A 55933-nucleotide genomic window follows, 5' to 3' on the forward strand; every position below is an offset into this window, starting at 1 on the left:
GCACGGAAAGCAGAACGGCACGACGAATCGCGGCCGTCAGGCTCGGAGGTTCTTGCGGAATGGCTGTCCGGGGCCGACCGGGGTCGGTGCTCACGTCGGACAACTCGGAGAACACTACGGTTCGGTCAATCCCGTGTCAACCCTCGCCCTGGGGCGTACGCTCTCCCTATGACTACGCGTGCGCACACCACCCAGTGGTGGGCCGCCTGACGGCGGCCCGTACTGACGCATGCACACGGCCGCCGATCCGGCGGCCGTTCGCGTATCCCCCTCCGGGAGCCGGGCCGTCGGGCCGGCTCGGGACGAGAAGGAGCGGAACGCGATGACGAGGATCTTCAGCGGGGTGAAGCCGACCGGGCACCTGACGCTGGGCAACTACCTCGGAGCCGTACGCCGGTGGGTCGAGGTGGACCAGCACCGGGGCGAGGCGCTGTTCAGCGTCGTAGATCTGCACGCGCTGACCGTGGAGCACGATCCGGCGCGGGTGCGCAGGCTCAGCCGGCAGGCGGCGACGCTGCTGCTGGCGTCGGGGCTCGATCCGGAGCTCTGCACGGTGTTCGTGCAGAGCCACGTGGACGAGCACGCCCGGCTGTCGTACCTCCTGGAGTGCACGGCCACCGACGGCGAACTGCGGCGCATGATCCAGTACAAGGAGAAGAGCGTGCGGGCCCGGGAGGCCGGGCAGGGCGTGCGGCTGTCGCTGCTCACCTATCCCGTGCTGATGGCCGCGGACATCCTGGCCTACGGGGCCGACGAGGTGCCGGTCGGCGAGGACCAGACGCAGCACGTGGAGCTGACGCGGGACCTGGCGGTGCGGTTCAACCAGCGGTACGGGCACACCTTCACCGTGCCGAGGGCGACCCGGCCGGCGGTGGCGGCGCGGGTGATGGACCTCCAGGACCCCGCTTCGAAGATGGGGAAGTCGCACGAGAACGGGGCGGGGATCGTCTATCTGCTCGACGACGCGGACACCGTGCGGCGGAAGATCATGCGGGCCGTGACGGACAGCGGGCGGGACGTCGTCTACGACCGGGACGTCAAGCCGGGTCTCGCAAATCTGCTCGATCTGATGGCGGCGGCGACGGACGGGAACCCGGAGGAGCTGGCCGATGTATACGAGTCGTACGGAGCTTTGAAGAAGGACACGGCGGACGCGGTCGTCGAGCTGCTGCGGCCGGTGCGGGAGCGGCATGCCGCGCTCGCGGCGGATCCGGGGTACGTGGACCGGGTGCTGCGGGACGGGGCCGAGCGGGCCCGGGCGATGGCCCGGCCGCTGGTGGACCGGGCCTACCGGGCCATCGGGCTGCTGCCCGCCGTGTGAAGGGGTGACGCGCGCTCGTCGCGTGGGCCGGGGCCTGCGCGACGAGCCGGTACGGGGAGGGGGACGCGGGATGAGGACGGGTCAGCCGTTGCCGGAGGCGAGTTCGCGGCTGCGGTCGCGGGCGGCTTCCAGGGCGGCGATGAGGGCGGCGCGGACGCCGTGGTTCTCCAGCTCGCGGATGGCGCTGATGGTGGTGCCGGCGGGGGAGGTGACGGCCTCGCGGAGCTTCACGGGGTGCTCGCCGCTGTCGCGGAGCATCACGGCGGCGCCGATGGCGGCCTGGACGATGAGGTCGTGGGCCTGGGCGCGGGGCAGACCCAGCAGGATCCCGGCGTCGGTCATGGCCTCGACGAGGAAGTAGAAGTACGCCGGGCCGGAGCCGGAGAGGGCGGTGGCCGCGTCCTGCTGGGACTCGGGGACGCGGAGGGTCTTGCCGACGCCGCCGAAGATCTCCTCGGTGTGGGCGAGGTGCGCGGGGGTGGCGTGGCTGCCGCCGGAGATCACGGACATGCCCTCGTCGACGAGGACGGGCGTGTTGGGCATGACACGGACGACGGGGGTGCCGGGGGTGAGGCGTTCCTCGATGAAGGAGGTGGGGATGCCGGCGGCGGCGCTGACGACGAGACGGTCGGCGGTGACGTGGGGGGCGAGCTCGTCGAGGAGGCGGCCCATGTCCTGGGGCTTGACGGCGAGGATGAGGGTGTCGGCGCGCTTGGCGGCCTCGGCGTTGGTGACGGTCTCGACGCCGTAGCGGTCGCGGAGCTCGTCGGCGCGCTCGCTGCGGCGGGTGGTGACGAGGAGGTGCGCGGGGCGCCAGCCGGCTCGGATCATGCCGCTGAGGAGGGCTTCACCGATCTTGCCGGTGCCGAGGACTGCGACGGTCTGGGTCATGGCTCTGTTCACCTCGCCGGAGGGGGTACGTGTCGTCATCCTCGCACCGGCGGGGCGGCCGGTGCGCGGGGTGTCCGAGGGGCGGTCAGGCGGTGCGGCGGCAGAGGGTGGCGGCGCCGAGGGCGAGGACGAGGACGGCGCAGCCGGCGACCACGAGCGCGTCGCGGACGAAGGCGGCGGTGACGTCGGGGTGGCGGAGGACCTCGTTCATGCCGTCGACGGCGTACGACATGGGGAGGACGTTCGAGAGCGCTTCGAGGGCGGGGGCCATCTTGTCGCGCGGGGTGAAGAGGCCGCAGAGGAGGAGCTGGGGGAAGATCACGGCCGGCATGAACTGGACGGCCTGGAACTCGGAGGCGGCGAAGGCGGAGACGAAGAGGCCGAGGGCGGTGCCGAGGAGGGCGTCGAGGAGGGCGACCAGGAGGAGGAGCCAGGGGGAGCCGGTGACGTCGAGGCCGAGGAGGCCGACGGCGAGGCCCGTCGCGAGGACGGACTGGAGGACGGCGACGAGGCCGAAGGCGAGGGCGTATCCGGCGATGAGGTCGGCTTTGCCGAGGGGCAGGGCGAGGAGGCGTTCGAGGGTGCCGGAGGTGCGTTCGCGCAGGGTGGCGATGGAGGTCACCAGGAACATGGTGATGAGGGGGAAGATGCCGAGGAGGGAGGCGCCGATGCCGTCGAAGGTCTCCGGGCTGCCGTCGAAGACGTAGCGGAGCAGGACGAGCATCAGGCAGGGCACCAGCAGCATCAGGGCGATCGAGCGGGGGTCGTGGCGGAGCTGGCGCAGGACGCGGGCCGCGGTGGCGAGGGTGCGGGCGGTCGTCACGGGCGGGTCTCCTCGGGGGCGGGGTGGGCCGCGGCGGCGTCGACCAGGTGGAGGAACGCCTCTTCGACGGTGGGGGTGCCGCTCTGCCGGCGGAGGGTGTCGGGGGTGCCTTCGGCGAGGATCTCGCCCTCGCGCATGAGCAGGAGGCGGTGGCAGCGCTCGGCCTCGTCCATGACGTGGGAGGAGACGAGGAGGGTGGTGCCGCGGTCGGCGGCGAGGCGGTGGAAGAGGTCCCACAGGTCGCGGCGGAGGACGGGGTCGAGGCCGACGGTGGGTTCGTCGAGGACGAGCAGGTCGGGGGTGCCGAGGAGGGCGACGGCGAGGGAGACGCGGCTGCGCTGGCCGCCGGAGAGGCGTCCGGCGAGGGCGTCGGCGTGGCCGGTGAGGTCGACGTCGGCGAGGGCGTGGTCGACGGCGGTGCGGCGGGCGGTGCGGTGGGCGCGGCCGGGGTGGAGGACGGCGGCGAAGTAGTCGAGGTTCTGCCGGACGGTGAGGTCGTCGTAGACGGAGGGGGCCTGGGTGACGTAGCCGATGCGGGGGCGGAGGGCGGGGTGGCCTGCGGGGTGGCCGAGGACGGTGAGGGTGCCGGTGACCTTGGCCTGGGTGCCGACGACGGCGCGCATGAGGGTGGTCTTGCCGCAGCCGGAGGGGCCGAGGAGGCCGGTGACGCGGCCGGCGGGGACGGTGAAGCGGAGGCCGCGCAGGACGGTGCGGTCGCCTCGGACGGCGGTGAGGTCGCGGGCGGTGATCGCGGGGGCGGGGTCGGGGGTGGGGTTCGGGTCGGGGGGTCGGGGGTCCTTCCCGCTGTAATTCATCATGTGATGAATAGTGGGGACGGAGAAGCCCCCGCGTCAAGGAGGGCGCGGGGGCTCGGGCGGGGTGGGTCAGGAGCGCTTGGGCTTCTTGCGGGCGGCGGGGTTGCCGGTGCGGGCGCCGCGGCGCTTGTCGTGGCGGGCGCGGGCCGTCTCGTACTCGGCGCGGCGGAGCTTCTCGCCGGGGGCCTCCATGAGGCAGCGGAGCGCGTACGCGAGGAGGCCGCCGATGAAGCCGATGGCCTTGAGGCTCTTCAGGGAGTCCTCGCGGGCCTGGTCGGCGGGGCGGCGGCCGAAGCCCTCCCAGGTCTTGGCGAAGGCGATGGCGGAGCAGATCGCGAACATCAGGATGACGAGCGTGTTCACGAGGCCGCCCACGTCCGCGACCTGGAGGCCCTGGTAGGCGAAGCGCAGGACGAAGGCGCCGGCCGCGGCGGCGGCGAGCGCGCCGGCCGCGAGGCCGGCGCGCCGCAGGCCGTAGTGGGCGGTGTGGTCGACCCACGTCGTCCCGAAGAAACGGATCTCCTCGGGCTGGGGTCCGCTCGGGCCGGTTCCGGGGGTCTGCTTGTCCTCGCTCACGAGGTCGATTATCCCCGGCGCGGCTCCGGAACGGCCGAGGCGAAGGTCCTCAGGCGCAGCGCGGCGCCACGTAGTCGTCGCTGCCGGTCTTCACGTACGCGTCGGAGACGTACTGCCCCGGGGCGATGCTGTCCCAGATGCGGGTGGTGCCGTACGGGCCGGTGATCCACTCCCCGGTCTTCTGGCAGTGGATCGGGACGGTCACGCCCTCGGAGAGCACCCGGACCACCGGGTACTGGGTGCTCGGGCCGGACCGGACGTTGAGCCGGTATCCCGGTGCGACCGGGTAGTACTTCACCGTCATGATGGTTCTCCCCCTGGCTTCACTCTGTGCGACGCGCGCAGGCTAGCAAGCTCCTCCGACATCCCGGGGGCCATCGACTAGGCTCCTCGCGTCGCGCACGCGCGCGTGGACGGACGCGGAACCACACGGGGGTGGGAGATGCCGCCGTTGAGCAGGACCGACGCCGGCCGGGGCGCCGAGGAGCCCGAGTACGCCGGGGAGTACCGGCTGCAGGCGGTGCTCGGCGCGGGCGGGATGGGCGTCGTCCACCTGGCCTCGTCGCCCTCCGGGCTGCGGCTCGCCGTGAAGGTGGTGCACGCGCGCTACGCCGAGGACCCCGACTTCCGGGCCCGGTTCCGGCAGGAGGTGGCCGCCGCCCGCCGGGTCAGCGGCGCCTTCACCGCGCCCGTCGTGGACGCCGACCCGGACGCCGAGCGCCCCTGGATGGCGACCCTCTACGTGCCCGGCCCCACCCTCGCCGACCAGGTCCGCCAGCGCGGCCCGCTCTCCCCCGCCGAACTGCGGAGGCTGACCGCCGGGCTCGCCGAGGCGCTGCGCGACATCCACCGCGCGGGGGTGGTGCACCGGGACCTGAAGCCGAGCAACGTGCTCCTCACCGACTCCGGGCCCAAGGTCATCGACTTCGGGATCTCCCGGCCGGTCGACAGCGACCTGCACACGGAGACGGGGAAGCTGATCGGCTCGCCGCCGTTCATGGCGCCGGAGCAGTTCCAGCGGCCGCGCGAGGTCGGGCCGTCGGCCGACGTGTTCGCGCTCGGTTCGGTCCTGGTGCACGCGGCGACCGGCCACGGCCCGTTCGACTCCGACAGCCCGTACATCGTGGCGTACCAGGTGGTCCACGACGAGCCGGACCTCAGCGGGGTGCCCGCCGAGCTGGCGCCGCTGGTCGCGCGCTGCCTGGCGAAGGAGGCGGCCGACCGGCCCACGCCCGCCGAGATCATGGCGGCCCTGAAGCCGCCGTCGTACGAGGCCGAGGCGTTCATACCGGCACAGCGGCGGCGGCCGGTGCTGCCCGCCGACCCGTTCGCGCCGGACGGGCGGTCCGGCGACCGCGCCGGCGCCGGGACCGACGTCTCCGGCGGCGACACCACGACCCGGGCGGCCGGGGCCGCCCCGCCCGCGCGGCGCCGGCGCTCGCGGTTCGCCCCGCGGCTCACGGTCACCGCCGCCGTCGTGCTCGTCCTCGCCGGGGCCGGGGTGTACGCGGCGCTGCGCCCGCCGGCCCGGCCCGCGGCCACCGGGCCCGCGCACCCCGCCGAGGTGGCGACCTCCTTCGACGGCTGGCACACCCCGCTGCAGGAGTACGGCGGCTCCGCCGCGCCCGCCTGCGCGTACGAGGCCGGCGCGCTGTACTGCACGGCGCGGGGCGTGGCGCTCGCCCGCCTCGACCCGCGGACGGGCGAGGTCCTGTGGAAGCGGACCGGGCCGGTCGGCGAGGAGCCGCCGGGCGTGCCGGTGCCGCTGGCCGGCGGGGAGGCCCCGCTGGTCGGCGCGGCGGCGGAGCCGGGTCCGCTGCGGGCGTACGCCGCCGTGGACGGGACGCCGGGCTGGACCGCGCGCGCGGACGTGCCGGAGACGTTCCGGCCGGCCGGGCCGGTGGTGGTCCTGTCCGACGGGCGCGGCGCGCTGCGGGCGGTCGACGCGCGGACCGGGGCGGAGCGGTGGGCGCGCCGGCCGGCCGGTTTCGAGGCGCCGGTGCTCGGCGCGTACGACGCTCCGACGGGGCTGCTGACGCTGTCCGAGACGGCGGCGGACGGGCGGAGCAGCCGGATCGCGGCGCTGCTGCCGGCGACGGGCGAGGTCGTGTGGAGCCGGGTGGTGGCGGGGGACGCGGCGCCGGTGGGGCGGACCGGGGACGGGACGCTGGTGCTCGCCACCCGGTACCAGGGCGATCTGGTCGACGGTCTGGTGCTGCTCGCGCCGGGTGAGCCCGGTGACCCGGGCAGCGGGCCGGAGGCCGGCGGGGAGCGCCGGGTGGGGACGCAGGAGCGGATGCACCTGAGCGGGATCGCCGTGCGGGGTGCGGTGGTGTACCTGCTGTCGCTGGACGGGCGGCTGCTGGCGCTGGACACGGCGGTGGAGAAGGGCGGCCGGCTGTGGGAGCTGGAGACGGGGGCGTCGAACGTCTCCGTGCCGGTCCTCGGTCCGGACGAGCGGCTGTACCTGTCGGCGGCGGACGGGCGGCTGCTCGCCGTGGACACCGCGCGGGGCGCGGTCGTGGGGCAGACCCGGCCGCGGATGCGGAACGGGCGGCTCGGGTACGCGACGCGGGTGCCGGCGCCGCTGGTGGCGGGGGACCGGGTGTTCGGGACGGCGCCGGACGGGTCGGTCTTCGCGGTGGACGCGCGGGTGGCGGAGTCCTGGTAGCCGCGCCTCGGGTGCGCGGCGTACGCGCGGAGGGCGGCGGACACCTTGCGCTCGCGGTTCTTCGGCGCGTACACGCCGCCCAGGGCCTCGCGGCGGGCGGCGAGGGTGGCGTCGTCGACGAGCAGGTCGATCGAGCGGCTGGGGATGTCGATGCGGATGCGGTCGCCGTCCTCGACGAGGGCGATGGTGCCGCCGGAGGCCGCCTCCGGGGAGGCGTGGCCGATGGAGAGGCCGGAGGTGCCGCCGGAGAAGCGGCCGTCGGTCACCAGGGCGCAGGTCTTGCCGAGGCCGCGGCCCTTGAGGAACGACGTCGGGTAGAGCATCTCCTGCATGCCCGGGCCGCCCTTGGGGCCCTCGTACCGGATGACGACGACGTCGCCGTCCTTGACCTGCTTGTTGAGGATCTTCTCGACGGCCTCCTCCTGCGACTCGCAGACGACGGCCGGGCCCTCGAAGGTCCAGATCGACTCGTCGACGCCGGCGGTCTTCACGACGCAGCCGTCGACGGCGATGTTGCCGCGCAGGACGGCGAGGCCGCCGTCCTTGGAGTAGGCGTGGGCGACGTCGCGGATGCAGCCGCCGGCGGCGTCGAGGTCCAGGGACTCCCAGCGCTCGGACTGGGAGAACGCCTCGGCGGAGCGGACGCAGCCGGGGGCCGCGTGGAACAGCTCGACGGCCTCGGGGGTGGCCGAGCCGCCGCGGACGTCCCAGGCGTCCAGCCACTCCTTGACGGAGCGGGAGTGGACCGCGTGGACGTCCTCGTTGAGCAGGCCGCCGCGGTACAGCTCGCCGAGGATGGCGGGGATGCCGCCGGCCCGGTGCACGTCCTCCATGTAGTACGTGCCGCGGGGGGCGACGTTCGGGGCGACCTTGGCCAGGCAGGGGACGCGGCGCGAGACCTCGTCCATGTCGGACAGGCCGTAGTCCAGCCCGGCCTCCTGGGCGGCGGCGAGCAGGTGCAGGATCGTGTTGGTCGAGCCGCCCATGGCGATGTCCAGCGCCATGGCGTTCTCGAAGGCCGCGCGGGTGGCGACGGAGCGCGGCAGGACGGAGGCGTCGTCCTCGTCGTAGTACCGGTGGGTGATCTCGACGACCGTGCGGGCGGCGTTCTCGTAGAGGGCGCGGCGGCCGGTGTGGGTGGCGAGCATCGAGCCGTTGCCGGGGAGGGAGAGGCCGATGGCCTCGGTCAGGCAGTTCATCGAGTTGGCGGTGAACATGCCGGAACACGAGCCGCAGGTCGGGCAGGCGTTCTCCTCGATGCGGAGGATGTCCTCGTCCGAGATCTTGTCGTTCACGGCGTCGGAGATCGCGTCGACCAGGTCGAGGGTGCGGACGGTGCCGTCGACGAGGGTGGCGCGGCCGGACTCCATCGGGCCGCCGGAGACGAAGACCGTCGGGATGTTCAGGCGCAGGGCGGCCATGAGCATGCCGGGGGTGATCTTGTCGCAGTTGGAGACGCAGATCAGGGCGTCGGCGCAGTGGGCCTCGACCATGTACTCGACGCTGTCGGCGATGAGGTCGCGGGAGGGCAGGCTGTAGAGCATGCCGCCGTGGCCCATGGCGATGCCGTCGTCGACGGCGATCGTGTTGAACTCGCGGGCGATGCCGCCGGCGGCGGTGATGGCCTCGGAGACGATCCGGCCGACCGGCTGGAGGTGGGTGTGGCCGGGGACGAACTCGGTGAAGGAGTTCGCCACGGCGATGATGGGCTTCCGGCCGATGTCCGCGCCCGGTACACCGGAGGCGCGCATAAGGGCGCGGGCGCCCGCCATGTTGCGGCCGTGGGTGACTGTGCGGGACCTCAGCTCGGGCATCGTCGCTCGCTCCTCGTGATGGATGTGCTTGTGTCGAGCGTACGCCGCCGCTCCAAGATCTGGACAGGTCGTCCGGAATGCGGGACGGGATTTCAGGGTTCGGTCAGGGGCCGGTCAGGGTCGAAGCGTCGGGAACGGTCGGGCTTCGATCTGGATCGGTCCGGGACCGGTCGGGCTTCGACGGGACCGGTCGGACCGGTCAGGCTTCGGTCAGGTAGCGCTGGAGGGTCGGGGCCACCTCGGCCACGATCCGCTCCGGGTCGGCGGAGGCCAGCGGCTCGACCTTGATCACGTACCGCAGGATCGCGATCCCGATCATCTGCGAGGCAGCCAGCTCCGCCCGGAACTTCGGGTCCGGGACGGCCAGGTCGGCGGCGATCCGCTCCAGGAGCCGGCGCAGCACGAAGCTCCGCAGCACCTTGGCCGCCGCCTCGTGGGTCACCGCCGAGCGGATGATCGCGAGCAGCGGGGCGCGGGACACCGGGTTCTCCCAGACGCCGATGAAGAAGCGGGCCAGCCGCTCGCCGACCGCCTCGCGCGGGCCGTCGATGATGGCCGGGACGACGAGCGCCGGCTCGAAGGAGACCTCGATCGCCGCCGCGAAGACCTCGTCCTTGGTGCCGAAGTAGTGGTGCACGAGCGCCGGGTCGACCCCGGCGGCCTTGGCGATGCCGCGGACCGAGGTCTTGTCGTACCCGCGCTCCGCGAACTGGGCGCGGGCCGCCTCCAGGATGCGCTCGCGGGCGCCGGGGCCGCTGTCGTCGGCGGCGGCGCGCGCGGGCCGGCCGCGGCGCCGGGGGGACGGTTCGCTCACGCGCGCGTGCCCCGGGCCGCCGAGGCGAGGTGGAGCCGGGCGAAGGCGAGCGCCTCGGCGAGGTCGGCCTCCCGTTCGGCGGCGGACATCGCGCGGCGGGTGTTGACCTCGACGACGACGTGCCCGTCGAACCCGGTCACGGCCAGTCGCTCCAGCAGTTCGGCGCACGGCTGGGTGCCCCGGCCGGGCACCAGGTGCTCGTCCTTGGCGGAGCCGCGGCCGTCGGCGAGGTGGACGTGGCCGAGCCGGTCGCCCATGCGGTCGATCATCGCGAGGGTGTCGGTGCGGGAGGTCGCGGTGTGCGACAGGTCGAGCGTGAAGTGCCGGTAGTCGTCCTTGGTGACGTCCCACTCGGGGGCGTACGCGAGCATCTCGCGGTCCTTGTACCGCCACGGGTACATGTTCTCGACGGCGAAGCGGACGTCGGTCTCGTCGGCCATCCGCCAGATGCCGGTGACGAAGTCGCGGGCGTACTGGCGCTGCCAGCGGAACGGCGGGTGGACGACGACCGTCGACGCGCCCAGCTTCTCGGCCGCGGCGCGGGCGCGCTGGAGCTTGACCCACGGGTCGGTGGACCAGACGCGCTGGGTGATCAGCAGGCAGGGCGCGTGGACGGCGAGGACCGGCACCTGGTGGTAGTCGGAGAGCCGGCGCAGCGCCTCGACGTCCTGGCTGACCGGATCGGTCCACACCATGACCTCGACGCCGTCGTACCCGAGGCGCGCGGCGACCTCGAAGGCCGTCGCCGTCGACTCCGGATAGACCGAGGCCGTCGACAGGGCGACCTTCGCATCCGGGACGCGCACCGCTGGTTCTGCCACGACAGACAGGGTACGGGGCGCGCCTGGGCGCGGGAGGGTGGTTCCGGTCACCCTCCGCACGCCGCGGGGACGACTCCCGTACGGCACGCGCGCGGGTGCGGGGCGGCGGTTCAGGCGCTCGGCAGGGCCTCGGGCAGGTGGTCGAGGCGGCGCAGGATGACGCCCTCGCGCAGCGCCCACGGGCAGATCTCCAGCTGCTCCACGCCGAGCAGGTCCATCGCGCCCTCGGCGACCAGGGCGCCGGCGAGCAGCTGGGCGGCGCGGCCCTCGGAGACGCCGGGCAGGGCGGCGCGCTCGGCGCCGGTCATGCCGGCGAGCCGCGGCACCCACTCCTCCAGGGAGGCGCGGGTCAGCAGCCGCTCCACGTACAGGCCCTCGCTGGAGCCGGGGGCGCCGGCGATCCGGGCGAGCTGCTTGAAGGTCTTGGAGGTGGCGACGACGTGGTCGGGCTTGCCGAAGCGGCTGAACTCGCCGACGGTCCGGGCGATCTGGGCGCGCACGTGGCGGCGCAGCGCCTTGACGTCGTCGGTGCCGGGCGGGTCGCCGGGCAGCCAGCCGGCGGTGAGGCGGCCGGCGCCGAGCGGCAGGGAGACGGCGGCGTCCGGGTCCTCGTCGATGCCGAACGCGACCTCCAGGGAGCCGCCGCCGATGTCGAGGAGGAGCAGCTTGCCGGCGGACCAGCCGAACCAGCGGCGGGCGGCGAGGAAGGTCAGCCGGGCCTCCTCCTCGCCGGTGAGGACCTGGAGGTCGACGCCGGTCTCGTCCTTGACCCGGGCCAGCACCTCGTCGGCGTTGACGGCCTCGCGGACAGCGGAGGTCGCGAAGGGCAGGACCTCCTCGCAGCCCTTGTCCTCGGCGGCGTGGAGGGCGTCCCGGACGGTCCCGACGAGCCGCTCGACGCCGCCGGGCGCGATGGCGCCGCGCGGGTCGAGGAGTTCGGCGAGCCGCAGCTCCGCCTTGTGGGAGTGGGCGGGCAGCGGACGGGCGCCGGGGTGGGCGTCCACCACGAGCAGGTGCACCGTGTTCGAACCGACGTCGAGGACTCCGAGTCTCATGGCGGAAACGCTACTGCGCCCGCCCGCATACGCTTGGCGTTGTGCCAAAGACGAAAAAGGCGAAGCCGGGCAAAGACAGCGCCGCCGGTGACGGTGCCGTGCGGGACGAGGCGGCGGCCCACGACGTGCGGGACGTGAAGTACGCGCGGGACGTGAAGGGCGCGAAGCCGCCCGTCAAGGGCGTGACGAAGCAGCGCAAGGGCGCGGAACCGGACGAGCAGGGGCTCGACTTCCCGCGCGCGTGGGTGGAGTTCGCGGACCCGGCGGACGAGGAGCAGGTCTTCCGCTGCGACCTGACCTGGCTGACCTCGCGCTGGACCTGCGTCTTCGGCAGCGGCTGCCAGGGCATCCAGGCGGGCCGGGCGGCGGACGGCTGCTGCACGCTGGGCGCCCACTTCTCGGACGACGACGACGAGAAGCGGGTCGCGGAGCACGTGGCGAAGCTGACGCCGGAGCTGTGGCAGTTCCACGACGTCGGCAGCGAGACGGGGTGGACGCAGACCGACGAGGACGGCGACCGGCAGACCCGCCGCTGGAAGGGCTCGTGCATCTTCCAGAACCGGCCGGGCTTCGCGGGCGGCGCCGGCTGCGCGCTGCACATCCTGGCCCTGCGGGAGGGGCGGGAGCCGCTGGAGACGAAGCCGGACGTGTGCTGGCAGCTGCCGGTGCGGCGGACGTACGACTGGATCGACCGGCCCGACGACACGCGCGTGCTGCAGGTGTCCATCGGCGAGTACGACCGCCGGGGCTGGGGGCCGGGCGGTCACGACCTGCACTGGTGGTGCACGTCGGCGACGTCCGCGCACGGCGGCGGGGAGCCGGTCTACGTCTCGTACCGGCCGGAGCTGATCGAGATGATGGGCGAGGACGCGTACGACGTGCTGGTCGGGCTCTGCGAGGCGCGGCTCGCCTCGGCGCTGCCGATGGTGGCGCCGCACCCGGCCGACCCGGAGCGGTAGGCCGTCTCTTTCGGATCAGGCCGGATCAGGGAGCGGCGTCTGGTGCGTGCGATCGCAAGGCGGAGGAGGGAGTCCATGCGGAGCATCGGCGACCGACGACAACGCGGCGAGCGCGCGTGCCAGGCGTCGCGAGCCCGGCATGATCCGGAAGAGACGGCCTAGGCCCTCAGGAGGAGGGCTGGGGGGCCGGCTCGTCCGTCGTCGGCTCGGCCGTGGGGGGCGGGGTCGTCGGCTCCGTGGTGGGCGGTGTGGTGGAGGGTTCCGTCGTGGGCGGTTCGGTCGTCGGGGGCGGGGTCGTGGGCTCCGCCGTCGTCGGCGGCGGGGTGGTGGGCGGTTCGGACGTCGGCGGGGGCGTGGTCGGTTCCGTCGGTTCCGTCGGCTCGGCGGGGACGGTCGGCCGCGGGTCGACCGGTCCGCCGGTGGGCGGCTCGGTCGGCGGGGTGGTGGGCTCGGTGGTGACCGGCGGCGGCGGGATCACCCGGTCGTCGATCGGGGTGACGGGGCCCTGGCCGCTGATCCGCAGCACCGCGCCGGTGGGGTCGACGCCGATCCGGGCGCTCCAGGGGCCGCGCGGTTGGCGGGCGTGGTCCACGCGGACGGCGACGGTGACGGTGTCGCCGGGGCGGAGGGTGCCGGCGGCCTGGCTCACGTACAGCCAGGGCGCGTCCGTCCACAGCGACCAGTCGACCGGGGTGCCGCCCTCGCCGGTGAGCGTGATGAGGGTGACGTCGGCGAGGCAGCGCGCGGTGACGCCGATCCAGCCCGGCACCGGGTCGCCGGGCCGCGCGGGCGCGGCTGGGCCGGCGGACCGGGCGGGGACGACGACCTCGACGGAGACCCCCGGGACGTGGCTGCCCTGGGTGGCGCGGGGGTCGGGGGTTCTCCGGGCGTTGCCGGTGTTCTCGTACCGGTCGTAGGGGCGTCCCTCGGCACCGGCCTCGTCGCCGTGCTCGCCGGCGCTGACCCGGGAGCCGTCCCGGCCGGCCTCGGCGCCCGCGGGGACGCCGCGGTACGAGGTCCACAGGGCGAGCACGGGCGCGGCGACGACGGCGGCGACCACGGTGGTGGTGACCGCGCGGGCCCGCATCCGGTCCCGGCGGGCGACCAGGTCCTTGGGGTCGATCGGGAAGCCGGTCGGGGCGAACCGGGGGGCGCCGGCCCGCGCGCGGGGGACGTGCAGCATCGCCATGTAGGCGGCGGCCCGGGGCGCCTCGACGAGCGGCAGGCGGTCCTGGACGGCGCGCGGCCCGCCGCCGGGCCAGGGGGCGGTGGCGCCGAGCCGCTCGGCGGTGCGGCGGCAGACCGGGCAGTCGTCCACGTGCCGGACGAGTTCGGCGCGCAGCGCGGCCGACAGGATCAGCTGCCGGTCGCCGGTGAGGAGCCGGGAGACGGTGGGGCAGCCGCCGCCGGAGACGACGGCGAGCGCGGCGCGGGTGCGCTCGACCTCGCAGGCGGCGGTGGCGAGCAGTTCGCGGGCGGCGGCCGGGTCGAGGGCGAGGACGGCGGCGACCTGGCGCGGGCTGAGGCCGTGCCGGACCGCCAGTTCGAGCGCTTCGCGCTGCTCCGGGGTGGTGCCGGCGGCCTCCGGCCAGGCGAGCGCGGCGAGTTCGGCGCGGCGCCGCTCGGCGGTCTCGGCGGAGACCGGCGGCGGGGCGGGCGCGGTGACCGCCGGGCGGCCCGTGTGGGCGCCCTGGCGCCGGCGGCGCTGCTCGCCGAGGCTGCGCAGGCAGGCCCAGCGGGCCAGGGCGTACAGCCAGGCGGTGCGGCCCTCCTCGTCGGAGGGGCAGCGGCCGTGGTGCCGCTCGGCGACGGCGAGGACGTCGCCGAGGACGGCAGTGGCCGTGTCGTGGTCGCAGAGGACCGAGAGGCAGTACGTGAAGAGCCCGTCGAGGGCGGCCTCGTAGCGGGCGGGGGGGCGCTGGCCGAGGATGCGCGGTCCCTTCTGCGGGCCGCGCCGCGCCCGGTGGGCGCCCGGGGTGCGGGAGGAGTCCAGCCTGCTGCTCGTCACTGGGCGACCGTAGGCGCGCGAGGGGGCACTCTTCATACCGGATCCGCTCTTCTCAGCCTTACGGGTGAACCAGTCACTCGAAAGGGGACAGGAACGTCACCTTCCGCTGCCGTGGCCCCGGAGCCGAGGGTTTGTCCACAGGGCTCGGGGTTGTCCACAGGGGCGGGGGCGGGCGGCGGTCCGCTGTCGGTGGCGGCGGCTACGGTGTGCGTCATGGCTGCCCGTACGAAAACCACCAAGGACCGTCCGTCCTACCGCTGCACCGAATGCGGCTGGCAGACGGCCAAGTGGCTCGGCCGCTGCCCCGAATGCCAGGCGTGGGGGACGGTCGAGGAGTACGGCGCGCCCGCCGTCCGGACCACCGCGGCCGGCCGGGTCTCCACCGCCGCGCTCCCCATCGCCCAGGTCGACGGCCGGCAGGCGACCGCCCGCACCACCGGCGTCGACGAGCTCGACCGGGTCCTCGGCGGCGGCCTGGTGCCCGGCGCGGTCGTGCTGCTCGCGGGCGAGCCCGGTGTCGGGAAGTCCACGCTGCTGCTCGACGTGGCCGCGAAGGCGGCGAGCGACGCGCACCGCACGCTGTACGTGACGGGCGAGGAGTCCGCGAGCCAGGTCCGGCTCCGCGCGGACCGGATCAACGCGCTCAGCGACCACCTGTACCTGGCCGCGGAGACCGACCTGTCGGCGGTCCTCGGCCACCTCGACGAGGTCAAGCCGTCGCTGCTGGTCCTGGACTCGGTGCAGACCGTCGCCTCCCCGGAGATCGACGGGGCCCCCGGCGGCATGGCGCAGGTCCGCGAGGTCGCGGGGGCGCTGATCCGGGCGTCGAAGGAGCGCGGGATGTCCACGCTGCTCGTCGGCCACGTGACGAAGGACGGGGCGATCGCCGGCCCCCGGCTGCTGGAGCACCTGGTCGACGTCGTCCTGCACTTCGAGGGCGACCGGCACGCGCGCCTGCGCCTGGTCCGGGGCGTGAAGAACCGGTACGGGGCGACGGACGAGGTGGGCTGCTTCGAGCTGCACGACGAGGGCATCACGGGCCTCGCGGATCCGTCCGGGCTCTTCCTGACCCGGCGGGACGTGGCCGTGCCCGGCACCTGCCTCACGGTCACCCTGGAGGGCCGCCGGCCGCTGGTGGCCGAGGTGCAGGCGCTGACGGTGGACTCGCAGATCCCGTCGCCGCGCCGGACCACCTCCGGCCTGGAGACCTCCCGGGTATCGATGATGCTGGCGGTCCTGGAGCAGCGGGGCCGGATCAGCGCGCTGGGCAAGCGGGACATCTACAGCGCGACGGTGGGCGGCGTGAAGCTGTCCGAGCCGGCCGCCGACCTGGCGATCGCGCTCGCCCTGGCCTCCGCCGCGAGCGACGTGCCGCTGCCGAAGAACCTGGTCGCGATCGGCGAGGTCGGCCTCGCGGGCGAGGTCCGGCGGGTCACCGGCGTCCAGCGCCGCCTCGCGGAGGCCCACCGCCTGGGCTTCACCCACGCGCTGGTCCCCGGCGACCCGGGGAAGGTGCCGCCCGGCATGAAGGTGACGGAGGTCGCGGACATGGGCGACGCCCTGCGCGTCCTCCCGTCCGGCCGCCGCTCCTCCCGCAGGACGGAGGAGCCGGCGGGCTGACGCGGGCGCGCCGAAGGGGGCCGTCGGCAGCCGTCCGTCCACTCCGGTGGGGGTGCGGAGGGGTAGCCGCGCGGCCGGGCGGGTAGGGCGGATCGCGACCGGGGCGCCCCGGCGGGGGTGCTTCCGCAGCGCCCCGGACCGGCGTGCGGCCCAGGACGCCGGGGTGGTGTCGCTAGACTTTGCCCTGGTCTCGCCCATCCGTACGAGCCGGAGGAGTGCAGTGGCAGCCAAGGACGGGGCAGCAGCTCCTGGAAAGTCCGGCGCGGGCTCCGGCAACGAAGCACTGATGCGCGCGGCGCTGAGCGCGGTCGCGCCGGGCACCGCCCTGCGCGACGGCCTGGAGCGGATCCTCCGCGGGAACACCGGTGGCCTGATCGTCCTCGGCATGGACAAGACGGTCGACTCGATGTGCACCGGCGGCTTCGTCATCGACGTCGAGTTCGCGGCGACCCGCCTGCGCGAGCTGTGCAAGCTCGACGGCGCGCTCGTCCTCGACAAGGACATCACCAAGATCCACCGGGCCGGTGTGCAGCTGGTCCCGGACGCGTCCATCCCCACCGAGGAGACCGGCACCCGCCACCGCACCGCGGACCGGGTCTCCAAGCAGTGCAACTTCCCCGTCGTCTCCGTCTCCCAGTCGATGCGGCTGATCGCGCTGTACGTGAACGGCGAGCGGCGGGTCCTGGAGGAGTCCGCCGCGATCCTGTCCCGGGCCAACCAGGCGCTGGCGACCCTGGAGCGGTACAAGCTCCGCCTGGACGAGGTGGCCGGGACGCTCTCCGCGCTGGAGATCGAGGACCTGGTGACCGTCCGGGACGTCACCGCCGTCGCGCAGCGCCTGGAGATGGTCCGCCGGATCGCCACCGAGATCGCGGAGTACGTGGTCGAGCTCGGCACCGACGGCCGGCTCCTCTCGCTCCAGCTCGACGAGCTGATCGCGGGCGTGGAGCCGGAGCGCGAGCTGGTGATCCGGGACTACGTGCCGGAGCCGACGGCGAAGCGTTCCCGCACGGTCGCGGAGGCGCTGACCGAGCTGGACGCGCTGTCCCACACCGAGCTCCTGGAACTGCCCGTCGTCGCGCGGGCCCTCGGCTACAGCGGCTCCCCGGAGACGCTGGACTCGGCGGTCTCGCCGCGCGGCTACCGGCTGCTCGCCAAGGTGCCGCGGCTGCCCGGCGCGATCATCGAGCGTCTGGTGGAGCACTTCGGCGGCCTCCAGAAGCTGCTCGCGGCGAGCGTCGACGACCTCCAGACCGTCGACGGCGTCGGCGAGGCCCGCGCCCGCAGCGTCCGCGAGGGCCTGTCGCGGCTGGCGGAGTCGTCCATCCTGGAGCGGTACGTCTGACGGACCCCCCGGCCGGGTCGGCGCGACAGCGCGTCCGGTCGGTTCGCCCGGTCCTCGGCGAGCCGGTTCGTTCAGTCCTTGGCGAGCGAGAAGGGCGCCGCGACCGTCTTCGTGCCGGGCAGGGCCGCCTCGACCAGGTAGTTGCCCGGGCCGGCGGTGCCCGCGGGGGCGGTGGCGCACTGCGGGGCGCTGCGGTGCAGGTCCCACTCGACGGTGTGGGTGATCGTGGCGCGCGCGGGCAGCTTCAGCAGCACCGGGTCGCCGGGGCGCGGGCAGTCGTCGGAGGCCCACAGCCGGTCGTTCTGCGGGTCGCTGACCTTCAGCACGGCGGCGCGGGGGCCGAGATCGGCCTTGCAGTCGGCGTCCGAGGTGTTCTTGACGACGAGGTGGAAGCGGGGCTTCTCCCCCGGCTCGTACGTGAGCTTGGCGCTGCGCAGCGTCAACTCCAGGGATCCGGCAGGGCAGTCGGGGAGGGACGAACCGGCCGGGACGCGCCGTCCGGCGCCGGTGCCCGCGCCGCCGTCGCCGCCCGCGCCGTCCGTGTCGCCGTTCTTGCCGGGCGTACCGGAACCGGCCGAACCGGAACCGTCGCCGGAACCCGCACCCGCGTCCGTACCGGAACCGGAACCGGAACCCGAGCCGTCGCCCGCGGAGTCGCCGGAGCCGTCGCCCGTACCGGCGTCGCCCGTGCCGCCCGAGTCGCCCGACTCGTCGCGGCCGCCCGGCTGTTGGCTGATCGCCGGTCCCGTCCCGCCGGGGCCGGGCGTGATGGAGGGCGCGGGAGCAGCGCCGTTGGCGGCGTCGTTCGTCTTCTTCCCGTCGCCGTCACCGGAGGTGACGGCCCATACGGTGAGCAGGGCGAGCAGCACGATCAGGCACAGCGCCACCGCCCTCCGTCGCCAGTAGATGGTGGAGGGAAGCGGCCCGACCGGATTGCGCAAAGATCCCACGACCCGAACCTTACGAGAGATCCGGCCCAACTCCCGCCCCACCCGCCGCCCGAGACCCCAAGTTTTGCCGATGATCACATCCTCCGGAGACGGGAACTCTCCCCACCGCGGCCGGAAATCACCCCTGTCCTCCCCCATCCCCCACTTTCGTCAGGGGTCGGATCGTCCCTTGGCCCGGGGCGCGAGGCTCCGGATTCCGGTTAGCGTCATGCACCATGGACAACCTCCTCGACCTCTCCGACCGGCTCTACCTCGACATCCTCGACTTCGCGCACTCCACACCGCACTGGTTCCAGTGGCTCGCGGAAGTCTGGACGGAGCTCGGACTGCTGCTCTTCGGCGCGCTGTTCCTGGCCGGGTGGTGGCGCTCGCGGACCGGATCGAGCCAGGCGATGAGCCTCGCGCTCCTCGCCCCTCTCGCCACCGCCTTCGGGTACGTGGTGAGCGAGGGCCTGAAGTCGCTGATCGACGAGGAGCGCCCGTGCCGGGCCGTCGCCGGCGCCCCCGCCGCCCTCATCGAGTGCCCCGCCTACGGCGACTGGTCCTTCCCCAGCAACCACTCCGCCATCGCCGGCGCCGCCGCCGTCGCGCTCGCCCTCTCCTGGCGGGGCATGATCTGGCTCACCGCGCCCATGGCGGTCCTGATGGCCTTCTCCCGCGTCTTCGTCGGCGTCCACTACCCGCACGACGTGACGGCCGGCCTGCTCCTCGGCGCCCTCGTCGCCTTCCTCGTCATGCGCGCCGCCCGCCGGCCCGTGACGGCACTGGTGGAGACGGCCCGCTCCAGCCGGAGCGCGGCGGTCGTGTGGTGCGCGGGGAAGGGGCCCGCAACCCCGGCGTACGCCTCCGCGCGCCCCGAGCGCCGTTCGCGGGCGCGCCACGGCGCGTACTGAACGCGCGCCGGACGTGCCAGGATCGGGGGTGCCATGACTTCCATCGATGCCCCCGCCTCCCTGTCCGTCCCTGCCGGTGCGGCGCCGTCCCCCGTCGCACCGGCCGAACTGCACGGGCCGGTCCTCGCCTGGTTCGACCGGCACGCCCGTGACCTGCCCTGGCGCCGCCCCGAGGCCGGTGCCTGGGGCGTCATGGTCAGCGAGTTCATGCTCCAGCAGACCCCCGTCGTCCGGGTGCTCCCGGTGTACGAGCAGTGGCTGGCGCGCTGGCCCCGCCCGGCCGACCTGGCCGCCGAGCCGCCCGGCGAGGCCGTCCGCGCCTGGGGCCGGCTCGGCTATCCGCGCCGGGCGCTGCGGCTGCACGCGGCGGCCGTGGCGATAAGGGACCGGCACCGCGGCGACGTGCCGAGCGACCACGCGCAGCTCCTGGCCCTGCCCGGCATCGGCGAGTACACCGCCGCGGCCGTCGCCTCCTTCGCGTACGGGCAGCGGCACGCGGTCCTCGACACCAATGTGCGCCGCGTCCTCGCCCGCGCGGCGAGCGGCGTCCAGTACCCGCCGAACGCCACCACCGCCGCCGAGCGGCGCCTCGCCCGCGCGCTCCTCCCCGACGACGACGGCACCGCCGCCCGCTGGGCCGCCGCCTCGATGGAGCTGGGCGCCCTCGTCTGCACGGCGAAGAACGAGGACTGCGGGCGCTGCCCCCTCGCCGACCGCTGCGCGTGGCTGCTCTCCGGCAAGCCCGCCCACGACGGGCCGCCCCGCCGCGGCCAGACGTACGCGGGCACCGACCGCCAGGTCCGCGGCCGGCTCCTCGCCGTCCTCCGCGACGCCCCCGGCCCGGTCCCCCAGTCCGCCCTCGACGCCGTCTGGGACGAGCCGGTCCAGCGCGGCCGGGCCCTGGACGGTCTGGTCGCGGACGGTCTGGTGGAGCCGCTGGACGGCGGACGGTACCGGCTGCCGCTGACCTGACCCGGCACGGGCCCGGCCGCGGCCCGCTGTTACACAACCGATGGGTAGCCGTGCGTCCACCGACGGCTGCCCCGCACACCCCCGTGACAACCGCTCCGTAGCGTCGTCCTCGACACGGAGAACAAGCAGGTCACGGGGATGTGGAGGCGGCGGGTATGAGCCAGGGCGAGGTGCTCGACTTCGAGGAGTACGTCCGCACGCGGCAGGACGCGCTGCTGCGCAGTGCCCGCCGGCTCGTCCCTGACCCGGTCGACGCGCAGGACCTGCTGCAGACCGCCCTGGTCCGCACGTACGGCCGGTGGGACGGGATCGCGGACAAGTCGCTGGCCGACGCGTACCTGCGCCGGGTCATGATCAACACGCGGACGGAGTGGTGGCGGGCGCGCCGGCTGGAGGAGGTGCCCACCGAGCAGCTTCCGGACGCGAGCGTCGAGGACCCGACCGAGCAGCACGCCGACCGGGCCCTGCTGATGGACATCCTGCGGGTGCTGGCGCCGAAGCAGCGCAGCGTCGTGGTGCTGCGGCACTGGGAGCAGATGAGCACCGAGGAGACGGCCGCGGCACTCGGCATGTCGACCGGTACCGTGAAGTCGACGCTCCACCGCGCGCTCGCCCGGCTCCGCCAGGAGCTGGAGAGCCGGGACCTGAACGCCCTCGCCCTGGGGCGGCCCGTGGAGCGGACCGGAGGACAGCGGCCGGCTGCGGCGGCCGTACGAGGCGATGAGGGAGGGCGCGAGCGGTGCGCGGCCTAGACGACGGCGAAGTCGGCGACGGCAGAACCGGCGACCGCGCCGGCGGAGGCGTCGGGACGGGAGCCGGAGCCCGGGGCGGAGTGCCCCGGGGGGCCGGTACGAAGGCGGCGGGTGTCACGGCGATGGCCGGGCTCGCCGCCCTCGGGCTGTTCGTGGCCTCGTGCTCGACGGGCGGCACCGGGTCGCGCGACGAGGGCGCGGCGCGCGCCGAGGCGACGGCCGCCGCCGCCCCGACCCCGCCGGCCTCGTCGGACGCGGACGCGGCGAAGGCGGCCGAGCGGGTGGACCCGATCGCGCTGCTCAAGGGCGATCCGAAGCTCGGCGCGCGGGTGAAGGCCGACCTGAAGCCGTGCGTGGCCGACGCGTACCCGGTGGACTCGTCGTACGGCAATCTCACGGACGGCAGCGCGCCCGACGTCGTCGTCAACGTGATGACCTGCGGGGACGCGGTCGGGATCGGCACCTACGTCTACCGCAAGCGGTCCGGCGGGAGCACCGACTCCGGCACGGCCACCGCCGACGGCTACGAGAACGTCTTCATGGCCGAGGACGCGGCGGTCTACGGCACGATCGACCGCGGCGACCTCATCGTGACGAAGCAGGTGTACGCGGAGGACGACCCGGTCGCGTACCCGTCGGGCGAGGACGTGATCACGTACCGCTGGTCGGGGAACCGGTTCACCCAGCACGACTGGGTGCACAACGACTACAGCCGGGCCGTCGGCGAGGGCGACGGGACGGCCGAGCAGCCGGAACCGGTGCCGGAACCTTCCGCCTCCGGCTGATCCCGCCCCTCCCCCGCCCCCCACCCCCACCGAAGGACCCCCGCACGATGGCCGAGACCCATGTCCTGTTCGTCGAGGACGACGACGTCATCCGCGAGGCCACCCAGCTCGCCCTGGAGCGGGACGGCTTCCGCGTCACCGCGATGCCGGACGGGCTGTCCGGCCTCGACGCGTTCCGCGCCCACCGCCCGGACATCGCGCTGCTCGACGTGATGCTGCCCGGGATGGACGGCGTCAGCCTCTGCCGCCGCATCCGCGACGAGTCGACCGTCCCGGTGATCATGCTGTCGGCGCGCGCCGACTCCATCGACGTCGTCCTCGGTCTGGAGGCAGGCGCCGACGACTACGTGACGAAGCCCTTCGACGGGGCCGTGCTGATGGCCCGCATCCGGGCCGTGCTGCGCCGGTTCGGCCACGCGGCCGGGAACGGGGCGAGCGACGGGGCGGCGGAGCACGCCGGGGACGGCGGGCCGCTGGTCTTCGGCCACGGGGACCTGGTGGTCGACACCGAGGGCATGGAGGTGCGGCGGGGCGGCGAGCCGGTGGCGCTGACGCCGACCGAGATGCGGCTGCTGCTGGAGTTCTCGTCCGCGCCGAACACCGTGCTCTCCCGCGACAAGCTCCTGGAGCGGGTCTGGGACTACGGCTGGGACGGGGACACCCGCGTCGTCGACGTGCACGTGCAGCGGCTGCGGGCCAAGATCGGCCAGGACCGGATCGAGACGGTCCGCGGCTTCGGCTACAAGCTCCGGGGCTGATCGGTGAGAGCGCTCCCGCTCCGCACCGGCGTCCGCTGGAAGATCGCCCTGGCCATCGCGGCGGTCGGCGCGCTGATCGCGGTCACCCTCAGCGTCGTCGTGCACAACGCCGCCCGCATCTCGATGCTGGACAACGCGCGCGAGGTGCAGATGGAGCGGCTGCTCTTCGCCCAGCGCCTGTACGAGACCTCCAAGCCGAAGGAGCCGCGCTTCGGCGCCAAGCTCAACGACCCGGCGCTCCCGGACCAGCTCGACCAGCTGATGCGCGACCAGCGGCGGGGCACGTACGTGCAGGAGCACCGGCACGGCGGGCCGCCGGACGTGTGGGCGGCGGTGCCGCTCGCCAACGGCGACGTGCTGTCGCTGCACATCCCGTTCGCCGACCGCAGCGCCACGATCATGAAGGACCTGGACCGGGCGCTGGTCATCGGCTCGGTGTCGGTGGTGTTCGGCGGCTGCGCGCTCGGCATCCTCGTCGGCGGGCAGCTGTCCCGGCGGCTGCGGAAGGCCGCCGCGGCGGCCGGGCGGGTCGCCCAGGGCAACGGCGACGTGCGGGTCCGGGACGCCGTCGGCGGAGTCGTACGGGACGAGACCGACGACCTGGCGTGGGCGATCGACTCGCTCACCGACGCCCTCCACGAGCGGATCGAGGCCGAGCGGCGGGTCACCGCGGACATCGCGCACGAGCTGCGCACCCCGGTGACCGGGCTGCTCACGGCCGCCGAGCTGCTGCCCCCGGGCCGGCCGACCGAGCTGGTGCGGGACCGGGCGCAGGCGATGCGGACGCTGGTCGAGGACGTCCTGGAGGTGGCCCGGCTCGACGGGGCGTCGGAGCGGGCCGAGCTCCAGGAGATCGCGCTGGGCGAGTTCGTGGAGCGCCGGGTGCGGTCGGTGTTCCCGGACGCGGAGGTCCGGGTGGTGCACGAGTCCTGGGTGTCGACGGACCCGCGCCGCCTGGAGCGGATCCTCGGCAATCTGCTGGCCAACGCCGCCAAGCACGGCAAGGGCCCGGTGGAGGTCACCGTGGAGGGCCGGGTGGTACGCGTGCGGGACCACGGCCCCGGTTTCCCGGAGGCCCTGCTCCGCGACGGCCCGAGCCGCTTCCGTACGGGCACGAGCGACCGCGCGGGGCAGGGCCACGGTCTGGGCCTGACCATCGCGGCCGGCCAGGCGCGGGTCCTCGGCGCCCGGCTGACCTTCCGGAACGTGGCCTCCGAGGCGGCACCGGAGGGGGTCGGCGGGGCCGTGGCGGTGCTGTGGCTGCCGGACCACGCGCCGACGAACACGGGCAGCTTCCCGATCCTGCGGCTGCCGGAGTAGGCCCGGGGGGGACGCGCGCGTGGGGCCGGGCTTTACGGCCGTAAAACCCGGCCCCACGCGCGTGCGCTGCCGCTAGACGGTCTCGGCGACCTTCGGCGTGTCCTCGCCGGCCGGCTTCTCCGCGGGCGCCGGGCCGGCGCCGCGCAGTGCGACCTCCTTGACGAAGAAGGCGAGGACGAAGCCGATCACGGCGACCGCCGCACCGACGAGGAAGGCGGAGTGGGTGCCGACGGCGACCGCGTGCTGGTACGCCTCGCGCAGCGCCTCCGGCAGCTTCGCCAGGCTCGCCGCGTCGAGCTGGGCGGTCCGCTCGGTGACGGCGCCGCCGCCGCCCGCGGCCATCTCGTCCTGGACCCGGCCGGTGAAGAGCGCGCCCATGACGGCGACGCCGAACGAGGAGCCGAGGGTCCGGAAGAGGGTGGTGGAGCTGGAGGCCACGCCCATGTCCTTCATCTCGACGCTGTTCTGCGCGACGAGCATGGTGATCTGCATCAGGAAGCCCATGCCGGCGCCGAGCAGCGCCATGTAGAGCCCCGAGACCAGCCGGGTCGTGCCGGTGTCCATCGTGGAGAGCAGGAACAGGCCGGCGGTCATCAGGGCGCCGCCCGCCAGCGGGAAGGCCTTGTACCGGCCGGTGCTGGTGGTGACCCGGCCGACGACCAGCGAGACGACCATCATCGCCATCAGCATCGGCAGGAGCAGCAGGCCGGAGTTGGTGGCCGAGGCGCCCTGCACGGACTGCTGGAAGATCGGCAGGTAGAGGACCGCGCCGAACATGACGAAGCCGGTGATGAAGCCGATCAGCGACATGAGCGTGAAGTTGCGGCTGCGGAAGATGTGCAGCGGCACGATCGGGTCGCTCGCGCGGGTCTCCACGTACAGGAAGGCGGCGAGGGCGGCGGCGCCGGTGACCGCGAGGCCGACGATGGTGGCCGAGCCCCAGGCGTACTCCGTGCCGCCCCACGTGGTGACGAGGACGATCGCGGTGATGCCGACGGTCAGCAGCGCGGCGCCGGCGAAGTCGATCGGGGTGCCGGCCGCCCGCCGCTTCTTCGGCAGGTGGAGGACGGCGGTGACCATGGCGAGGGCGACGGCGCCCAGCGGCAGGTTGATGTAGAAGGACCAGCGCCAGCCCCAGTGGTCGGTGATGGTGCCGCCGACCAGCGGCCCGCCGATCATGGCGAGGGCCATCACGCCGGCCATCATGCCCTGGTACCTGCCCCGCTCCCGGGGCGGGATCAGATCGCCGATGATCGCCATCACGCCGACCATGAGACCGCCGGCGCCGAGGCCCTGGACGGCACGGAAGGCGATGAGCTGGCCCATGTCCTGGGCCATGCCGCTGAGCGCCGAGCCGATCAGGAAGATCACGATCGAGGTGAGGAAGACGCCCTTGCGGCCGTACATGTCGCCGAGCTTGCCCCAGAGGGGGGTGGAGGCGGCCGTGGCGAGAGTGTAGGCGGTGACGACCCAGGAGAGGTGCTCGAGCCCGCCCAGCTCGCCGACGATCGTCGGCATCGCGGTGCCGATGATCATGTTGTCCAGCATCGCGAGGAGCATCGCGATCATCAGGGCGAGGAGGACGACCCGCACGCTGCGCTGCGGTTTCTGCTCTCCCTGCCCCTGTTTCGCTGCTGCGGTGTCCGTCATGACCGTCCCTTACTTGCCGCCCGGCTAGTTACTACACTGGGGACGGTAGGCGCGTCACTTGCCGGTCGTCAAGTAAGTTTTGTGGAAAGTGGGAGTGAACAGCCATGGCCCGAGGCAACACCCGGCAGCGCATCCAGGACGTGGCCCTCGAACTCTTCGCCGAGCAGGGCTACGAGAAGACCTCGCTGCGGGAGATCGCGGAACGCCTCGACGTCACCAAGGCCGCGCTGTACTACCACTTCAAGACCAAGGAAGACATCATCATCGGGATCTTCCAGGATCTGACGCGCCCGATGGACGAACTGCTCGCCTGGGCCGCCGACCAGCCGCGCACCCTGGAGACCAAGCGGGAGATCCTGCGCCGCTACCAGGTCTGCCTGCTGGCCGCGGCCCCGCTGTTCCGCTTCATGCACGAGAACCAGGCGACCGTCCGCGAGCTCAGCATCGGCCTCACCTTCAAGGAGCGGCTGCTCGCGCTGTACGAGCTCATCGAGCAGCCCGAGGCGCCGATGAAGGACCGGGTCCGGGCCATGAGCTCCATCTTCACGCTGCACGCGGGCACGTTCTTCATGCAGGACGAGGGCGACCCCCAGGAGCGGCGGGAAGCCGTCCTGGAGGTCGCCCTCGATCTGATGGAGCAGGCCCACCGGGCCTGAGACGCGTCCGCGTCAGATGGTCACGCCGTGGGTCCGCAGGAACGCGGCCGGGTTGACGGCGGAGCCGTAGTTCGGGGTCGTGCGGATCTCGAAGTGCAGGTGCGGGCCGGAGGAGTTCCCGGTGTTGCCCGAGAGGGCGATCCGCTGGCCGGCGACGACCTTCTGGCCGAGGTGGACCTTGATCTTCGACAGGTGGGCGTACTGGGAGTACGTGCCGTTGGCGTGCCGGACCACGATCGCGTTGCCGTACGCGGGGCCGTCGCCGCCGCCGTTCGGGCCGGCCTTCACGACGGTGCCGGAGCCCGCGGCCTTGACCGGGGTGCCGACCGGGACGGCGAAGTCCTGGCCGGAGTGCTTGTGGGACCACATGGCGCCGCCCTGGTTGTAGCTGGCGGTGAGGGTGTAGCGGGTGACCGGCTTGACCCAGCCCTTGGCCTTCTTCGCGGCGGCCGGCTTGGCGGCGGCCTTCGCGGCGGCGGCCTTCACCTGAGCGGCCTTGGCCTTGGCGGCCTTGGCCTTGGCGGCCTTGGCCTTGGCGGCCTTCGCCTGGGCGGCGGCCTTGAGCTGAGCGGCCTTGGCCTGGGCGGCGGCCTGCGCCTCGACAGCGGCGGCCGCGGTACCGGCGACCGGGGCGGCCTTGCTCTCGGCGGCGAAGGCGGACCCGGCTCCGGCCACCAGCGACGCTCCCAGGCCGGCGGTGGCGAGGGCGACGGCGGTGGCACGGACGGCGGGGTTCATGACGCGCTTCGACATACGGGGGAAGACCTCCGGACAGAACGGGACCCGACGCGATCGGTGCGTTGCGCCGGGCTGGCCGTTCCTTGGTAACCCGCCACCCAGGTCATCCCAAAACACCCCATCTACGACATCAGGTCGTAGCGATCTCTCCTGGAATACGACCCTTGACACCGTAGGGCCCCGTCCGCGAAATCGGACATATCAACCCACACTTCCGGGTTTAACCGCATGTCGCCGGGGCCCCGAAAGGCCCGAAAGACGGCGCGGCGCCCGATTCAGCCCACTCGGGACCTAGGTCCCGATGGTTGACCCCTGAACGTCCGGATTCATCCCCCCGCCGGCCTACGACTCCGTCTAGTACCCCCGAAAACCCCTGTGCGCCTTGTCACCGCGCACCCCCTGCCATTGGGACCTGCGTCACGCAACCGGAGCACCCGGAACGCCGTCCGGAGCCCCGGCTGCGGCGGGCCGTGAGAGCCACCGGAGGCGCCCCGGGACCGGCTCGGGAACGCCCGGCCGGGGCCGGACCCGGGTCTCCGCCGGCGCCTGCGCGGGCCTGCCGGGGTCTGTGCCCCGGCAGTGCGAAAGGGGCGGCCCCGGAACCGTGTGGTTCCGGGGCCGCCCCTGCTGAGCCGCTACGCGCTCGGCGCGTGCGTCACGCGTCCTTGGAGAGGTTCGGGCCGCCCGTCTCGCCCGCCGCGACCGGCGGGGCGTCCGGGAGGGCCGCCTTCTCCTCGCCGCGGAAGGTGAACTTCCGCTCCTCGCCCTCGCCCTCCGTGTCCACGACCACGATGTGGCCGGGGCGGAGGTCGCCGAAGAGGATCTTCTCGGAGAGGGTGTCCTCGATCTCGCGCTGGATCGTCCGGCGGAGCGGGCGGGCGCCCAGGACCGGGTCGTAGCCCTTCTTCGCCAGGAGCTCCTTGGCGGACTGGGAGAGCTCGATGCCCATGTCCCGGTCCTTCAGGCGCTCGTCCACGCGGCCGATCATCAGGTCGACGATCTGGAGGATGTCCTCCTGCGTCAGCTGCGGGAAGACGATGACGTCGTCCACACGGTTGAGGAACTCGGGGCGGAAGTGCTGCTTCAGCTCCTCGCTGACCTTCGCCTTCATCCGCTCGTAGTTGGACTTCGTGTCGCCCTGGGCCGCGAAGCCCAGGTTGAAGCCCTTCGAGATGTCCCTGGTCCCGAGGTTGGTCGTCATGATGATGACCGTGTTCTTGAAGTCCACGACCCGGCCCTGGGAGTCGGTCAGGCGACCGTCCTCCAGGATCTGGAGCAGGGAATTGAAGATATCGGGGTGGGCCTTCTCGACCTCGTCGAAGAGGACGACGGAGAACGGCTTGCGGCGCACCTTCTCGGTGAGCTGGCCGCCCTCTTCGTAGCCGACGTATCCGGGCGGCGAACCGAAGAGGCGGGAAACCGTGTGCTTCTCGCTGAACTCCGACATGTCGAGGGAGATCATCGCGTCCTCGTCGCCGAAGAGGAATTCGGCGAGCGCCTTGGAAAGCTCGGTCTTACCGACACCGGACGGACCGGCGAAGATGAACGAGCCGCCGGGGCGCTTCGGGTCCTTCAGACCGGCCCGCGTACGCCGGATGGCGCGCGAGAGGCCGATGACGGCGTCCTTCTGGCCGATGACGCGCTTGTGGAGCTCGTCCTCCATGCGGAGCAGACGCGAGGACTCCTCCTCGGTCAGCTTGAAGACCGGGATGCCGGTGGCGGTCGCGAGGACCTCGGCGATCAGGTCGCCGTCGACCTCGGCGACGACGTCCATGTCGCCGGCCTTCCACTCCTTCTCCCGCTTGGCCTTGGCGGCGAGGAGCTGCTTCTCCTTGTCGCGCAGGGACGCGGCCTTCTCGAAGTCCTGCGAGTCGATCGCGGACTCCTTGTCGCGGCGGACGCCGGCGATCTTCTCGTCGAACTCGCGGAGGTCCGGCGGCGCGGTCATCCGGCGGATGCGCATCCGGGAGCCGGCCTCGTCGATCAGGTCGATCGCCTTGTCCGGGAGGAAGCGGTCGGAGATGTACCGGTCGGCCAGCGTCGCGGCCTGGACGAGGGCCTCGTCGGTGATGGAGACGCGGTGGTGCGCCTCGTACCGGTCGCGCAGACCCTTGAGGATCTCGATGGTGTGCGGCAGCGACGGCTCCGCGACCTGGATGGGCTGGAAGCGGCGCTCCAGCGCGGCGTCCTTCTCCAGGTACTTGCGGTACTCGTCGAGCGTGGTGGCGCCGATGGTCTGGAGCTCACCGCGGGCCAGCATCGGCTTGAGGATGCTGGCGGCGTCGATCGCGCCCTCGGCGGCGCCCGCACCCACGAGGGTGTGGAGCTCGTCGATGAACAGGATGATGTCGCCGCGGGTGCGGATCTCCTTGAGGACCTTCTTCAGGCGCTCCTCGAAGTCACCGCGGTAGCGGGAGCCGGCGACCAGCGCGCCGAGGTCCAGGGTGTAGAGGTGCTTGTCCTTGAGGGTCTCGGGCACCTCGCCCTTGACGATCGCCTGCGCCAGGCCCTCGACGACGGCGGTCTTGCCGACGCCGGGCTCGCCGATGAGGACCGGGTTGTTCTTGGTGCGGCGGGACAGCACCTGCATGACCCGCTCGATCTCCTTCTCGCGCCCGATGACCGGGTCGAGCTTGGACTCGCGGGCCGCCTGGGTGAGGTTGCGGCCGAACTGGTCGAGGACCAGGGACGTCGAGGGGGTGCCCTCGGCAGGACCGCCGGCGGTGGCGGCTTCCTTGCCCTGGTAGCCGGAGAGCAGCTGGATGACCTGCTGCCGCACCCGGTTGAGGTCGGCACCCAGCTTCACGAGGACCTGGGCGGCGACGCCCTCGCCCTCGCGGATCAGGCCGAGCAGGATGTGCTCGGTGCCGATGTAGTTGTGGCCGAGCTGGAGGGCCTCGCGGAGCGACAGCTCCAGGACCTTCTTGGCACGAGGGGTGAAGGGGATGTGCCCGGACGGGGCCTGCTGGCCCTGGCCGATGATCTCCTCCACCTGCTGGCGGACCGCCTCGAGCGAAATCCCGAGGCTCTCCAGGGCCTTAGCGGCGACACCCTCACCCTCGTGGATAAGGCCCAGAAGGATGTGCTCGGTGCCGATGTAGTTGTGGTTGAGCATCCGGGCTTCTTCCTGAGCCAGGACGACAACCCGCCGCGCGCGGTCGGTGAACCTCTCGAACATCGTTAATCGCTCCTCAGAGCGGTCAGTCAGTTAGGGGTCGATCCCCTCCCTGTCCTTCCGCAGCTTAGTCCCGCAAGCGGGGACCGCTCATTCCAACTGCCGACATCCGTCCGGATCACCCCCTTGTCCCTGGGGTGTCCCGCTGCCGAACAGCCGACAAATGCTCCAACTCGATGGTGCGAGACGATGTTCCCGCAGGCCAAGCAGTTACCCCCGCCTTGAGTACGCCGATGGCGAACGTGAGACGGCCCGGCCGGACGAGTCACCCCTCTCCACTAGGAATGTCTTACCCGTAGGGTCCGACAGTCCATGCGGCGCACCCGGGGTCCCTCCGCTACCAGCGAACACAGTTGCGCCGTCGAATGCACGCGTACGCCCCATTACCGGACACCTCGGGTCCCCGGACCGGAACGTTACGTCACCGGCGGTGCCGGGGGCCGTAACCAACCCGGCTCCCCGGGAGTTCCCCGGGCATGGCCCTCACCGTCCCGCCTCCCCGCTCGCCGCTCGACGGCGGACGGGCGCTCGCGCTCTGGTACGAGCGGGAGCTCGGCTGGGCCACGGTGCCGGGCCCGCCGGTGCAGCTGGTGACGGGGCTCCGCTTCGACGTGCTGGAGCTGCCCGCGGCGGCCGGCCGGGGGGTGCTGCGCCGGGTCGGCGCGGGCACCGGGCCGGTGGCGCTGAGGGGGCGCCGGATGCGGTTCCTGGTGGCCGCGGGGAGCGCGGAGGACCTGCCCGGCCTGCTGGAATGGCTGGAGTGGGGCGGGATCTCACTGGATCTCGTGGCGCTGGGCGCCGACGGCCGGATGACCGCTCCCCCGCCTCCGGGGCGGGGTGGCTCCGGCGCGCCGGCCGCCGCCGTGTGGCTGCGGGCCCCCGAGCCGGGGCGCGAGGTCGAGTCCTCGCTGCCGGCGCCGAGGTCCGGGCCGTGGGGCCGTGCGGAGGCCCCGTGTCTGACGCGCCTGGTCGCCGCGGCCGCGGTGGAGTGCCATCGGCTGCGGCTGCTGAGCGCCCGGGCCGGCGGGCCGGCGGTGGCTCAGCGGGGGACGCCTCAGCGGTTCGCGTCCTCGTAGGCCGCCTTGACGTGGGCGGGGACGCGGCCGCGGTCGTTGACCTCCATGCCGTTCTCCTTGGCCCAGGCGCGGATCTTCGCCGTGTCCTGGCTGCCGGAGGCGGCGACGCGGCTCTTGCCGCGGCCCGTGGTGGTGCGGCCGCCGGTGCGACGCCCGTTCGTGGTGTACGGCTCGAGCAGGCCACGGAGCTTTTCCGCGTTGGCGGTGGTGAGGTCGATCTCGTAGGTCTTGCCGTCCAGCGCGAACGTCACGGTCTCGTCCGCCTCGACGCCGTCGAGGTCGTCGACAAGAAGGACCTGAACCTTCTGTGCCACCGGATTTCCTTTCATCGAAAATGCAGTACGCGGAAAGGAAACCGCTTTTCCCGGAAAAATACAAACCCCTGGCAGAGGTTCAGAAGCCCGGCAACGCGGGAAACGTGCGCGATTCGGACATAGGGCTCCTCCCCGGGTTCCTCCGGCGTTCCTCCCGGGGTTCCCCCCGGGTTCCTCCCCGGGTTCCCTCCGGCTTCCGCCGGGCTTCCCGGTCAGAGGTGCAGAAGCATGCGGCTGTTGCCCAAGGTGTTCGGCTTCACCCGTTCGAGACCGAGGAACTCGGCGACGCCCTCGTCATAGGAACGGAGGAGCTCGGCGTAGACATCTTGGTCGACCGGGGTCTCGCCGATCTCGACGAAGCCGTGCTTCGCGAAGAAGTCGACTTCGAAGGTCAGACAGAAAACCCTGCGGACACCGAGCCAGCGTGCGGTCTGCAACAACTTGGTGAGCAGCTGATGGCCGATGCCGGCGCCCTTCAGCCGGGGATCGACGGCGAGCGTGCGGACTTCCGCGAGGTCTTCCCACATGACGTGCAGGGCGCCGACTCCGACGACCTCGGCGTCCTCGTCGCGTTCCGCGACCCAGAACTCCTGGATGGCCTCGTAAAACGTCACCGTGGCCTTGTCGAGGAGGATGCCGCGGCGCGCGTACGGATCGACCAGGCGCCGCACGGCGGCGACATCGGAGGTGCGGGCGCGGCGTACGGTGACGGCATTCGACATGGGGGGACGGTACCGCTAGGGGGCCGTGGGTTCTCCGCCGCCCTCCTCGGGCGCGGGAAGCGGGTTGTCGCGCTGGACGATGCGGATGGCGTCGTTCAGGGACTCGCGCTGTTCCTGCGACATCATCCCGAAGAACGCGACCAGGGCGGCGGCGGGGTTGTCGCTCTGCGCCCAGGCTTCGTTCATCAGTGCGGCCGAGTAGGCGGCGCGGGTGGAGACCGCCGTATATCGATAGGCGCGGCCTTCGACTTCCCTGCGCACCCAGCCCTTCTGATGGAGATTGTCCATGACGGTCATGACGGTGGTGTAGGCGATGGAGCGTTCCTGCTGGAGGTCTTCCAGGACTTCCCGGACGGTGACCGGGCGGTTCCATTGCCAGACGCGCGTCATGACGGCGTCTTCGAGTTCTCCCAGGGGACGGGGCACAGGTTCACCCTAGTGGGAGGAACCGGAAAGAGCGGTTATTGAGGGGCGAAATTCCGCCAGAATGCGACAAAAGGGGCGCCGACCGCCGGGCGGTCGTGCGCCCCCTCGGGGTCCGCCGCTGCTACGCGTCGGTGGCGTCCGCCTGGCGGGCGGCCTCGGCGCGGGCGAGGGCGGCGTCGACGGCCGCGTCCTCCTTGGCCTTGTTCGGGCCGCCCTGGCTCTTGACGATCACGACGATCAGCGCGATGAAGAACGCGGCCATCACGACGGGGGGCAGAAGCGCGGAGACGTAGTCCATGCGACCAGCCTAGCTAGCCCGCGACCCGTTCCTCGGGCGGGGGCGGCGGCACCGGGCGCCGGCGCGGCGGGAAGACCTCGGACGGCTTGGGCACCGGGCGCTCGGCCGGCGTCGGGGTCGGCGGCTTGGGCCGGGGCTCCTCGGCGGCGCGCCCGCCGGGCAGGGCGAGCAGCCGGGCCCGGGAGGCGGCGGCCGGGGTGGCGGTGGCCTGCGAGACGCGGGCGAGCCGGGCCCGTACGGAGCGCTCGGCGAGGACCTGGCAGCGGGTGAGCATCCGGGCGGCGGCCGGGTTGCCGCGCAGGGCGCGCAGGGCGGCGAGGTCGTCGGCGCCGGGGTCGTACCCGGCGGCCAGGGCGTCGTCCAGGAGTTCCAGGTAGCCGGCGAGCGAGCCGGGCAGGGCCTCGCGGTAGCGGGCGAGGTCGTCGAGGAGGAAGGCGCGCAGCCGGCCGGCCTCGCGCACGGCCTCGTCCACGGAAGCGGCCAGGCGGAGGGCGTCGCGGACGTCCTCGTCCGTGAGGGGGGCGGGGTGCAGGGCGTTGGCGAGGGCACGGCGGAGCACACGCAGCTCGTCCGCGCTGAACGCCATGCCGCCGCGGGATCCGTATGGCGTGGGCATGGGCCGACGATACGCGCTAATCGGACAAATTTCGCTTAGCGATCATCCGGCGCGTCGGCTCCGGACCCCCGCCACCTGCGGATTCCCGCCCCACGCGCGCGTGGGCCGTCGCGGTCCGCGACGGCCCCGGCGGTCACATGCGGGCGGCGTTGCGCTCGTAGACCAGGCGCAGGCCGATCAGGGTCAGCCACGGCTCGTGCTCGTCGATCTCCCGGGAGTCCGGCAGGATCACCGGCGCGAGACCGCCGGTGGCGATCACCGTGACGTCCGACGGGTCGCCGTCCGGCCCCACCAGCTCGCGCCGCATCCGCGCGACCATCCCGTCGACCTGGCCCACGTAGCCGAAGACGATGCCGGACTGCATCGCCTCCACCGTGTTCTTCCCGATCACGCTGCGCGGCCGGACCAGCTCGACCCTGCGCAGCATCGCGCCCTTCACGCCCAGCGCCTCGACCGAGATCTCGATGCCCGGGGCGATCGCACCGCCCGCGTACTCCCCGCGCGCGGTGACCGCCTCGTACGTCGTCGCCGTCCCGAAGTCCACCACGATCGCCGGCCCGCCGTAGAGCGCCGCCGCCGCGACCGCGTTGACGACCCGGTCCGAGCCGACCTCCTTCGGGTTGTCCGTGAGGATCGGCACGCCCGTCTTCACGCCCGGCCCCACCAGGACCGCCGGCACGTCCCCGTAGTAGCGGCGGGTCACCTCGCGCAGCTCGTGCAGCACCGAGGGGACCGTCGCGCAGATCGCGATCCCCTCGATGCCGTCGCTCAGCTCGGCGCCGAGCAGCGGGTGCGTGCCCATCAGGCCCTGGAGCAGGACCGCCATCTCGTCGGCGGTCCGGGTGGGATCGGTGGAGATCCGCCAGTGCTCGACGATCTCCTCGCCGTCGAAGAGCCCGAGGACCGTGTGCGTGTTGCCGACGTTGATGGTGAGCAGCATCAGCCGCGCACCTCGCGCAGGTCCAGGCCGATGTCGAGGATCGGCGAGGAGTGCGTGAGGCCGCCGACCGCCAGGTAGTCCACGCCGGTCGCCGCGTACGCCGCCGCGTTCTCCAGGGTGAGGCGGCCGGACGACTCCAGGACCGCGCGGCCGGCCACCAGGGCGACGGCCTCCTCGGTCTCGTCCGGGGTGAAGTTGTCCAGCAGGATCAGGTCGGCGCCCGCGTCCAGCACCTCGCGGACCTGGTGCATCGTGTCGACCTCGACCTCGATCGGCACCTCCGGGAACGCCTCCCGGACGGCCTGGAACGCCTCGGCGACCCCGCCGGCCGCCACCACGTGGTTGTCCTTCACCAGCGCCGCGTCCGACAGCGACATCCGGTGGTTGACGCCGCCGCCGCAGCGGACCGCGTACTTCTCCAGCGCGCGCAGGCCCGGCGTCGTCTTGCGGGTGTCGCGGACCTTCGCCTTGGTGCCCTCCAGGGCGTCCGCCCACGCGCGCGTGGCGGTGGCGATGCCGGAGAGACGGCACAGGATGTTCAGCGCGCTGCGCTCGCCGGTGAGCAGGTCGCGGGTGCGGGCGGTGACGCTGAGCAGCAGGTCGCCGGGCTCGACGCGCTCGCCGTCCTCGCGGTGCCGCTCGACCTCGAACTCCTCGGTGCAGACGATCGACAGGACCGCCTCCGCCACCCGCAGACCGGCGACCACACCGGCCTCGCGGGCCACGAAGTCGGCCGTCGCCACCGCGTCCTCGGGGACGGTCGCCACGGTCGTCACGTCCACGCCGCCGTCCAGGTCCTCGGCGATCGCCAGGTGCGCGACGTCCTCGACCTGCACCGGGTCCAGGCCGGCGTCCGCGAGCAGCTGGGCGAGCGCCGGGTCGAGCCCGCACTCGTACTCCTCGGCGTCGCCGCAGCCGCAGCCGTCGCCGCAGCCGCCGCCGGACTCCCCGGAGGCGCTGATCTGGATGAGAGGGACGTCCACGGGCTCGGGACGGGCTTCCTCGGGCGTGCTCACGGCTGCGGCTCCCTGGGTGCTTCGGGGGTTACGGGCGGAAAGTCAGCGGTCTCGGTGGTGCGCACCACCGGCCGGCGGTCGGGCGTGAGGCGGACGACCAGGTGGCGGCGCCACCGCTCGTCGTCCCGGTCCGGGCGGTCCTCGCGCCAGTGGCAGCCGCGGGTCTCCTCGCGCGCCAGGGCGGACGCGGCCAGGACTCGGGCCACGCACAGCAGGTTGGTGGTCTCCCACGCGTCGACGCCCGGCTCGGCGGCCTTGCGCTCCTCCTCGGCGTCCTGCCGGAGCGCCTCGAGGGCGTCGGCGGCGGCCGTCAGGGACGCCGCCGAGCGCAGCACGCCCGCGTTCCTGGTCATGATCCGCTGGATGTCCCGGCGGACCTCGGGCGCGAGCAGCGCCAGCACCGTGGCCGGCGGCTCCGCGTGGGGGGCGCCGGTGCGGTGCGGGCCGTGCTCGGCGATGTCCGCGGCGATCCGCTCGGCGAAGACCAGGCCCTCCAGGAGCGAGTTCGAGGCCAGCCGGTTGGCGCCGTGCACGCCCGTGCAGGCGACCTCGCCGCACGCGTACAGGCCGGGGACGGTGGTGCGCCCGCGCAGGTCGGTGCGGACGCCGCCGGAGGCGTAGTGCGCGGCCGGGGCGACCGGGATCGGGTCGGTGACCGGGTCGATGCCGTGCGCCCGGCAGGCCGCCAGGATCGTCGGGAAGCGGTGCTCCCACATGTCGGCGCCGAAGTGCCGGGCGTCCAGGTACATGTGCTCGGCGCCCTGCTGCGCCATGCGGCGGGTGATCGCCTTGGCGACGATGTCCCGGGGCGCCAGCTCGGCCAGCTCGTGCTGCCCGAGCATGAAGCGGACGCCGTCCGCGTCGACCAGGTGCGCGCCCTCGCCGCGGACCGCCTCGGAGACCAGCGGCTGCTGGCCCTCGGCTCCGGCGCCGAGGAACAGGACGGTCGGGTGGAACTGGACGAACTCCAGGTCGGAGACCTCGGCCCCGGCGCGCAGCGCGAGGGCGACGCCGTCGCCGGTGGAGACCGACGGGTTGGTGGTGGCGGAGAAGACCTGGCCCATGCCGCCCGTGGCGAGGACCACGGCGGGCGCGTGGACGGCTCCGACGCCGTCGTGCTGGCCCTCGCCCATGACGTGCAGGGTGACACCGGCCGTGCGGCCCTCGTCGTCCTTGAGGAGGTCGAGGACGAGCGCGTGCTCGATGGTGCGGACCCCCCGCGCGCGGATGGCCTCGACCAGGGCGCGGGAGATCTCGGCGCCGGTCGCGTCGCCGCCCGCGTGGGCGATCCGGCGGCGGTGGTGGCCGCCCTCGCGGGTGAGGGCGATCTCGCCGTCGTCGGTGCGGTCGAAGTCGGCGCCGGTGGCCATCAGGCGGCGGACGGCGTCCGGGCCCTCGGTGACCAGGAGCCGGACGGCCGGCTCGTCGCACAGCCCGGCACCGGCGACGAGGGTGTCGTCGAGGTGCTGGCCGGGGGTGTCGCCCTCGCCGAGCGCGGCGGCGATGCCGCCCTGGGCCCAGCGGGTGGAGCCGTCGTCCAGGTTGGCCTTGGTGACCACGACCGTACGGAGTCCGGCGGCGGTGCAGCGCAGGGCGGCCGTCAGCCCGGCGACGCCGGAGCCGACGACGACCACGTCGGCGTCGATGGCCCAGCCCGGCTCGGGGGCGTGCAGCCGTATTCCGGTCACGAGGCGGCTCCCTGGGTGGGTCCGAAGGTCAGCGGGATGTTGTCGATCAGCCGGGTGGAGCCCACGCGCGCGGCGACCGCGAGGATCGCCTCGCCCCGGTGGCCGTCCTCGACCTCGGTGAAGCCGGCGGGGTCGATCAGGGCCAGGTAGTCGAGGACCAGCGGCGGCTCCGCCTGCGCGGCCTCGTCGAGGACCGCGCGCGCCGCCGCCCGTACGGCCTCGGCCCCGCAGCCCTCGGTGGCCTGCGCGACCGCGTGGGTGTCGGCGGCGGCCCGGGCCTCGCCGAGCCGGGACAGCGCCTCGGCGCGGGTCTCGGCCCGCACCTGGGCGCCGGGCAGGGCGACGGCGCGCGCGTGCAGCGCCTCCTGCGCGGCCAGCCGCTCGCGGGCGGCGAACAGCGCCCGGGAGAGGGCGAGGGCGGTACGCCGCTCGGGGGCCGACAGGTAGCGGTTGCGGCTCGACAGGGCGAGGCCGTCGGTCTCGCGGACCGTCGGGACGCCGACGACCTCCACCGGGAAGTTCAGGTCCGTCACCATGCGGCGGATGACGGCGAGCTGCTGGGCGTCCTTCTCACCGAAGAACGCCAGGTCCGGCCGGGTGAGGTGGAGCAGTTTGGCGACGACGGTGAGGACGCCGTCGAAGTGGCCGGGGCGGGAGGCGCCCTCCAGGCGGTCGCCCATGGGTCCGGCGGTGATCCGGACCTGCGGCTCCCCGCCGGGGTACACCTCGTCGGCGGAGGGCGCGAAGACGGCGCTCGCGCCGGCGGCGGAGGCCAGCTCCAGGTCGGCGTCGAGGGTGCGCGGATAGCGGTCCAGGTCCTCGCCGGCGCCGAACTGGAGCGGGTTGACGAAGACGGTGACGACGACGAAGCCGTCCTTGCCGACCCGCTCGCGGGCGGCCCGGATCAGAGTGGCGTGGCCCTCGTGGAGGGCGCCCATGGTCATGACGACGGCGTTGCGCCCCGGGTCGGCGCCGTGGTGGGACCGCACGTACTCCAGGTCGTCCACGGTGGGCACCAGCTCCGCCGGCGCGGGGCTCTTCCGGTCGAACAGGCTCATCGGTCGTCTCCTCGGGGCCCGTCGGCGGGGCCGGTGGTCTCGGCGCCGGCGTCGGCGGCGAGGACGCCCAGCAGGTCCTGGGCCAGCTCCGGCTTGAGCAGGCCGTGCGCGAGCGCCCGGTCGGCGGTGGTGCGGGCCATCGCCAGGTAGCCGGCGACGGTGCCGGGCGCGTGCTTGCGGAGCTCGGCCACGTGGGCGGCGACCGTGCCGGCGTCGCCGCGCGCGACGGGGCCGGTGAGGGCCGCGTCGCCGGACCGCAGCGCGTTGTCGAGCGCGGCGCCCAGGAGCGGGCCGAGCATCCGGTCGGGCGCGGCGACGCCGGCCGTGCGCAGCAGCTCCATCGACTGGGCGACCAGGGTGACCAGGTGGTTCGCGCCGAGGGCGAGGGCCGCGTGGTACAGCGGCCGGGCGTCCTCGGCGACCCACTCGGGCTCCCCGCCCATCTCGATGACCAGCGCCTCCGCGGCCAGCCGCAGCTCCTCGGGGGCGGTCACGCCGAAGGAGCAGCCGGCGAGCCGCTGCACGTCGACGGCGGTGCCGGTGAAGGTCATGGCGGGGTGCAGGGCCAGCGGGAGGGCGCCCGCGCGGCGGGCCGGGTCCAGGACCCGGGCGCCGTACCGGCCCGAGGTGTGGACGATCAGCTGCCCGGGCCGGACCGCGCCGGTGCCGGCGAGCCCCTCGACGAGCCCCGGGAGGGCGTCGTCGGGGACGGTGAGCAGGACGAGGTCGGCGAGGGCGAGCACCCGCGCGGGCTCCACCACCGGCACGTCCGGCAGCAGGTCGGCGGCGCGGCGCCGGGAGGCGTCGGAGACCGCGGAGACGGCGACGGGGCGGTGCCCGGCGAGCTGGAGGGAGGCGGCGAGGGCGGGGCCGACGCGGCCGGCGCCGACGACTCCGACGGTGAGCCGGGCGGGCCGGTCCTCGGCCCTGGGCTCTGGCGCTGCTGGTGCGTTCACGGTGGTTACGGGCCTTCCGTTCCAGTCCTCGGCGGGTACCGGACGATTTCTGGCCATGCTACGCCAGCGTTTCGTCCCTCCCCCCGGCTGCCCGGCACCCTGGGCGGGGGCGCGGCGGCGGTGTGATGATCCCTCCATGGATCTCTCCACGGATACGGAACAGCTGCCACCCCAGACGCCCGGAGAGGTGACCGGCGAGGCTCCCGGCGAGGCCGCGGCGCGGCGGTACCGGGCGCAGGTCTGGGGCGGGGCCGCGCGCACGCTGTGGCGCCCGTCCGTGGACGGCACGGTCGGCGGGCGGCTGCGCGAGCTCGCCGCCTGGACGGAGGCGGCGGACCTCGCGGACGCGCTCCCCGACGTGTACGGCGACGGCCTGGTGGAGGTCCTGGAGGGGCGGGTCGCCGAGGAGCTGGGGATGGAGGCGGCCGTCTTCTTCCCGACCGGCACCATGGCCCAGCAGGTGGCGCTGCGCTGCTGGGCCGGGCGGACCGGCAGCCCGGTCGTCGCGCTCCATCCGCTCGCCCACCCGGAGGTGCACGAGGGCGGCGCCCTGGCGGCCGTCTCGGGGCTGCGGACGGTCCACCCGGCGGACGCGCCCCGGCTGCCGACGGCGGACGAGGTGCGGGACCACCCGGAGCCCTTCGGGACGCTGATGCTGGAGCTGCCGCTGCGGGACGCGGGCTTCGTGCTGCCGTCCTGGGAGGAGCTGGCCGCGACCGTCGGGGCGGCCCGGGAGCGGGACGCGGTCGTCCACTTCGACGGCGCCCGGCTGTGGGAGTGCCCGCCGCACCTCGGGCGGCCGCTCGCGGAGATCGCCGGGCTCGCGGACAGCGTGTACGTGTCGTTCTACAAGTCCCTCGGCGGGCTGTCCGGGGCGGCGCTCGCGGGACCCGAGGAGCTGGTGGCGGAGGCGCGCGTCTGGCTCCACCGGTACGGCGGCCAGGTCTTCCAGCAGTACCCGGCGGCGCTCGCGGCGCTGCGGGGCCTGGACACCGAGCTGCCCCGGCTGCCGTCGTACGTGGCGCACGCGCGCGTGGTGGCCGGCGCGCTGCGCGAGGCGCTGGCGGAGGAGGGCGGTCCGGGCTGGTTCCGGGTCCATCCGGAGCCGCCGCACACCCACCAGTTCCAGGTGTGGCTGCCGTACCCGCCGGACGTCCTGACGGCGGCGTCGCTCGCGCTGACCGAGCGGACCGGGACCTGCCTGTTCCGCCGCTGGTCGCCGCCGGGCGCGGGCGGCCCGCCGGGGGTCGCGGTCACCGAGGTGACGGTGGCCGGCCCGGGGCTGGAGTGGACGGCGGACGACGTCAGGCGGGCGGTACGGGACTTCCTGGCGCTGGTCCGGGCCTGAGGGCGCCGCTGGCCGGCCCCGGGTCCCGGCCTCGTCTGCCGCTCGCGGGGAGGCCCCGGGCCCCGGCCCGCCTCACGCGCGCGGCAAGGTCCGCGGGGAGCCCCGGAGCCGGGCCTCAGCCGGTTTCCCGGCGGAGGCCGAGGCGGGCCGCGGCCCGGGACAGGGCCGCGCGGAGGTGGCCGGTCGCGGGCCGGCCGGCCACCACGCGCGCGAAGCGCCGCCGGTCGCGGAGCTCGCGCAGCACGGCCAGGTCGTGGGTGCCGGGGGCGGGCGGGGCCGGTTCGCCGCGCCGGGCGGCCCGATAGCTGTCGAAGAGGTGCTGCTGCAGCGCGTCCATGCGCTCACCCTGGAGCCGTCCCGGCCCGCTCCGCCCGTCGTTTGACGGCGCTCGTCAATCGACGCGACGGGCGCCCCGGTCCGTCCCCCACCATGGGGGCGTGAGCGTGACCATCGACATCACCGGAGTGCCGGCCGAGCGGATCTCCTTCTGCCCCTCGCCGCTGGCCGAACTCGCCAGCGCCGTCCACGTCCTGGCGGAGCCGGGCCACCATCCCGGCCACCACGCGTGGGCGACCGCGACCACCGCCGCCCTCGAACCGGGCCTCGCGGACCGGCTCCTGGAGGCCGACTTCATGTGGCGGTCGACGCGCTCCGACTTCCTGCTGCCCGCGCGGCCCCGCGAGACCCTGGCCGAGGAGCTGGACGACCTCGACCGCATGGACGACGAGACCTTCGTCCGCGCCGCCCTGGAGATCTCGTGCAGCCCCCGGTCCGTCCGGGGCGACATACCGTCCCCGCTGGTCGACGAGCAGTCCCGGCGGCGGGCCCTGGACCTGGCCGCCGCGCGCGGCCCGCGGCAGGCCGCCTTCGCCGAGCGGATGATCACCGCGCCGACCGCCACGCGCGCGTGGATCCGCCGGCTCCTGGAGGACTGCGACGAGGCGTTCTTCGCCGACGCCTGGCGCCGGATCCGGGTGCAGCTCGCCGCCGACGCCCGCCACAAGACGGAGCTGATGCGCCACAAGGGGCTCGCCGAGGCGCTGGCGGACGCGTCCCGGGCGCTGACCCTGGAGGAGGACGGCGACGGCACCCGGATCGTGGTCGACAAGCTGATGGAGGCGCGGGCCGACGCCCGCACCGGGGCCCTGACCCTGGTGCCGAGCGCCTTCGGCCGGCCGCACCTGATCGCCGTGTACTCGCCCGGCTGGCAGCCGGTGATCATGTACCCGGCGGCGAGCCGCGAGGTCGGCGGCCTGGAGACGGTGGAGACCGTGCAGCTGCGGCTGGACGCGCTCGCCCACCCGGTGCGGATGCGGATGTGCCGCAGCCTGGCGCGCGGCCCGTACTCGACGAGCGAGCTCGCCGACGCGTACGGCATCACCGCCCCCGAGGTCTCCCGGCACCTCGCCGTCCTCCGCAGGGCGGGCCTGCTGACCACCCGGCGCCGCGGCCGGTACGTCCTGCACCAGCTGGACTTCTCGGTCGTCGTCCGCCTGGGCAGCGACTTCCTGGAGTCGGTGCTGCGCTGAGCCGCCGCCCGGCGCCGCTCAGCCCTTGCCGCCGCCCGCGCGGACCAGCCCCGTCTCGTACGCGAGGACCACGACCTGGACGCGGTCGCGCAGGCCCAGCTTGGTGAGGATGCGGCCCACGTGCGTCTTGACGGTGGCCTCCGAGAGGACCAGCCGGGCGGCGATCTCGCCGTTGGACAGGCCCTGGGCGACGAGCAGCATGACCTCCCGCTCGCGCTCGGTCAGCTTCTCCACCTCGGGGTGCTCGGGCTCGCGGCCGGAGGACGGCAGCATCGGGGAGAAGCGGTCGAGCAGCCGGCGCGTGGTCGACGGGGCGACGACGGCGTCGCCGCTGTGCACCGAGCGGATCGCGGCCAGCAGCTCGGCCGGCGGCACGTCCTTCAGCATGAAGCCGCTCGCGCCCGCCTTCAGGCCGGAGAAGGCGTACTCGTCGAGGTCGAAGGTGGTCAGGATGAGCACCTTCGGGGCGTCCGGGGCGGCGCAGATCCGGCGGGTGGCCTCCACGCCGTCGAGGCGCGGCATCCGGACGTCCATGAGCACCACGTCCACCGCGGTGGCCCGCAGCACCTCCAGGGCCTCCGCCCCGTCGCCCGCCTCCGCCACGACCTCCATGTCCGGCTGGGCGGCCAGCACCATGCGGAAACCGGTGCGCAGCAGCACCTGGTCGTCGACGAGCATCACGCGGATGGACATGCGGTTCCTTCGGTGAGGGAGGGGACGGGCTCGGGCTCTCAGTGTGCGGGCTTCAGCGGCAGCAGGGCACTGATCCGGAAGCCGCCGCCCGGCCGCGGGCCCGCGTCCAGGGTGCCGCCCACCATGCCGACCCGCTCCCGCATGCCGATGAGGCCGTGCCCGGCGCCGTCCGCGCCGCCGTCCTCGTACAGCTCCTGGGGCGCGCCGCGGCCGTCGTCCTCGACGAGCAGGCCGAGGCCGTCGTCGAAGTAGACGAGCCGGACGCTGGCGCCGGCGTCGGGGCCGCCGTGCTTGCGGGTGTTGGTGAGGGCTTCCTGGACGATCCGGTAGGCGGTCAGGCCGACGCCGGTGGGCAGCTCGCGGGGGGTGCCCTCGACGGTGAGGTCGACGGCCAGGCCGGCACCCCTGACCTGCTCGACCAGCTCCTCGATCTGCTCCACGTCGGGCTGCGGCACGTACTCCCCCGCCTCCTGGTGTTCGCCGGTGCGCAGGATGCCGAGGAGCCGGCGCATCTCGGCGAGCGCCTGCCGGCCGGTGGTGGAGATGGTCTCCAGGGCCTGTTTGGCGGTCTCCGGGGAGGAGTCCATGACGTAGGCGGCGCCGTCGGCCTGCACGACCATCACGGAGACGTTGTGCGCGACGACGTCGTGGAGCTCGCGGGCGATCCGGGCCCGCTCGGCGGCGACCGCGACCTTGGCCTGGGCCTCCCGCTCGCGCTCCAGCCGGGCGGCCTTCTCCTCCAGCTGCGCGAAGTAGGCGCGGCGGGTGCGGAGCGAGTCGCCGAGGACCCAGGCGAGGGCGAACGGCACGGCCATGATCACCGTGAAGAAGACCCGGGCGGGCACCGAGACGGTCTCCTCCAGCGGCCAGCGCAGCTGGGAGAGCGGGGCCGCGCACAGTCCGCCGACGAGGGCGAGCCGGGACGCCCAGCGGGGGCCGTCGTGGGCGGCCACGGTGAAGATGATGACGAGCATGGCGAAGTCCGCCATGAACGTCTCCAGGTCGAGGACCAGCTGGGCGACGCCGAGGGCGACGGCCAGCAGGAGCATCCGCTCGGGCGCCTTCCGGCGCAGGGCGACGACCAGCGAGAAGAGGACGGCGACCACCGCGTAGCCGGGGGCGTGGTCGTAGGCCGGGGCCGTCGACCCGATCCACAGCGCGGAGAGCCCGAGGAGGGCGACGGCCCAGAAGACGTCGACGCCCGTCGGGTGACTGCGGAGGAAGTCGTAGAGGCGCTGCACGTAACCCAGAGTAGGGAACGGGCGCGGGCGCGGGATCAACCGTGCGGTCGATCCTTGCGGCGGGACCCGTACGCCCCGGGGTGGAGACTGGGGCGCGTGACGGATGACGTGGCGGACGGGGCGGGCCTGCCGGAGGGCGGCGGGCGGGAGTGGCGGCGCTGGCGGGAGGCGGCGGAGCGGGCGCTGTACGGCCCCGGCGGGTTCTTCCTGCGCCCCGAGGGTCCCGCCGGTCACTTCCGCACCTCGGTGCACGCGTCGCCGCTGTTCGCGCGGGCGGTGGCCCGGCTGCTGGTGGCGACGGCGGAGGAGCTGGACACGGACGAGGTGGCCTTCGTGGACGTGGGCGCGGGCCGGGGCGAGCTGGTGACCGGGGTGCTGGCGGCGGTCCCGGCGGGGCTGCGGGTGCGGGCGTACGCGGTGGAGCGGGCCGCCCGGCCGGACGGTCTTGACCCGCGGGTGGAGTGGACCGGCCGGCCGCCGGAGGGCGTGCGCGGGCTGCTCTTCGCGAACGAGTGGCTGGACAACGTGCCGGTGGACGTCGCCGAGGCGGACGAGGACGGCACGGTCCGGTACGTGGAGGTGCGCGCCGACGGCACCGAGCGGCCGGGCGCGCCGGTGACGGGGCCGGACGCGGAGTGGCTGGACCGCTGGTGGCCGCCGGCCGCGCCGGGCGAGCGGGCGGAGATCGGCCGGCCCCGGGACGAGGCGTGGGCGGCGGCGGTCGGTTCGCTGGCGGCGGGCCGCGCGGTGGCGGTGGACTACGGGCACGTACGGGGCTCCCGGCCGCCCTTCGGGACGCTGACCGGCTTCCGGGCGGGCCGCGAGGTGGCGCCGGTGCCGGACGGGCGCGGCGACCTCACCGCCCACGTGGCCATGGACGCCTGCGCGGCGGCGGTCCACGCGCGCGTGCCGGCGGAACTGACGACCCAGCGGGAGGCGCTGCGCGGGCTCGGGGTCTCGGGCGGCCGGCCGCCGCTGGCGCTGGCGTCGGCGGACCCGGCGGCGTACGTGCGGGCGCTGTCCGCCGCGGGCGAGGCGGCGGAGCTGACCGCGCGCGGCGGGCTGGGCGACTTCCTGTGGCTGAGCCAGCGGGTCTGAGGAGCCGAGGCTTCGGGGGCGGGGGGGCGGGGGCTCGGGGGCGGGGGCTTCAGGGCAGGGGCTTCGGGGTTGTTTTCCACAGGCGGGCGGGTGGGCCGGGGTTGTCCACAGGCTGGGGGCTGGCCCGTCGGCGGGGCGTCCGGCGGGGGATACTGTCCGGCATGACGGAGACCACGGTCGGCATCGGCGGCGCGGCGGAGAGCACCGACATGGTGCTGAACATCGGCCCGCAGCACCCCTCCACGCACGGCGTGCTCCGGCTGCGGCTCGTGCTCGACGGCGAGGTGATCCGGCACGCGGAGCCGGTCGTGGGCTACATGCACCGGGGTGCCGAGAAGCTCTTCGAGGCGCGGGACTACCGGCAGATCGTCATGCTGGCCAACCGCCACGACTGGCTGTCGGCGTTCTCGAACGAGCTCGGCGTGGTGATGGGCGTCGAGCGGATGCTCGGCATGGAGGTGCCGGAGCGGGCCGTCTGGCTGCGGACGCTGCTGGCGGAGCTGAACCGGGTCCTCAACCACCTGATGTTCCTGGGGTCGTACCCGCTGGAGCTGGGCGGGATCACCCCCGTCTTCCACGCCTTCCGTGAGCGCGAGGAGCTGCAGACGGTGATGGAGGAGGTCTCCGGCGGCCGGATGCACTACATGTTCAACCGGGTCGGCGGCCTCAAGGAGGACCTGCCGGCCGGCTGGCCGGGCCGGGCCCGGCAGGCGGTCGCGGACGTGCGGTCGCGGATGGACGTGTACGACCGGCTGGTCCTCGGCAACGAGATCTTCCGCGCCCGCACGCGCGGCGTCGGCGTCCTGGCCCGGGAGACGGTGCACGCCTACGGGGTGTCCGGGCCGATCGCCCGCGCCTCCGGCGTCGACTTCGACCTGCGGCGCGACGAGCCGTACCTGGCGTACGGGGAGCTCCAGGACACTCTGCGGGTGGTGGTCCGCGAGGAGGGCGACTGCCTGGCCCGCTTCGAGTGCCTGCTGGAGCAGACGCACAACGCGCTGGAGCTGGCGGACGCCTGCCTCGACCGGCTGGCGGAGCTGCCGCGCGGGCCGGTCAACCAGCGGCTGCCGAAGGTGCTGAAGGCGCCGGAGGGGCACACGTACGCCTGGACCGAGAACCCGCTCGGGCTGAACGGCTACTACCTGGTGTCGAAGGGCGAGAAGACGCCGTACCGGCTGAAGCTGCGCTCGGCCTCGTACAACAACATCCAGGCGCTGGTGGAGCTGCTGCCGGGAACGCTGGTCGCGGACATGGTCGCGATCCTGGGGTCGTTCTTCTTCGTCGTCGGCGACATCGACAAGTGAGGGGCCGCCGCCCTCAGGGGCGGCTCATCACCACGTAGTCCCGTGGGTCGCCGTCGGGGCGGCGGCGGTCGACGACCGTCCAGCCCCAGCGCGCGTACCGGTCCGTCAGCTCCGGCACGTCGAGGGTCATGAGCAGGGAGGGCGTGATCTGGACGATCGCCATCAGGGCGTCGTGGAGGGACCGGCCGAGGCCGCGGCCCTGGTGGGCGGGGGCGACGACGAGTTCGGCGAACTCGAAGGCGGTGGCGCCGCCGGAGAGGACGGTGTCGGGCCAGCCGGCGGCGAACCCGAGGATCTCGTCGCCGGGGCCGAGGGCGACCGCCGCGTCGAACCCCGGGCGGCCGGCGGCGCCGAGCAGCCGGTCGACGGTGCGGACGGCGCCGCGCGGCGGCTCGTGCCAGGGCGGGCCGGCGAACGCCTGGGCGCACAGGGCGATCAGCTCGTCGCGGCGGGCGCGGGCCTCCTCCGGGAGGAGGAGGGTGAGGCGGTCGGTCACCGGTTGACGGCGCCGCGCAGTTCGACGAGGTCGAGCTGTTCGGTCTCGTCGTGCGCGGTCAGGTCGATGACCTGGCCGATCGGGCCGGTGGCGGACGGGCGGACCACGACGGGCTCGTCGTCGCCGGACTCCGCGTCCGCGGGCTCCTCGGCACCGCCGGCGGCGGCCGGGGCGGGCACGGGGGCGAGGGCGGGGCTCCCGGCAGGGCCGGCGGCCTGCGCGCGGGCCTCCTCCAGGACCTCCTCGCCCACCACGTCGGCGAGGTCGGTGTGCTGGACGGCCTCGATGGCCGCCGCGGTCTTCTGCGAGCCGGACTGCGAGCCGGACTGGGTGCCGGTCTGGGTGCCGAAGAAGTCGAAGCCGCCTTCGGTGCGCGGGACGGGCCGGCGGGCCGCGTACGGGACGATCGCGCTGGCCGGCGGGACCGCCGGGGCCTGCTCCTGGGCGGGGGACGCCGGGGGCAGCGCCTTCGCGGGGCCGGCGCCCGGGGCGAGGGCCGCGGCGCCGTCCCGGCCGGCCGGGCGGGCGTGCTGCTCGGCGCGCTGCTCCTGCGGGGCCGCGGCGAGGTCGCGGGCGCGGGCCGCCTCCGCGGTGCGCCGGGCCCGCTGGGCGGCGGCGTTGCGGGGGAGCTCGCGCAGGGCCTCGGCGGCGCGGCGGTACGCCTCCGGGGTGGGCGCCGAGCCGGCGGCGGGCAGCGCCTTGGGCGCGTCGGCCCGCGCGTCGGCGTGGGCCTCGGCCACGCGGCGGCCCTCCAGGGCGCTGGCGCGCTCGGTCTCGGCGGTGGCGTAGCGGCGCAGCAGGTCGGCGTGCTCGCCGCGCAGCCCGGCCAGTTCGACGCGCTTGGCGCGGAGCTTGGCGTCGAGGCGGATGCGCAGGGCGCGGGACTCCTCCAGGTCCGCCTCCAGTTCGGCGAGGCGCTCCTCGGCCTTCCACTGGTCGGCGGTGCGGGCCCGGGTGAGTTCGGCGACCTGGCGGCCGGCGCTGCGGTCCCAGCCGCGCATGAGGACGGCGCCGGTGACCGCGGCCGCGGCCGCGGCGGTCGCGAGCAGCCGGACGACCACGAGCTCCCCGGGGATCCAGGCCGCGGCGGCGCAGACGGCCGCGGCGCCGGCGACCGCGGACGGCGGCAGCAGCTTGTGCAGAGGCGGGGAATGACGATGGCGTCCACGTGGCATGGCCTGAAATTTACCGTGCGTAGGCACGGTGTGGGGGGTCGGCCCGGCAATCTCTTGGCCACTTCTCGACAACGGAATCGGAGAGACCGCGTTCCGCTTCCGCTTCGGGCCGACTTCCCCGCTCCGGCGTCTACTTGCCGACCAGCCCCTTCTCCTTCAGATAGGCGGCGGCGACGTCCTCCGGCTTGGCGCGCTCGGCGTCGACCTTGCGGTTGAGTTCGGCGAGATCCGCTGTGGTCAGCACCTTCGTGATCTTGTCGAGGGCGGCGGTCACCTCGGGCGCCCCGGCCTCCTTCGCGTTCACCACCGGCAGCACGTTGTCCGCGTTCTGCAGGCGCTTGTCGTCCTCCAGGAAGACCAGGCCGAAGCTCTCCACGGTGGCGTCCGTGGTGGTGGTGAGGACCAGCTGGTCCACCCCGTCCTTGACGGCCTGCTTGGCCTGCGGGGTGCCGACGCCCTTGGGGTCGACGCCGGAGACGTCGATGCCGTAGGTCTTCTTCAGACCGGGGGCGCAGAAGGGCCGGACCGCGCATTCGTCACCCGCCGCGATCTTCACCTTCAGCTTCGCCGCGCCGAGATCGGAAAGCGTCTTCAGGCCGTTCTTCTCGGCGAATTCCTTCGACACCGCGAAGGCGTTCTGGTCGACCGCCCCGCCGGCTTCCAGCACCTTCAGTCCGCGCGGTTCCGCGAGCTTCCGCAGCGCCGCCACGGTGGCCTTCACGTCACCGGAGGCGACCGGCTTCTCCTCGGGCGCCTTCGGGCCGTTCACCTTCGCGTTGAGGAATTCCGCGAGCGTCGCCGCGTATTCCGGTACGACGTCGATCTCGCCCTTCTCCAGGGCCGGTTCGTACAGCTCCCGGTTCTTCACGGTGGTGACCGAGACCGCGTACCCCTCGTCGCGCAGCAGCTGCGCGTACAGCTCGGCGAGCACCTTCGACTCGGTGAACGCCGCCGCGCCGACGACCAGCGAGCCCTTGCCGCCGCCGGAGCCCCCGGACGCCTTCTCCTTGCCCTGCTCCAGGCTGTCGCCGCCGCACGCGGCGAGCGAGACGGCCAGCGCGGCGGCGCCCAGCAGCGCGCCGGTGGCGCGCGAGATCCTCTTCACGGGTTCAGTCCTTCGCTGTCGGTGTCCTGCAGTACGTCACGTCCGGGGCGGGCGGGCCGTCCGGGAGGGGCCCGGCGACCGGGCGGCCGGGGCACGAGGAGGCGGTCCAGGCCGACCAGCAGGCCCTCCACCACCAGGGCCAGCAGCGCCACCAGGACGGCGCCCGCGACCACCTGGGCGGTGTCGTAGAGCGCGAAGCCGGCCGTGATGATCCGGCCGAGGCCGCCCTGGCCGACCATCGCCGCGATCGTCGCCGTGGCGACCACCTGCACCGCGGCCGACCGGACGCCGGTCATCACCACCGGCGCGGCCAGCGGCAGCTCGACCCGCCGGAAGACCTGAACGCCCGTCATCCCCATGCCGCGGGCCGCGCGGACCGCCGCCCGGTCGACCTCGCGCACGCCCACGTACGCGTTGGTCAGCAGCGGCGGTATCGCGAACAGGACCAGGGCGGTCACCGTCGGCACATAGCCCGCGTTCCGCAGCGGGGAGACCATGAAGAGGGCGAGCACGGCAAAGACCGGGACCGCCCGCCCCACGTTCGACACGTTGACCGCCAGCGCCCCGCCGCGCCCCAGATGGCCGAGCCACAGCCCGAGCGGCAGCGCGACCGCGCCGGCTATCAGCAGCGCCAGCACACTCACGTACGCGTGCTCGGCGAGGCGCGCGGCGACGCCGTCCTCTCCGGTCCAGTGCGCGCCCGTGGTGAGCCAGGTCCACGCGTCCGCCACGATCCCCACCTCAGCCACCCCCCGCCGCGCCCCGGACCCGGGCCCAGGGGGTGAGCAGCCGCTGGACGCCCAGCAGCAGCAGGTCGGCGGCGACGGCGAGGAGCACGCACAGCACGGAGGCGGCGAGCACCTGCGCCTTGAAGAAGGTGGGCAGCGCGTCCTCGATGAGGTTGCCGAGGCCGCCGCGCCCGACGACCGAGCCGACAGTGGTGAGCGCGATGGTGGAGACGGTGGCCATCCGGACGCCGGCCATCAGGACGGGCAGCGCCAGCGGCAGCTCGACCTGCCACAGCAGCCGCCACGGGCCGAAGCCGAGGCCGCGGGCCGCCTCCCGGGTCTCCGCCGGGACGGCGTCGAGGCCGGCCAGCGTGTTCCGCACCAGGATCGTCAGCGCGTACAGCACCAGGCCGGTGACGACGAGCGCGGAGGACAGCCCGAAGACGGGCAGCAGCAGCGAGAACATGGCGAGCGACGGCACCGTGTAGAGCAGCGTCGTCAGCCCGAGAACCGGGGCGGCCAGGCGCGGCCGGGCCCGTACGAGCACGGCCAGCGGCACGGCGACGAGCAGCGCGATCGCCACCGAGGCGGCGGTGATGCCGACGTGCTGGACCAGGGCGTCGGTCAGCTCCCCGCGACGGGTGCGCAGGTACTCCCCGCAGATCCAGTCGTTGGCGACCAGGCAGTTCGGCGAGCTCATCCGGACCTCCCCCCAGGTCGCCGCCGCTAGAACGTGTGTATGGCGACCCTAGCCGCCGCCACCGACAATCGGGCCGATCCGCGGCCCGCGCCGCCGATCCGCCACCCCGTCGCAACACGGCCTTCACACCCGGCGGGTGACGAGGGGCCAGAATGGGCCCATGATCCGGTTCGAACAGGTGACCAAGCGCTATCCGGACGGCACCACCGCGGTCGACGGCCTCTCCTTCGAGGTCGCCGAAGGTGAGCTCGTCACGCTCGTCGGCCCCTCCGGCTGCGGCAAGACGACCACGATGATGATGGTGAACCGGCTGGTCGAACCGACCTCCGGCCGCGTCCTCGTCGACGGCCGGGACGTCGCGGACGTGGACCCGGTCGCCCTCCGCCGCAAGATCGGCTACGTCATCCAGCAGGTCGGGCTCTTCCCGCACCGCACGGTCCTCGACAACACCGCGACCGTCCCCGCCCTGCTCGGCTGGAAGAAGGCCGCCGCACGCGCGCGTGCCGCCGAACTCCTCGAACTCGTCGGCCTCGACCCCGCCGTCCACGGCCCCCGCTACCCCGCGCAGCTCTCCGGCGGACAGCGCCAGCGCGTCGGCGTGGCCCGCGCGCTCGCCGCCGACCCGCCGGTCCTCCTCATGGACGAACCCTTCGGCGCCGTCGACCCGGTCGTCCGCGAGCGGCTCCAGAACGAGTTCCTCGCCCTCCAGGCCACCGTCCGCAAGACCGTCCTCCTCGTCACCCACGACATCGAGGAGGCCGTCCGGATGGGCGACCGCATGGCCGTCTACGGACAGGGCCGCATCGAGCAGTTCGACACCCCCGCCACCGTGCTGGCCTCCCCCGCCACCCCGTACGTGGCCGACTTCGTCGGCGGCGACCGCGCCCTCAAACGGCTCGCCGTCACCCCGGTCACCGCGGACGACCTCGACCCGCTGCCCGACGCCGCCGCGGACGGCGCCCCGGACGCAAGCGCCGGCACGCGCGCGCGTACGGACGGCGCCCCCGGACCCGTACCCCCCGCCGTCCCGCTCGGAGCGCCCCTCAAGGAGGCCCTGGCGCTGCTCCTCCAGGACGACTCCGGCCGGCTGACCGTCACCGGCGCCGACGGGCGGCCGCTCGGCACCCTGACCCCCGCCGGGGTGCACCGGGCGCTGCGCCGCGCCTCCGCGTGACGGTCAGTCCGCCCGCAGCTTCCCGCTCATCCACACCAGGCCGGGCGGGATCTCCCGGTTCCAGGTCGTGAAGTTGTGCCCGCCGCTCTCCAGCGTGATCGAGGAGACCCGCGCCGGGCTCTTCACCTTCCGGATGAACTCCCGCGTCCCCTTCAGGTTCCCCTCGCCCGTCCGCGACGTCGTCACCAGGAACGACGAGGCCGGCTGCGGCCGGTGGTCCAGGCTCCACAGCAGGTCGGCGCGGCGCCGCAGCTCCTGGTCGCCGTGGAAGAGGTCGCCCGTCGTCACGTCCTCCGCCGCCTTGTAGTACGCGGAGAAGCCGGCGCCCGCGGCGAAGCGGTCCGGGTGGTTCAGCACGATCTTCAGCGCGCAGTAGCCGCCCGTCGAGTTCCCCATGAACCCCCAGTTCCGCGGCTTCGTCCCCACCCGGTACGCCCCCGACACCGCCCGCGGCAGGTCCTCGGCGAAGAACGTCTCCGTCCGCGGACCGCCCGGCACGTCCACGCACTCCGTGTCCCGGGGCGGCGCCACCGTCGGCCGCAGCATCACCAGGATCATCGGCTGCATCTTCCCCTCCTGCGCCTGGAGGTACGCCGTCCGCGGGTACTTGAGCCCCTTGATCAGGTTCTCCGCCGTCCCCGGATACCCCGTCAGCACCACCGACGCCGGGAACGACCGCTTCGCGTACCGCTCCTGGAAGTACTCCGGCGGCAGGTACACGAAGGCCGGCGAGGTGATCCCCGACCGGTCGCCCCGGATCACCACCTGCTGGATCTGCCCGCCCACCGACGGCCGCCCGCCGCCCGGCACGTCCAGGGCGCGCGTCCCCACCACCCGTACGTCCTTCGCGCCCGCGCCGTGGTCGACGACCACCCCCATCTCCTGCTCCTGGCCGAACAGGTCCGCCCAGGAGCCGTAGAAGAGGAAGGAACGATTCGCCGCCAGCCCCACCGCCGCGAACAGCGCGAGCTGCGTCGCCAGCAGCAGACCCACCCGGCCGCACACCGGCCGCCACCCCCGCCGCGCCAGCCGGGGCCACAGCACCACCGTGACCGAGAACAGCGCGACCGCCACCGCCACCGCCGTCGCGAGCGCCGCGCCACTGGTGAGACCCATGAGCCGTCCGAACCTTCCTGGTGTGACTCTTTCCCGGACGTCCCGACGACTTCCTGAGAATTTCCCGTACCCGAATGAACCCGCCCCCGCGCAGCCCCGTCCTAAGGGGAGCCCCGAACAGGGCCGGAGAAAACACCACAGAAGAACGGGAAGCGCGGGAAGCGATGTCTGTCACGGTAGATGGGGACAAAACATCATCGGTTCCGGTCCGGGTCCGCCGAATTCTGAGCGGTCCGGCCCCGGAGAAGGTCCCCACCCTCGTCGGTACGGCCTGCACCCTCATCGGACTCCTCGACATCGCCGCCGGGGTCTTCCCCCGGTTCCGCGCCAGCCGGGTCCACGCCCTCGCCGAGGTCCTCCCCGGCACCCTCGGCCCGCTCTCCGCCGCCGTCTCCCTCGGCGCCGGCGTCCTCCTGCTCCTCCTCGCCCACGGCCTCAAGCGGCACAAGCGCCGCGCCTGGCGCGCCGTCGTCCTGCTCCTCCCGCTCGGCGCCGCCGCCCAGTTCGTCTGGCGCCACTCGGTCCTCGGCTCCCTGCTCTCCCTCGCCCTGCTCGCCCTGCTGCTGCGCCACCGCGACCAGTTCGCCGCCCTCCCCGACCCCCGCAGCCGCTGGCGCGCACTCGCCAACTTCGTCGTCATGGGCGCCGGCTCGCTCGCCCTCGGCCTCGTCGTCGTCAGCGCCCACCCCCGCCGCGTCGTCGGCGACCCCAGCCTCACCGACCGCCTCGAACACGTCCTCCTCGGACTCGTCGGCGTCGAAGGCCCCGTCGCCTACACCCACGGCGTCGACTGGACCGTCGGCTACTCCCTCGGCGCCCTCGGCATGCTCACCGCCCTCACCACCCTCTACCTCGCCCTCCGCCCCGAACACCCCGCCGCCCGCCTCACCCCCGACGACGAGACCCGGCTCCGCGCCCTCCTCGACCGGCACGGCGGACGCGACTCCCTCGGCCACTTCGCCCTCCGCCACGACAAGGGCGTCGTCTTCTCCCCCAGCGGCAAGGCCGCCGTCTGCTACCGCGTCGTCTCCGGCGTCATGCTCGCCAGCGGCGACCCCATCGGCGACGTCGAAGCCTGGCCCGGCGCCATCGAACGCTTCATGGACGAGGCCCGCGCCCACTCCTGGACCCCCGCCGTCATGGGCTGCTCCGAGACCGGCGGACAGGTCTGGACCCGCGAGACCGGCCTCGACGCCCTCGAACTCGGCGACGAGGCCGTCATCGACGTCGACGCCTTCTCCCTCTCCGGCCGCGCCATGCGCAACGTCCGCCAGATGGTCAAGCGGATCGAGCGGAACGGCTACACCACCCGCGTCCGCCGCGTCCGCGACCTCGACGACGACGAACTCGACCTCGTCCGCCGCGCCGCCGCCGACTGGCGCGGCACCGACACCGAACGCGGCTTCTCCATGGCCCTCGGCCGCATCGGCGCCCCCGGCGACGGCGACGCCGTCATAGCGACCGCCCATCTCACCGACCCCGACGGCACCCCCGAAAGCCCCTACGGCGACCTCAAAGCCATGATCCACTTCGTGCCCTGGGGCCCCGACGGCATGTCCCTGGAGCTCATGCGCCGCGACCGCTCCGCCGACCCCGGCATGAACGAACTCCTCATCGTCGCCGCCCTCCAGGCCGCCCCCGCCCTCGGCATCCGGCGCGTCTCCCTCAACTTCGCCATGTTCCGCTCCACCCTCGCCCGCGGCGAACGCATCGGCGCCGGCCCCGTCCTCCGCCTCTGGCGCGGCCTGCTCCTCTTCCTCTCCCGCTGGTTCCAGATCGAGTCCCTCTACAAGTTCAACGCCAAGTTCCAGCCACGCTGGGAACCCCGCTTCGTCGTCTACCGCGCCGGCCGCGACCTCCCCCGCATCGGCCTCGCCGCCATGCAGGCCGAAGGCTTCCTCACCCTCGCCCTGCCCCGCCCCTTCGCCCGCCGCCGCCCCGCCAGGACGCCCCGCCCCTGCGCCCACGTCGTCCCCCCGCGCGGCAGCCGCGAGCAGGAGGTCAGCACGGCCTGAAACCGCCCCTCGCCCCGGCGGGCCCTACGCTGGTCGTATGAGTACGACGATCGACCGGGGCGCCCCCCTCGGCCTTCCCGAGTGGGACCGCTGCGCGGTCATGGGCGTGGTCAACGTGACCCCGGACTCCTTCTCCGACGGCGGCCGGTGGTTCGACACCACCGCCGCCGTCAAGCACGGCCTCGACCTCGTCGCCCAGGGCGCCGACCTCGTCGACGTCGGCGGCGAGTCCACCCGCCCCGGCGCCACCCGCGTCGACGAGGACGAAGAGCTCCGCCGGGTCGTCCCCGTCGTCCGCGGCCTCGCCGCCGAAGGCGTCACCGTCTCCGTCGACACCATGCGCGCCTCCGTCGCCGCCGCCGCCGTCGCCGCGGGCGCCACCCTCGTCAACGACGTCAGCGGCGGCCTCGCCGACCCCGCCATGGTCCCCGCCGTCGCCGCCGCCGAGGTCCCCTTCGTCGTCATGCACTGGCGCGGCTTCAGCGAGTCCATGAACAGCCTCGCCGTCTACGACGACGTCGTCACCGAGGTCGTCACCGAACTCCGCACCCGCATGGAGGCCGTCGTCGACGGCGGCATCGCCCCCGAGCGGATCGTCATCGACCCCGGCCTCGGCTTCGCCAAGCTCGCCCCCCACGACCTCGCCCTCGTCGCCCACCTCCCCGAGCTCCGCGCCCTCGGCCGCCCCCTCCTCGTCGCCGCCTCCCGCAAGCGCTTCCTCGGCCACGTCCTCACCCGCGAACCCGGCGCCGCCCCGCCGCCCGCCCGCGAACGCGACGCCGCCACCGCCGCCGTCTCCGCCCTCGCCGCCCACGAGGGCGCCTGGGCCGTCCGCGTCCACGAGGTCCGCGCCACCGCCGACGCCGTCCGCGTCGCCCGCGCCGTCGAAGGAGCCCGGTGACCCCGGCCCGCGAGGCCG

Annotated in this window: 53 protein-coding genes and 1 pseudogene (1 of these 54 cut by a window edge); 21 read left to right on the forward strand and 33 right to left on the reverse strand. The window is 74.1% G+C overall.

All coding sequences use genetic code 11. From position 1 onward, the window contains the following. Positions 1 to 322 precede the first annotated feature (322 nt). Positions 323 to 1321, forward strand: a complete 999-nt coding sequence (gene trpS / locus ACFVQZ_RS21560; protein WP_383624960.1) for a tryptophan--tRNA ligase — start codon at positions 323 to 325, stop codon at positions 1319 to 1321. An 81-nt stretch (positions 1322 to 1402) separates the two neighbouring features. Here trpS and proC read toward each other — a convergent pair whose 3' ends face one another. The 5 genes from proC to ACFVQZ_RS21585 all read right to left on the reverse strand — a co-directional run bounded on the left by proC (position 1403) and on the right by ACFVQZ_RS21585 (position 4730). Next, a complete protein-coding gene (gene proC, locus ACFVQZ_RS21565) occupies positions 1403 to 2212 on the reverse strand; it encodes a pyrroline-5-carboxylate reductase (protein ID WP_383624963.1) in 810 nt (269 codons plus the stop codon). Positions 2213 to 2297: 85 nt separating this feature from the next. Further along, positions 2298 to 3035: an ABC transporter permease gene (locus ACFVQZ_RS21570; protein ID WP_383624966.1), complete on the reverse strand. Its 738-nt coding sequence runs from the start codon at positions 3033 to 3035 to the stop codon at positions 2298 to 2300. Next, the gene (locus ACFVQZ_RS21575) at positions 3032 to 3853 is read right to left on the reverse strand and encodes an ABC transporter ATP-binding protein (protein WP_383624968.1); all 822 of its coding nucleotides are present in this window, start codon (positions 3851 to 3853) and stop codon (positions 3032 to 3034) included. Before ACFVQZ_RS21575 ends, ACFVQZ_RS21570 begins: the two co-directional genes overlap by 4 nt. A gap of 66 nt (positions 3854 to 3919) precedes the next feature. After that, positions 3920 to 4426: a hypothetical protein gene (locus ACFVQZ_RS21580; RefSeq protein WP_383624970.1), complete on the reverse strand. Its 507-nt coding sequence runs from the start codon at positions 4424 to 4426 to the stop codon at positions 3920 to 3922. A 49-nt stretch (positions 4427 to 4475) separates the two neighbouring features. Further along, a complete protein-coding gene (locus tag ACFVQZ_RS21585) occupies positions 4476 to 4730 on the reverse strand; it encodes an SH3 domain-containing protein (RefSeq protein ID WP_030498692.1) in 255 nt (84 codons plus the stop codon). 138 nt (positions 4731 to 4868) lie between these two features. Here ACFVQZ_RS21585 and ACFVQZ_RS21590 point away from each other — a divergent pair, with 138 nt between their 5' ends. After that, positions 4869 to 7097 carry a PQQ-binding-like beta-propeller repeat protein gene (locus tag ACFVQZ_RS21590; RefSeq protein WP_383625264.1) on the forward strand — a complete coding sequence of 743 codons (2229 nt, stop codon included), beginning with the start codon at positions 4869 to 4871 and terminating at the stop codon, positions 7095 to 7097. 14 nt (positions 7098 to 7111) lie between these two features. Here the strand turns inward: ACFVQZ_RS21590 and ilvD are convergent. The 4 genes and pseudogenes from ilvD to ACFVQZ_RS21610 all read right to left on the reverse strand — a co-directional run. After that, positions 7112 to 8911, reverse strand: a pseudogene (ilvD, locus tag ACFVQZ_RS21595) (dihydroxy-acid dehydratase); the annotation flags it as partial. Positions 8912 to 9110: 199 nt separating this feature from the next. Continuing rightward, on the reverse strand, positions 9111 to 9725 hold the full coding sequence (locus ACFVQZ_RS21600; RefSeq protein ID WP_030498689.1) for a TetR/AcrR family transcriptional regulator: 615 nt from the start codon (positions 9723 to 9725) through the stop codon (positions 9111 to 9113). Next, positions 9722 to 10546: a sugar phosphate isomerase/epimerase gene (locus ACFVQZ_RS21605; RefSeq protein ID WP_030498688.1), complete on the reverse strand. Its 825-nt coding sequence runs from the start codon at positions 10544 to 10546 to the stop codon at positions 9722 to 9724. Before ACFVQZ_RS21605 ends, ACFVQZ_RS21600 begins: the two co-directional genes overlap by 4 nt. A gap of 110 nt (positions 10547 to 10656) precedes the next feature. Continuing rightward, positions 10657 to 11601, reverse strand: coding sequence for a Ppx/GppA phosphatase family protein (locus ACFVQZ_RS21610; protein WP_030498687.1), 945 nt, complete (start codon positions 11599 to 11601; stop codon positions 10657 to 10659). A gap of 152 nt (positions 11602 to 11753) precedes the next feature. On the opposite strand from ACFVQZ_RS21610, the gene ACFVQZ_RS21615 reads away from it, so the two are divergent. Then, a complete protein-coding gene (locus ACFVQZ_RS21615; RefSeq protein WP_383625267.1) occupies positions 11754 to 12560 on the forward strand; it encodes a hypothetical protein in 807 nt (268 codons plus the stop codon). Between the two features lie 166 nt (positions 12561 to 12726). Here ACFVQZ_RS21615 and ACFVQZ_RS21620 read toward each other — a convergent pair whose 3' ends face one another. Then, positions 12727 to 14568, reverse strand: a complete 1842-nt coding sequence (locus ACFVQZ_RS21620; RefSeq protein WP_383624974.1) for a hypothetical protein — start codon at positions 14566 to 14568, stop codon at positions 12727 to 12729. Positions 14569 to 14781: 213 nt separating this feature from the next. On the opposite strand from ACFVQZ_RS21620, the gene radA reads away from it, so the two are divergent. Further along, positions 14782 to 16188: a DNA repair protein RadA gene (radA, locus tag ACFVQZ_RS21625; protein WP_030497824.1), complete on the forward strand. Its 1407-nt coding sequence runs from the start codon at positions 14782 to 14784 to the stop codon at positions 16186 to 16188. 220 nt (positions 16189 to 16408) lie between these two features. Next, positions 16409 to 17533: a DNA integrity scanning diadenylate cyclase DisA gene (gene disA / locus ACFVQZ_RS21630; RefSeq protein WP_030497825.1), complete on the forward strand. Its 1125-nt coding sequence runs from the start codon at positions 16409 to 16411 to the stop codon at positions 17531 to 17533. A 71-nt stretch (positions 17534 to 17604) separates the two neighbouring features. On the opposite strand, the gene ACFVQZ_RS21635 is transcribed toward disA, so the two are convergent. Next, positions 17605 to 18483 (reverse strand): hypothetical protein, encoded by an 879-nt coding sequence (locus ACFVQZ_RS21635; protein ID WP_383624977.1) that lies wholly within the window; start codon positions 18481 to 18483, stop codon positions 17605 to 17607. 215 nt (positions 18484 to 18698) lie between these two features. Here ACFVQZ_RS21635 and ACFVQZ_RS21640 point away from each other — a divergent pair, with 215 nt between their 5' ends. The 6 genes from ACFVQZ_RS21640 (at position 18699) to cseC (ending at position 23963) form a co-directional block, all read left to right on the forward strand. Then, positions 18699 to 19376 (forward strand): phosphatase PAP2 family protein, encoded by a 678-nt coding sequence (locus tag ACFVQZ_RS21640; RefSeq protein WP_036416406.1) that lies wholly within the window; start codon positions 18699 to 18701, stop codon positions 19374 to 19376. Between the two features lie 33 nt (positions 19377 to 19409). Continuing rightward, on the forward strand, positions 19410 to 20348 hold the full coding sequence (locus ACFVQZ_RS21645) for an A/G-specific adenine glycosylase (protein WP_030497828.1): 939 nt from the start codon (positions 19410 to 19412) through the stop codon (positions 20346 to 20348). Positions 20349 to 20503: 155 nt separating this feature from the next. Next, positions 20504 to 21100, forward strand: coding sequence for a SigE family RNA polymerase sigma factor (locus tag ACFVQZ_RS21650; protein ID WP_030497829.1), 597 nt, complete (start codon positions 20504 to 20506; stop codon positions 21098 to 21100). Beyond that, entirely contained in the window at positions 21088 to 21885 is a 798-nt protein-coding gene (locus ACFVQZ_RS21655; protein ID WP_383624980.1) for a hypothetical protein, read from the forward strand. The genes ACFVQZ_RS21650 and ACFVQZ_RS21655 overlap by 13 nt, the downstream gene beginning before the upstream one ends. Before the next feature lie 47 nt (positions 21886 to 21932). Next, the gene (gene cseB / locus ACFVQZ_RS21660; protein WP_383624982.1) at positions 21933 to 22643 is read left to right on the forward strand and encodes a two-component system response regulator CseB; all 711 of its coding nucleotides are present in this window, start codon (positions 21933 to 21935) and stop codon (positions 22641 to 22643) included. A gap of 3 nt (positions 22644 to 22646) precedes the next feature. Beyond that, entirely contained in the window at positions 22647 to 23963 is a 1317-nt protein-coding gene (gene cseC / locus ACFVQZ_RS21665; protein WP_030497832.1) for a two-component system sensor histidine kinase CseC, read from the forward strand. A 72-nt stretch (positions 23964 to 24035) separates the two neighbouring features. On the opposite strand, the gene ACFVQZ_RS21670 is transcribed toward cseC, so the two are convergent. After that, positions 24036 to 25613 (reverse strand): MDR family MFS transporter, encoded by a 1578-nt coding sequence (locus ACFVQZ_RS21670; protein WP_383624986.1) that lies wholly within the window; start codon positions 25611 to 25613, stop codon positions 24036 to 24038. 104 nt (positions 25614 to 25717) lie between these two features. Between ACFVQZ_RS21670 and ACFVQZ_RS21675 the strand changes: the two genes are divergently transcribed. Beyond that, entirely contained in the window at positions 25718 to 26269 is a 552-nt protein-coding gene (locus ACFVQZ_RS21675) for a TetR/AcrR family transcriptional regulator (protein ID WP_030497834.1), read from the forward strand. A gap of 12 nt (positions 26270 to 26281) precedes the next feature. On the opposite strand, the gene ACFVQZ_RS21680 is transcribed toward ACFVQZ_RS21675, so the two are convergent. Both ACFVQZ_RS21680 and ACFVQZ_RS21685 read right to left on the reverse strand, forming a co-directional pair. Continuing rightward, complete coding sequence (locus tag ACFVQZ_RS21680) at positions 26282 to 27022, reverse strand: M23 family metallopeptidase (RefSeq protein ID WP_383624989.1); 741 nt, start codon at positions 27020 to 27022, stop codon at positions 26282 to 26284. A gap of 640 nt (positions 27023 to 27662) precedes the next feature. Then, positions 27663 to 30185 carry an ATP-dependent Clp protease ATP-binding subunit gene (locus ACFVQZ_RS21685; RefSeq protein WP_030497836.1) on the reverse strand — a complete coding sequence of 841 codons (2523 nt, stop codon included), beginning with the start codon at positions 30183 to 30185 and terminating at the stop codon, positions 27663 to 27665. A gap of 473 nt (positions 30186 to 30658) precedes the next feature. Here ACFVQZ_RS21685 and ACFVQZ_RS21690 point away from each other — a divergent pair, with 473 nt between their 5' ends. After that, positions 30659 to 31258 carry an SCO3374 family protein gene (locus tag ACFVQZ_RS21690; RefSeq protein ID WP_030497837.1) on the forward strand — a complete coding sequence of 200 codons (600 nt, stop codon included), beginning with the start codon at positions 30659 to 30661 and terminating at the stop codon, positions 31256 to 31258. Here the strand turns inward: ACFVQZ_RS21690 and ACFVQZ_RS21695 are convergent. The 10 genes from ACFVQZ_RS21695 to ACFVQZ_RS21740 all read right to left on the reverse strand — a co-directional run bounded on the left by ACFVQZ_RS21695 (position 31237) and on the right by ACFVQZ_RS21740 (position 39292). After that, on the reverse strand, positions 31237 to 31572 hold the full coding sequence (locus ACFVQZ_RS21695) for an Lsr2 family protein (RefSeq protein WP_030497838.1): 336 nt from the start codon (positions 31570 to 31572) through the stop codon (positions 31237 to 31239). The two genes, ACFVQZ_RS21690 and ACFVQZ_RS21695, sit on opposite strands and share 22 nt — an antisense overlap. 212 nt (positions 31573 to 31784) lie before the next feature. Further along, a complete protein-coding gene (locus tag ACFVQZ_RS21700; protein WP_030497839.1) occupies positions 31785 to 32294 on the reverse strand; it encodes an amino-acid N-acetyltransferase in 510 nt (169 codons plus the stop codon). A 15-nt stretch (positions 32295 to 32309) separates the two neighbouring features. Next, the gene (locus ACFVQZ_RS21705) at positions 32310 to 32720 is read right to left on the reverse strand and encodes a BlaI/MecI/CopY family transcriptional regulator (RefSeq protein ID WP_030497840.1); all 411 of its coding nucleotides are present in this window, start codon (positions 32718 to 32720) and stop codon (positions 32310 to 32312) included. Positions 32721 to 32841: 121 nt separating this feature from the next. Then, a complete protein-coding gene (locus ACFVQZ_RS21710; protein WP_030497841.1) occupies positions 32842 to 33018 on the reverse strand; it encodes a hypothetical protein in 177 nt (58 codons plus the stop codon). A gap of 13 nt (positions 33019 to 33031) precedes the next feature. Continuing rightward, on the reverse strand, positions 33032 to 33604 hold the full coding sequence (locus ACFVQZ_RS21715; protein WP_383625270.1) for a hypothetical protein: 573 nt from the start codon (positions 33602 to 33604) through the stop codon (positions 33032 to 33034). Between the two features lie 163 nt (positions 33605 to 33767). Next, on the reverse strand, positions 33768 to 34574 hold the full coding sequence (locus ACFVQZ_RS21720) for a type III pantothenate kinase (RefSeq protein ID WP_383624996.1): 807 nt from the start codon (positions 34572 to 34574) through the stop codon (positions 33768 to 33770). Then, entirely contained in the window at positions 34574 to 35590 is a 1017-nt protein-coding gene (gene nadC, locus ACFVQZ_RS21725; RefSeq protein WP_383624999.1) for a carboxylating nicotinate-nucleotide diphosphorylase, read from the reverse strand. The genes ACFVQZ_RS21720 and nadC overlap by 1 nt, the downstream gene beginning before the upstream one ends. Then, on the reverse strand, positions 35587 to 37278 hold the full coding sequence (locus ACFVQZ_RS21730; protein WP_383625002.1) for an L-aspartate oxidase: 1692 nt from the start codon (positions 37276 to 37278) through the stop codon (positions 35587 to 35589). Before ACFVQZ_RS21730 ends, nadC begins: the two co-directional genes overlap by 4 nt. Beyond that, positions 37275 to 38336, reverse strand: coding sequence for a pantoate--beta-alanine ligase (gene panC / locus ACFVQZ_RS21735; protein WP_383625005.1), 1062 nt, complete (start codon positions 38334 to 38336; stop codon positions 37275 to 37277). Before panC ends, ACFVQZ_RS21730 begins: the two co-directional genes overlap by 4 nt. Then, positions 38333 to 39292, reverse strand: coding sequence for a Rossmann-like and DUF2520 domain-containing protein (locus ACFVQZ_RS21740; protein WP_383625008.1), 960 nt, complete (start codon positions 39290 to 39292; stop codon positions 38333 to 38335). The genes panC and ACFVQZ_RS21740 overlap by 4 nt, the downstream gene beginning before the upstream one ends. A gap of 136 nt (positions 39293 to 39428) precedes the next feature. Between ACFVQZ_RS21740 and ACFVQZ_RS21745 the strand changes: the two genes are divergently transcribed. Continuing rightward, a complete protein-coding gene (locus ACFVQZ_RS21745) occupies positions 39429 to 40640 on the forward strand; it encodes a beta-eliminating lyase-related protein (RefSeq protein ID WP_081959644.1) in 1212 nt (403 codons plus the stop codon). A gap of 115 nt (positions 40641 to 40755) precedes the next feature. Here the strand turns inward: ACFVQZ_RS21745 and ACFVQZ_RS21750 are convergent, their stop codons facing one another. Beyond that, the gene (locus tag ACFVQZ_RS21750; protein ID WP_383625012.1) at positions 40756 to 40977 is read right to left on the reverse strand and encodes a hypothetical protein; all 222 of its coding nucleotides are present in this window, start codon (positions 40975 to 40977) and stop codon (positions 40756 to 40758) included. Positions 40978 to 41083: 106 nt separating this feature from the next. Between ACFVQZ_RS21750 and ACFVQZ_RS21755 the strand changes: the two genes are divergently transcribed. Continuing rightward, positions 41084 to 42169, forward strand: coding sequence for a DUF5937 family protein (locus tag ACFVQZ_RS21755; RefSeq protein ID WP_030497850.1), 1086 nt, complete (start codon positions 41084 to 41086; stop codon positions 42167 to 42169). A gap of 18 nt (positions 42170 to 42187) precedes the next feature. Here the strand turns inward: ACFVQZ_RS21755 and ACFVQZ_RS21760 are convergent, their stop codons facing one another. Further along, positions 42188 to 42862 carry a response regulator transcription factor gene (locus tag ACFVQZ_RS21760; protein ID WP_030497851.1) on the reverse strand — a complete coding sequence of 225 codons (675 nt, stop codon included), beginning with the start codon at positions 42860 to 42862 and terminating at the stop codon, positions 42188 to 42190. A gap of 38 nt (positions 42863 to 42900) precedes the next feature. Next, complete coding sequence (locus tag ACFVQZ_RS21765; RefSeq protein WP_030497852.1) at positions 42901 to 44103, reverse strand: sensor histidine kinase; 1203 nt, start codon at positions 44101 to 44103, stop codon at positions 42901 to 42903. A 96-nt stretch (positions 44104 to 44199) separates the two neighbouring features. On the opposite strand from ACFVQZ_RS21765, the gene ACFVQZ_RS21770 reads away from it, so the two are divergent. Beyond that, positions 44200 to 45201 carry an SAM-dependent methyltransferase gene (locus tag ACFVQZ_RS21770; protein WP_383625016.1) on the forward strand — a complete coding sequence of 334 codons (1002 nt, stop codon included), beginning with the start codon at positions 44200 to 44202 and terminating at the stop codon, positions 45199 to 45201. Between the two features lie 161 nt (positions 45202 to 45362). Continuing rightward, the gene (locus ACFVQZ_RS21775; RefSeq protein WP_383625019.1) at positions 45363 to 46505 is read left to right on the forward strand and encodes an NADH-quinone oxidoreductase subunit D; all 1143 of its coding nucleotides are present in this window, start codon (positions 45363 to 45365) and stop codon (positions 46503 to 46505) included. A 13-nt stretch (positions 46506 to 46518) separates the two neighbouring features. On the opposite strand, the gene ACFVQZ_RS21780 is transcribed toward ACFVQZ_RS21775, so the two are convergent. From ACFVQZ_RS21780 to ACFVQZ_RS21800, 5 genes are all read right to left on the reverse strand, one after another. Beyond that, positions 46519 to 47001, reverse strand: coding sequence for a GNAT family N-acetyltransferase (locus ACFVQZ_RS21780; protein ID WP_051788005.1), 483 nt, complete (start codon positions 46999 to 47001; stop codon positions 46519 to 46521). Further along, on the reverse strand, positions 46998 to 48176 hold the full coding sequence (locus tag ACFVQZ_RS21785; protein ID WP_383625024.1) for a hypothetical protein: 1179 nt from the start codon (positions 48174 to 48176) through the stop codon (positions 46998 to 47000). The genes ACFVQZ_RS21780 and ACFVQZ_RS21785 overlap by 4 nt, the downstream gene beginning before the upstream one ends. 130 nt (positions 48177 to 48306) lie before the next feature. After that, a complete protein-coding gene (locus ACFVQZ_RS21790) occupies positions 48307 to 49281 on the reverse strand; it encodes an ABC transporter substrate-binding protein (protein ID WP_383625027.1) in 975 nt (324 codons plus the stop codon). Then, positions 49278 to 50021, reverse strand: a complete 744-nt coding sequence (locus ACFVQZ_RS21795) for an ABC transporter permease (RefSeq protein WP_051788004.1) — start codon at positions 50019 to 50021, stop codon at positions 49278 to 49280. The genes ACFVQZ_RS21790 and ACFVQZ_RS21795 overlap by 4 nt, the downstream gene beginning before the upstream one ends. 1 nt (position 50022) lies before the next feature. Further along, entirely contained in the window at positions 50023 to 50709 is a 687-nt protein-coding gene (locus ACFVQZ_RS21800; RefSeq protein ID WP_030495869.1) for an ABC transporter permease, read from the reverse strand. Positions 50710 to 50869: 160 nt separating this feature from the next. Between ACFVQZ_RS21800 and ACFVQZ_RS21805 the strand changes: the two genes are divergently transcribed. Further along, positions 50870 to 51883, forward strand: a complete 1014-nt coding sequence (locus tag ACFVQZ_RS21805; protein ID WP_383625031.1) for an ABC transporter ATP-binding protein — start codon at positions 50870 to 50872, stop codon at positions 51881 to 51883. Between the two features lie 3 nt (positions 51884 to 51886). Here the strand turns inward: ACFVQZ_RS21805 and ACFVQZ_RS21810 are convergent, their stop codons facing one another. Next, on the reverse strand, positions 51887 to 52999 hold the full coding sequence (locus tag ACFVQZ_RS21810; RefSeq protein WP_383625034.1) for an alpha/beta hydrolase: 1113 nt from the start codon (positions 52997 to 52999) through the stop codon (positions 51887 to 51889). A 164-nt stretch (positions 53000 to 53163) separates the two neighbouring features. Between ACFVQZ_RS21810 and ACFVQZ_RS21815 the strand changes: the two genes are divergently transcribed. The 3 genes in view from ACFVQZ_RS21815 to ACFVQZ_RS21825 are tightly spaced (at most 37 nt apart) and all read left to right on the forward strand, a layout consistent with a single transcriptional unit that may run on beyond the window. Beyond that, positions 53164 to 55014: a phosphatidylglycerol lysyltransferase domain-containing protein gene (locus ACFVQZ_RS21815; protein ID WP_383625038.1), complete on the forward strand. Its 1851-nt coding sequence runs from the start codon at positions 53164 to 53166 to the stop codon at positions 55012 to 55014. Positions 55015 to 55051: 37 nt separating this feature from the next. After that, the gene (gene folP / locus ACFVQZ_RS21820; protein WP_030495865.1) at positions 55052 to 55915 is read left to right on the forward strand and encodes a dihydropteroate synthase; all 864 of its coding nucleotides are present in this window, start codon (positions 55052 to 55054) and stop codon (positions 55913 to 55915) included. Then, positions 55912 to 55933, forward strand: partial view of a nuclear transport factor 2 family protein gene (locus tag ACFVQZ_RS21825; protein WP_030495864.1) — the start only. The gene runs 464 nt beyond the window's last position; the window shows 22 of its 486 coding nt (coding positions 1-22); it begins with the start codon at positions 55912 to 55914; its stop codon lies beyond the right edge, outside the window. The genes folP and ACFVQZ_RS21825 overlap by 4 nt, the downstream gene beginning before the upstream one ends.

It is taken from the genome of Streptomyces sp. NPDC057854 (assembly GCF_042797055.1).
Classification (GTDB): domain Bacteria; phylum Actinomycetota; class Actinomycetes; order Streptomycetales; family Streptomycetaceae; genus Streptomyces.

Coding starts and splice junctions, on each gene's coding strand:
- cseB (WP_383624982.1), top strand. CDS start 21,933: ATGGCCGAGACCCATGTCCTGTTCGTCGAGGACGACGACGTCATCCGC.
- ACFVQZ_RS21675 (WP_030497834.1), top strand. CDS start 25,718: ATGGCCCGAGGCAACACCCGGCAGCGCATCCAGGACGTGGCCCTCGAA.
- ACFVQZ_RS21750 (WP_383625012.1), bottom strand. CDS start 40,977: ATGGACGCGCTGCAGCAGCACCTCTTCGACAGCTATCGGGCCGCCCGG.
- ACFVQZ_RS21800 (WP_030495869.1), bottom strand. CDS start 50,709: ATGAGCTCGCCGAACTGCCTGGTCGCCAACGACTGGATCTGCGGGGAG.
- ACFVQZ_RS21810 (WP_383625034.1), bottom strand. CDS start 52,999: ATGGGTCTCACCAGTGGCGCGGCGCTCGCGACGGCGGTGGCGGTGGCG.
- radA (WP_030497824.1), top strand. CDS start 14,782: ATGGCTGCCCGTACGAAAACCACCAAGGACCGTCCGTCCTACCGCTGC.
- panC (WP_383625005.1), bottom strand. CDS start 38,336: ATGAGCCTGTTCGACCGGAAGAGCCCCGCGCCGGCGGAGCTGGTGCCC.
- ACFVQZ_RS21650 (WP_030497829.1), top strand. CDS start 20,504: ATGAGCCAGGGCGAGGTGCTCGACTTCGAGGAGTACGTCCGCACGCGG.
- ACFVQZ_RS21710 (WP_030497841.1), bottom strand. CDS start 33,018: ATGGACTACGTCTCCGCGCTTCTGCCCCCCGTCGTGATGGCCGCGTTC.
- ACFVQZ_RS21680 (WP_383624989.1), bottom strand. CDS start 27,022: ATGTCGAAGCGCGTCATGAACCCCGCCGTCCGTGCCACCGCCGTCGCC.
- ACFVQZ_RS21640 (WP_036416406.1), top strand. CDS start 18,699: ATGGACAACCTCCTCGACCTCTCCGACCGGCTCTACCTCGACATCCTC.
- ACFVQZ_RS21685 (WP_030497836.1), bottom strand. CDS start 30,185: ATGTTCGAGAGGTTCACCGACCGCGCGCGGCGGGTTGTCGTCCTGGCT.
- ACFVQZ_RS21760 (WP_030497851.1), bottom strand. CDS start 42,862: ATGTCCATCCGCGTGATGCTCGTCGACGACCAGGTGCTGCTGCGCACC.
- ACFVQZ_RS21805 (WP_383625031.1), top strand. CDS start 50,870: ATGATCCGGTTCGAACAGGTGACCAAGCGCTATCCGGACGGCACCACC.
- ACFVQZ_RS21690 (WP_030497837.1), top strand. CDS start 30,659: ATGGCCCTCACCGTCCCGCCTCCCCGCTCGCCGCTCGACGGCGGACGG.
- ACFVQZ_RS21670 (WP_383624986.1), bottom strand. CDS start 25,613: ATGACGGACACCGCAGCAGCGAAACAGGGGCAGGGAGAGCAGAAACCG.
- ACFVQZ_RS21745 (WP_081959644.1), top strand. CDS start 39,429: ATGGATCTCTCCACGGATACGGAACAGCTGCCACCCCAGACGCCCGGA.
- proC (WP_383624963.1), bottom strand. CDS start 2,212: ATGACCCAGACCGTCGCAGTCCTCGGCACCGGCAAGATCGGTGAAGCC.
- ACFVQZ_RS21815 (WP_383625038.1), top strand. CDS start 53,164: ATGTCTGTCACGGTAGATGGGGACAAAACATCATCGGTTCCGGTCCGG.
- ACFVQZ_RS21715 (WP_383625270.1), bottom strand. CDS start 33,604: ATGGCGTTCAGCGCGGACGAGCTGCGTGTGCTCCGCCGTGCCCTCGCC.
- ACFVQZ_RS21610 (WP_030498687.1), bottom strand. CDS start 11,601: ATGAGACTCGGAGTCCTCGACGTCGGTTCGAACACGGTGCACCTGCTC.
- ACFVQZ_RS21645 (WP_030497828.1), top strand. CDS start 19,410: ATGACTTCCATCGATGCCCCCGCCTCCCTGTCCGTCCCTGCCGGTGCG.
- ACFVQZ_RS21590 (WP_383625264.1), top strand. CDS start 4,869: ATGCCGCCGTTGAGCAGGACCGACGCCGGCCGGGGCGCCGAGGAGCCC.
- ACFVQZ_RS21585 (WP_030498692.1), bottom strand. CDS start 4,730: ATGACGGTGAAGTACTACCCGGTCGCACCGGGATACCGGCTCAACGTC.
- trpS (WP_383624960.1), top strand. CDS start 323: ATGACGAGGATCTTCAGCGGGGTGAAGCCGACCGGGCACCTGACGCTG.
- ACFVQZ_RS21785 (WP_383625024.1), bottom strand. CDS start 48,176: ATGCCACGTGGACGCCATCGTCATTCCCCGCCTCTGCACAAGCTGCTG.
- ACFVQZ_RS21775 (WP_383625019.1), top strand. CDS start 45,363: ATGACGGAGACCACGGTCGGCATCGGCGGCGCGGCGGAGAGCACCGAC.
- ACFVQZ_RS21700 (WP_030497839.1), bottom strand. CDS start 32,294: ATGTCGAATGCCGTCACCGTACGCCGCGCCCGCACCTCCGATGTCGCC.
- ACFVQZ_RS21575 (WP_383624968.1), bottom strand. CDS start 3,853: ATGATGAATTACAGCGGGAAGGACCCCCGACCCCCCGACCCGAACCCC.
- ACFVQZ_RS21720 (WP_383624996.1), bottom strand. CDS start 34,574: ATGCTGCTCACCATCAACGTCGGCAACACGCACACGGTCCTCGGGCTC.
- folP (WP_030495865.1), top strand. CDS start 55,052: ATGAGTACGACGATCGACCGGGGCGCCCCCCTCGGCCTTCCCGAGTGG.